We start from the raw sequence: 57671 nt of genomic DNA on the forward strand, positions 1-57671 counted from the left end.
TTCGGCGGCATCGACATCTGCGTCAACAATGCCAGCGCCATCCAGCTCACCGGCACGCTGGAGACCGACATGAAACGCTACGATCTGATGCACCAGATCAACACGCGCGGCACGTTCCTGGTGTCCAAAATGTGCATTGCGCATCTGAAGTTGGCGAAGAATCCTCATATTCTGAATCTGGCGCCGCCGCTCGACATGAAGGCCAAATGGTTCAAGAACCATGTCGCCTACACCATGGCCAAGTTCGGCATGTCGATGTGCACGCTCGGCATGAGCGCCGAGTTCGCCGAAGCCGGCATCGCCGTCAATTCGCTGTGGCCGATCTCGACCATCGACACGGCTGCCGTGCGCAATCTCTTGGGCGGCGCGACGGTGGCGGCGATGAGCCGTTCGCCCGACATCATGGCCGATGCGGCGCACGCGATCTTCCTGCGGCCGTCACGCCAGGCGACCGGCAATTTCTACATCGACGAGGAGGTGCTTCGCGCCGAAGGCGTCACGGATTTTTCGGTCTATGCGCCTAGCGGAACTGATCAGCTCGCAGGTGATTTTTTCGTTCCCGACGAGGTGTTCGCGAACTCGCAGACGAAGGTCAAGAGGATCTACTGACGAGCCGCAAACGTCTCACTCGGCCTCCGCCTTCTTGCCCTTCGCCAGCGCCATCACCCGGTCGATATAGGCCAGCATAAGCGCCGAGAAGACGAAGGCCAGATGCATGACGGTCAGCCACATGAGCTGATCGCTTGTGTAGGAAGCGTGGTTGAGGAAGACCTGAAGCAGGTGGATGGAGGAGATCGCGACGATGGTCGAGGCGACCTTGACCTTCAGCGAGCCGACGTCGATCGTGCCGAGCCAATGGACCTCGCCGTCCTGCGCGTCGAAGCGGCTGACGAAATTCTCGTAGCCCGAAATGATCACCATCACCACCAGCGAGGCGACTAGGGCGGCATCGATCAGGCCAAGCATCTTCAGGATCGTATCGGTGTCGCCGAGCGTGAAAACGCTCATCACGAACTCGTAGAGCTTCTTGCCGAAGGACAGCGCGTAGGTCGCGAGCGCCAGGCCGAGCCCCAGATAGAAGGCGACCAGCAGCCAGCGCGAGGCAAGGATGACGGATTCGATGGCGAGTTCGAGGCGCTTCATGACGTGTTCCGGGCTGGTTTCGCTTTGATCACTTGTCTTTGCGCAATTCCGGACGGAAAACAGCTGCGCACTTTTCCTGGAATTGCTCTGCGGGGTCGGTCCGTATTTCGGGCAGACGGCCCCTGTTTTCAAGGCAAGAAAAGCCCCGCCGGAGAGGGGGCGCCGGCGGGGCTCATGTGTCCCGCTGGAGTCGGGACAGGGCAGGGAACGCCCTGATTGGAATCTGGGCGCCGCAATGCGGCGATTCAATGAGCGCGGCAGGGCAAGCGGGACAATTCTTCTTCACTTTTCAAGAATGAGGCCCATCCGGATCCGGACGGGCCTCCTCTTCTCGCTCTGATTCCGAAAATCGGCTCAGGATTTTGAAATCATTGCTCGTTGTTGCTCGCCACCGGCGCCACCAGCGAGGTGATGCGGCGGATGGCGACACGGCGGTTCTCCCGGTTCGGGCCGGACGTATTCACCTTGAGGTACTCCTCGCCATAGCCCTGCGTGGTAAGGTTCTCGGCAGGGATGCCGAAGGCATTGGTCAACGCCTCGGCGACCGACTCGGCGCGCCGGTCCGACAGCGCGAGGTTGGCGTCGGGCGTGCCGACGGCGTCGGTGTGGCCCTCGATGAGGAAGGTTTCCGCCGGATTCTTCTTCAGCAGCTTCTCCATCGCGGTGGCCACGCCTTCGAGCTTCTGCACCTCCTCATCGGAGATCGTGGCCGAGCCGAAGTCGAAGTTCAGCGTGTCGAGATCGATGCGGCGGGCGATGTCGCGCACGCGGGCCGAGCGCTTGACCTCGTCTATCGAATAGAGGCGCTGCACCCTCTCCACCGGCGGCTGCTCGAGGAAGGTGTAGTACTCGTCCGGATCCTCGACTTCCTCCGAATCCAGGATGTAGTCCCGGCGCGAGATATCGAGCCGCATAGGCGGCAGGTCGTCGCCCGGATCACGCCAGTCGTCGACATTCTGGTAGTACCGCTCGTCGACATAGCTCAGCACATATTCGCGTCCGTCCGGCATGATGCGCGAACGCTGGACGACATCGCCATTGCGGTTGCGGATGGTGACGATCCTGACGCCGTTGTCGCGTTCCACGATTTCGCGGGTGCGGCCACGCGGCAGATCCTCGTAATAGACATCCCTGGCGCCGCGGGTGATGCGAGGCGCCTCGTTGCTCTCGACGATCGTCTGGTTGTTGAACTGGACGATCACGCGGTCGCCGAACTGCTTGACCACGTCCGCGCCCTGCGGCCGGCGGCGATCGCGCACCACCTGCTCGGGCGTAAGCTCGATCCGCTTGCCCTTTTCTTCCGTCACCGGAACAATCTTCTCGGGCGCGATTGCCTGCTGTGCCGCCTTGTCGTCGGTGGGCGGCGGTCCTTGGTCGACCGGCGCCGGCTTCGGGGCCTGAGCCTGTTCGCCAGTCTGCTGTTCGGTCTGGGTGCCAGTTTGGCCGGTGCCACCTTGCTCAACGCCGGCCTGGCCGTTCTCGGTCTGGCCGGTCGGCTGGCGGCCCTTGCGCTTGCGCACCACATCCTTCTGGCTGTCGAAGAGGGGGGCCTCGTTCGCATTGGCAGGGGCTTCGCCCTGTGCGGCGGCGCCGGCATTCGCGCCGCCTTGGGCCGGCTGCTCGCCGGTAGCAGGCTGGCCGCCAGTCGTTGCCTGGCCTTCGCCGAAGGGCTGCTTGGTCGAAGGTTGCTCTCCCGTCACCGCTTGACCGGTGCCGGGCTGCTCACCGAAGGCCTTCTTGCGCTTCTTCGTCTTGTCCAGAGGCTGTTCGCCCTCGGCCGGTGCAGCCTGCTGATTGTTCTGCTGCGGTTCGGCCTGCTGCGCCGGCTCGCCTGCAGGGGCTTCGGTCTTCGGCGTCTGCTCGGTCGGGGCGGTTTCAGTCTGTTGCTGCTGATCGCGCTTCTTCTTGCGCAGCTTGTCCTGCGGCAAGTTGTCGTTGGCGGGCGCCGCCTGCTCGGCTGGCTGCTCGGCCGGCGCGGTCTCGGTCTGTTGCTGCTGGTTGCGCTTCTTCTTGCGCGGCTGGAGCTGCTGCTCGTCGGCCGCAGGCTGGCCGCCCTGATCGGCCGGCGCCGCCTCGATCTGCTGCTGCTGGTCGCGTTTCTTCTTGCGCGGCTGGAGCTGCTGCTCGTCGGCCGCGGGCTGGCCGCCCTGATCGGCCGGCGCCGCCTCGATCTGCTGCTGCTGGTCGCGTTTCTTCTTACGCGGCTGGAGCTGCTGCTCGTCGGCCGCAGGCTGGCCGCCCTGATCGGCCGGCGCCGCCTCGATCTGCTGCTGCTGGTCGCGCTTCTTCTTGCGCGGCTGGAGCTGCTCGGCCGGCGCTGCCTGCTCGGCCTGGCCGGTATCCATCTGCTGCTGGTCCTGCCGCTTCCGGCGCGGCTTCTGCTCGGGCTCGGCGGGCTGCTCGGCCGGGGCCGATTCCGTCTGCTGTTGCTGCTCGCGTTTCTTTCTCTTCGGCTGCTGGGCTTCCCCCTGCTGGCCGCCTTGCGCACACTCCTCCGCCGACTGGCCTTCGGCGCAGTTCGACTGCGCCAGGATAAGCGGCGCTCCCCGCGAGGCGCCGAAATCGGCTTGCAGCGGATACGCGCCCAACGGCGCGGATGCCATAAGCAGGCCGATTGCCGTACCCGCCAGAATCCGTGGTTGGCGTTTCATATCAATTTTCTCCTAGTAGGGTCCCATCCCTGCCCAAACTTTCATCAACCACAATTGGTTCCGTCAGGCATTGGCGGCAGCCAAGGATGCCCGGCCGGCCTTTTGAAGGCAATTTCGTGTTTTTCTAATGTTGATACTGGGTCAGTGCGACAGCAACGCTTGACCGGAAGGCCGCGGAGGGCCAAATCCAGCCGCATGACGGCACCGTTCTGGAAAACCAAGACGCTCGAGGCGATGACCCCGGCCGAGTGGGAATCACTCTGCGACGGCTGCGGCAAATGCTGCCTGTCCAAGCTCGAGGACGAGGATACGGGCGAAATCTTTTGGACGAGCGTGGGTTGCCGGCTCTTCGATGCCGAGAAATGCCTTTGCTCCGACTATGCCAACCGACTGGCGCGCGTGCCCGATTGCGTCGGGCTGACGCCGCAGAACGTGCGCACCATGACCTGGCTGCCCAAGACCTGCGCCTACCGGCTGGTGGCCGAGGGACACGATCTCTATTGGTGGCACAGGCTGGTTTCGGGAAGCGCGGAGACCGTGCATGAGGCCGGTATTTCGATCCGCGGCCGGGTGAAGGCCAAGGAAACCGATCTGGCCGAGCCGGACGACTATTTCGACTATATACTGGACGACGAACCGTGAGGGTTCGCATTTTGACGACGAACCCTGACGGGTTCGCGTTTTGACGACGAACCCTAGGGGTTCGCGTCTTGATGACGGACTTTAAGGGGAACCGGGCGCAGCCGTGGCGCGTTTCCGGCTCCGGATTTTGAAGTGAACGGGGATGGATCAGCGAGGACTTTGCCTTTCCTTCCACATGAACCGGGCATGAACGGCCGGTTCGCGGAAAGTTCAGACACGAAGTGGCATTTTGCAATCATTGGTTCGCCAATCATCAATTCAAGGGCCAGAGGCCCACAACAAGGAGAGAGACGATGTTCAACCAGATCAAGACGGCAGCCCTTTCGGCCCTTGTCGGCCTCGGCACGCTCGGCGCCATCCCGGCGGCGCACGCGGACAGCCTCTATCTCGGCTTCGGCAACGGCCCTGATCCCCGTTTCGGCGTCTACACCGGCGAAGATGATGACGGCTATTATCGTCGCGATCGCGAATGGCGCCGCCGCGGCTGCTCGCCGGACCGTGCGCTCGACAAGGCTGAGCGCATGGGCCTGCATCGCGTCCGCATCGTCGACATCAACCGGCGCACGGTGAAGGTCGCCGGCCGCCAGTATGGCGACCGCGTGGTGGTGGTCTTCGCCAACGAGCGCGGCTGCCCGATCATCTATCGCTAAGGCCCGGGCATGACCTTCTGGGAAGGTCAGCCCCCGAGGATGATCCTCTGAGGATCTCCTATCAGTAGCGGAGCCCCTTCAATGAGAAGCGCGCGGCTCGAAAAAACCCCGGAGGATCGATCCTCCGGGGTTTTTGCTGTCGGATTCCGAAACACCGGTCGGGCCGAGATCACTTCAGCTCGAACGTGACCGTGACCTGGACGGAGTAGGAGTTCTCGCCGGCCTGCACGGGAACGGCGGCGCGGGCGGCATCGAAGGCCTTGGCGTTCATCGGCATCGGCACCGGCGCGACATTCTGGTCGGTGATCTCGATCACCCTGCCGAGGCTGACGCCGGCGGCCTCGGCGAGCGTCTTGGCCTTGGCGATCGCATCCGCAACCGCCTTCTTGCGCGCCTCGACGATGGCGGCTTTCGGATTGTCATTGGTGAAGGCGATGCCGCCGCCCTGGTTGACGCCGAGCGACACCGCCTTGTCGAGGACGTCGCCGGTCTTGTCGACGTCGCGCACGCGCACCGACAGCGTGTTCGTCACCTGGTAGGCGACGAGCTCGGCTTCCTGGCTGCCGTCCGCCTTGTTGGTGTAGTTGTAGCGCGGGTTGATCTGGATGCCTGCCGTCTGCAGGTCGCGATCGGCGATACCGGCCGATTTCATCGCCGCGATCACCGCCGCCATGGCGTCGTTGTTGGCATCGAGCGCGGCGCGCGCCGTCTTGGCCTCGCGCATGACGCTGAGCGTCAGCATTGCCATATCCGGCGCCACGGTCGCTTCACCTTCGCCAGAAACGACGATGCGGGGTGGAAGCGGCGAATCGGCCGCGCTTGCAAATGCCGGAAACGCGAGCGCTGCGGCGAGCGCCATGGGCAAAAGATGTCTGGTCATCGAAATCTCCTCGGTCTGCGAACCAGTCGCGTTTTGGCAACTAGAGCGCGAATATGGGCTGATTTGGGCGGGCGTGGCCGGCGCCTTCGGAAAGCCTTGTGTCGCGAGGCGAAAAACACTAAGCCAGCCCGCGTGGGGCCTGTAGCTCAATGGTTAGAGCCGGCGGCTCATAACCGCTTGGTTGGGGGTTCGAGTCCCTCCGGGCCCACCATTATCGTTATTTATCAATGGTTTATGGACCGGTTCGCCAAAAGGTTCGCCAGGCTGTGGTTTGCGCGTCATCCCTAGAGGACGGGAGCCGCTCCGAACGCCGTGGAGGGTCGTTGCCCCTGCCGAAGAAATCGCGCGGTTGGGTTCCGGCGCGCGCCAATTCGCTCGGTTGTCATGCGGCTAAGGCAGTCTGGGACCCGTGCGTAGCGGCACGGCGGTGCGCCTCCCTTTTTTTGCGGCTTGTCTTACCTCAATATCCACGGTGGCGGTCTACGAGACCGACTAGTGGCTGTCCGGCCTGATGCCGGCGGATATTGTTTATCACCACCTCTGACTGAGAAACTTATCCATCTCGGCTTTACCGGCGAAACATTCGACGCCTCCAATCGACTGGCGAGACCGGCCCCAGGCGTTCAACTGAAAGCCGAAGGGCTGAAGCGCCAAAGTGAAGTCTTCGCGAGCACCCCGGTTCCGAGCACGCCGATGCGCAACGCACCTGGCGGCCGGAAACGCAAGGGCTGCCAGTCGCCGCCCGCCTGCTGCACACAATAGGCGAGGAGATCACGATGCAATGCCAGTACTGCCAGCGTGACGTATTCTGCCATCGCGTCAGAAATGCCCGGCTCGATCATCCGCACGACGGGCAACTCGGCCGGCAAGGCGTCGAAATCGAACTGGTCGCCCCCAGCTCCCAGCGAAAACAGCACCTCAAGGTTCGGGTACTTCGCGCTTATGTCTGTGGGCGGATGCCAGACGCCAAGATACTTCACCGAACGCGGGTCGACCGCGTCCGCGCAATAGTGGAAGGCGATTTCGGGAGCACGTTCGGCAAAGAGCGCTGCCCACTCGGCGCCGCGTTCGGCATCGGCATCATAGAGGAAGGTCATTTCGGCGCCCCGGGATTGCTGCGAAAGACGAAGCTCAGCGTGCCTGCCCCTCAGCTTCCATTTCCGCCATGTCCTGGAACCTGTCGGCGATACGTGGATGCGCCCGCCCGCCATCACAGGCGCCAATGGCGATCAGCACCTCATCCGCACCGGGTGCGTCCGGAACCTGGAAGTTGGCCGTCAGGAAGTGGGAGCGTTTGCCGGTTTCGCTCTTGTGGGTCATCGGCAGGGAAAGAAGGGCGCCTGGCCCGTTGCGGGTATTCGTGAAGCTCAGATAGGTCGTGCCGTCTACCGCCGTGCGGAACATATTGCCGAACCGCAAGGTATGGATCAGCGCCGATGCATGTTCGATCTCGCCATTGATGCCGACCGAAGCCGCCTTGCCGTAAGCCTCGACCTTATCCGCCGACAAGAGCGCCACCAATCGCTTAGTCATTTCGGCGCCAAGACCCGGCGCCAACCGGAGGATCTCTGGGCGCAAATTTTCAACGAATCCTTGACCGGCCCACGGGTTCTTCAACACGGCTGCGACCACCACCATGGAGATCGGTTGGTCGGCTTTCTTGCCACCCTCGACGAATACTTCCTCGATGAATGTGCAGAACTTTCTCACTCCGTGATCCATGGATTCCTCATCTGTTCGCTGGATTGTGGCGCAACCTAATGAGCAACGACGGTGAATGTCTTCCTTCGTTAGGGAGGAAAAACAGAACGGCCGGCACTTCGAAACGATGTAGAATTCAGCTCCCGCGCATGCCTAACTCAGCGGGTCGTGGCGCAGGGAGCGATTGTGGACAGGAAGGCGCAAATCTCGGTTCTCAAAGATGTCGCGAGTGAGATCAATTCCGGCGGCGATCTTGTCATGATCCTGAAGCACTTGGTTTTCGCCGCCTGCCGCCATGCAAACTGGACGCTCGGTTCGATCATGTCGATCGATGCCGCTCATGGTTATGCCCATGTGATGGTTCGCTATGATCCGACGTTGATCGAGCGAACGCTCCCTGACCGTTGGGAACTGGCGACGAGCCCCTCGCTGATCGCCTTGAAGCGGAACGAGCCAGTCTATATCCGCGACGTGCGCGAATCCGAGGAGTTTCCAGGTTATCGCCGCGAAGCTTTCGAGCGAGATTACCGCACCGTCCTCGTCATGCCTATGAACTGCAGCGACTTCGAGGGCCGGCCAATGGTGCTGAGCGTTGTGTCGCGGGATATCATGGAGGTCCCGGAAGAGGATTTGGCGTTTCTGGGTATGATCGTCCATCTCGGCGCCATCGCGATCGAGAGGGAGCAGCGGCTGGAAGCCGAACGGCAGGCCGGAGACAGGTTGCAAAAGGCGCTCAAGGCGCACACCTCCCTACTTGAACACGTGCTTGCAGACGGCTCAGTGTCTTCATTGTCGGCGATGGTCGGCAGCCTGCTGCCCAATCCGGTCGTCGTCGTCGATTTTACTGCGAACCAGATTATCGCCGGCCGCTCGCCAAGCGAGGTGCAGTTCGATGATGCCGCTTGGCAATCAGCAGCGGCCGGTCCGCTGAGCCGACAACTGGGAAAGGCAGCACGCGATACAATTGAGCGGGGCGGCAACAGCGGGGCGACGCTTTTTCTCGATGACGGCAGCTCCCGGCTCAATCTCGCCGCCCGCATCGAGCCCTTGACGGTCGACCGCCAACTTGTCGGGGCATTGATCATCTTTTCCACGTCGCGTGCCTTCAGCGATCTGGACCAGTTGCTGCTTGACAGCGCCAAGTTCGCGCTCAGCGTCCAAATGATGCGCAGTTTCATCCGATTCCGTTTCGAAACCCGCACACAGACCGAGCTTTTCTTCGAGGTGGTGGAGCGGCGTTGGCGCGACGCGGCAGATGTCCAGCAGCGAGCCCAGCGGCTCGGCATTAATTTCATGACGACTCAGCAAATCGTCGTCGTCGACTTTCCCGAGAGCGCGAAGAATCTTGGCGGAACGTCCGTCGATCTGCATCACAGTCTCGCTCGTATCATGCAGCAAGCTTCCGTTCCCGCGTGCGTCGTGGCCATCGATGGCGGGCTGGTGTGCCTCATTCCCAATGACGAGGTCTGGAAACAGGAGCGGACATCGAAACTGATGCGGCGCATCGCAGCGGATCTTGGCCAATATTTTGACGAACAACCGATCGTCATCGCCAGCAACGCCTGTGCCACCCTGACGGATTATCCGTTGGCTTGGGATCGCTGCAGCCGCATGATTGCCATCGCCCGTTCGTTCGGTCGGACCGGTGCGCTGTCCGGGCAGGATTTTGGGCCGTTGCCGATGCTCGTAGCGGCCGCGGGCGTCGACGACGTACGCGCTTTCGTTCAGGAAAGCGTCGGCGCCATCGCCGCCCATGACCGCCAGCATGGCACGCCCTATCTGAAAACGCTGTCGACTTATCTGAGGGAGGGCTGCCGCAGTGGCGCCTGCGCCGATGCGATGGGCCTGCACGTAACCACGCTGCGCTATCGCCTGTCGCGAATCCAGGAAATGTTCGGCATCGATGTCGAGACGCCAGAGCGACGCTTTGCCATCGAATTGGCCATTCACCTGCATGGTGTCACGGAAGGTCGTTCTTCGGCGGAAGATCAATCGACCTGACCTTTCGGATCGGCCCCCCCCCCCCCGTCTCTTACCGCAAACAGCAGCAATATTTCCCGCGCTCTTCCAGCTGAGTGAAGGAAGAAGGTCGCTCTTCTTGCGGTTAGCCTTCAACTGACAACCAACAGGAGGCGCTGATCCCATGTTGACCACGGGAACCGCAAAGATTCCGACGGCCATCGACCCAATCGCGTTGCGTCGGGCTTTCGGAACCTTTGTCACCGGCGTCACCATCATCACCACGCGGGACACGGACGGCAATCCGCGCGGCATGACGGCCAATTCCTTCACCTCGGTTTCGCTCGATCCGCCGCTGCTGCTCGTCTGCGTCGCAAAATCGGCGTCAAGCTTTGCTGCCTTTACGACGGCGGATTCCTTTGCGGTTAACCTGCTACATGAGGGACAGGTCGACATCTCGGCGATCTTCGCCTCGAAATCCCCCGATAAATTCCAGTCCGTCAATCACGACCGCGTTCATACCGGCGCGCCAATCCTGACGGACAGCCTTACCTGGTTCGACTGCACGATCTACAACAGGGTCGATGCAGGCGATCATGTCATCCTGATCGGCCAGGTGCAGGCTTTCGGTACGAGCCCTTCAGCGCCGCTGGGCTTTTGCCGCGGCCGATACGCGAGCGTCAAGGATCCGCTGCCGTCCGGCTGGCTGGCCTCGCACAACATGATCATCGGTTATCTGATCGAAGCCAGCGGTGAGATCCTGCTGCGAGCGGATGGAAGCGGTGGCTGGGCTCTGCCAACGGCCAAACGCCGTAAGGCCGGCAGCGAACTGCCGCTCAACGACGGAAAATCCCTCAAGCTGCTGTCAGACAACACCTTTCTTTACTCGATCTTCGATGTTGCTGACTGCGACCCCGGTTATCTAATCTATCGCGCCCGACTTGCCGATGGCGGACAAGGGCGCGACCTGCCGGAAGACCTGCGGTTCTTTGCCATTGACAAGCTGCCCTATGACCTCATCCCGACCCGGGAATTGCGGGCGATGCTCCGCCGCTATGTCCGCGAGCGCAAGCAGGAACGCTTTGGCATCTACATGGATTCCGGCGACGGCGGGCGACTGGCAATGATCGAGGGCGAGGCCCGCTCGTGGCATCAGGCCATTCAAGACTAACCCGAAATCAGGAAGCGACGATGAAGACGACGGTGAAATCGCTCGAGGGAATGCGCCTCAACCTCTTTATCGACGGCCGGTTTGTCGAACCGACATCCGGTCGCTACCTGGACAGTTTCGACCCGACCACCGCGGAGGCCTGGTATCAGTTTGCGGAAGCCGACGCCAACGATGTGCGAGTGGCGGTTGAGGCGGCGCAAAAGGCATTCGTCAATCCTGCCTGGCGACGTATGACGCAGACCGATCGCGGTAATCTGGTGCGCAAGCTGGCCGATCTAGTTCTCGCCAATGCCGACGACCTCGCGCTGATCGAAACACGCGACAATGGCAAGCTGATCAAGGAAATGCGGGCGCAGATGCGCTCAATCCCGGACTCTTACACTTACTTTGCCGGCATGGCTGACAAACTGCAGGGCGATACGATCCCGGTCAACAAGCTGGACCAGCTCAACTTCAACATGCGCGAACCGATCGGCGTCGTCGGCATGATCACACCCTGGAACTCGCCGCTGATGATGTTGACAGGAACGCTCGCTCCCTGTTTGGCGATTGGCAACACCATCGTCATCAAGCCTTCCGAGCACGCGACGGCCTCGACGCTGGCCTTGGCCGAGCTAATCATGGAAGCGGGGTTTCCGGCCGGCGTTGTCAACGTCGTCTCGGGAACGGGTGCGGTAACCGGCGACGCGCTGACGCGGCAAAAGGGCATCGCAAAATACGTCTTCACCGGCAGCACGGATACCGGCCGTAAAATTGCTGCTAACGCGGCGACCAACCTTGCGCAGTGCCAGATGGAACTCGGCGGCAAATCTCCCCACGTGATCTTTTCCGACGTTGATATCGAAAAGGCCGTTAATGGGGTCGTTTCGGGCGTCTTCGCAGCTGCGGGCCAGACCTGCGTCGCCGGCTCGCGCTGCTTCGTGGAGGCCAGCGTCTACGACCGCTTCATCGAAGCGTTGGTGGAACGCACCAACCGCATCACCGTCGGCCACCCATTGGAGGACAAGACGGATATCGGCCCGCTGGCCCTGTCGGCGCAGCTGGCGAAAGTTGAGTCCTACGTTGCTTCGGGCGTCAAGGAAGGGGCACGGATCGCGTCAGGCGGCAACCGTCCTCAGGCGCAAGAACTCGCCCGCGGCTGGTATTTCGAGCCGACCGTCATGATCGACGCCAAGAACGATATGTCCTTCATGCGCGATGAGCTTTTCGGACCGGTCGTTGGTGTCATGCCCTTTTCCTCGGAAGAAGACATGATCGAACTCGCCAACGACACACGCTACGGCCTCGCGTCCGGGATCTGGACCCAGAATATCGACCGGGCGATGCGCTTCGCCAACCGGATCGATGCGGGTACCGTTTGGATCAACACCTACCGGTCAGCAGCCTACATGTCCGCAAATGGCGGCTTCAAGGAAAGTGGTTACGGCAGGCGTGGCGGTTTCGACGTCATGCGCGAGTTCTCCAGGGCAAAAAATGTCGTCATCGACTATTCCGGCGCCATGCAGGATCCCTTTGTCATTCGACTGCGCTGACCGTCAGAAACACTGGGACAAACCATCCAAGGGAGATTGAAATGAAATTTGCCGTCTCATTGGGCATGGAGCGTTTCTCGCCAGAAACCTCGATGACGGCCGTAATGGACAATCTGCTGCAACTTGCCAAGATCGCAGACGCCGGCGGGTTTGAGACGATCTGGACGCCGGAGCACCACACAATCGAGTGCACGATATCACCCAATCCGTTTCAGATCCTCACGTGGGTATCCCAGCATACGAGCCGTATCCGCCTGGGAACGGCAACGCTTGCCGCCGCCTATTGGAATCCAATCCGTCTCGCTGGCGAAGCCGCACTGTGCGATCACCTTACGAACGGGCGCCTGGAATTCGGCATCGCCCGCGGCGCCTATCAGTACGAGTTCGACCGAATGGCGCCGGGCGTCCAGCAGCAGGAGGGCGTCGGCTACATGAAGGAACTGGTGCCAGCGGTCCAGAAGCTTTGGGCCGGTGACTATGCGCATGAGGGCCAGTACTGGAATTTTCCGCGAGCGACCTCGGTGCCGAAGCCGCTGCAGAAGGGGGGTCCTCGCATCTGGGTCGCCGCCCGCGATCCTGGCACCTTCGACTGGGCGATCGGCATCGGCGCCAACATCCTCTCCACGCCGCTCTCGCTTCCGGCGGCGGAAATCGGCGTGCTCGCCAGCAAGTTCAACAAGGCGGTCGCCGATCATCCCGAGGTGAAACGCCCAAAATTCATGATGCAGCGGCGCACTTGTGTCTACGACAGGGCCGACGACTGGCATCTCGCCGTCGAGCACAGCATGAACTATGGTCGCTATTTCGAAAACCTCATGCAGAACATTGGCACCGTGAAGAACGGTTTCCCGGAGGCCGTGCCCTTCGAAAGCGTTAAGGGCCGCGACAACTACAACCCGGAAAATATCCGCAAGAACCTGATGTTCGGAACGCCCGACGAAGTGATCGAGAAGCTGCTCGACTACGAAGCAGCTGGCGTCGATCAATATTGTCTCGGCCTCAGCTTCAATCTGCCCTTCGAACTGCAGAAGAAGACGCTTCGCCTGTTCACAGACGAGGTCATGCCCTTCTTTGCGCAACGCGAGCGCGAAACCCAGCAACTGGCCGCGGCAGGGTATTAGGATGACTGATACGCCGCGTCATACGGTCGGAGATGTGGTCCTGAACTATAGGGTTGACGGCAATGGGGCAGAGCCGCTGGTGCTCATCCACGGTGTCGGTTCCTACCTTGAAGCCTGGAGCGGAGTCGTCGAGCGGCTGAAGCATCGGTTCACCATCCTGACGTTCGACCTTCGGGGTCACGGAAACTCGTCGCGCGTCAAAGGCCGCTACGAGATCGACGATTTCGTTGCCGAAACACTTGCGTTGGCGGACAGTGTCGGCTTCGACCGTTTCCATCTGGCCGGTTTTTCGCTTGGCGGGTTGATCGCACAGCGGTTGGCACTGACGCATCTTCCGCGCATTCAGCGCCTGGTTCTCCTTTCGACGGTCGCGGGACGCACGCCCGAGGAGCGGGAGCGCGTTCTCGCCCGCCTCGCCGCTCTTCGCAGCGGCGAACCGGGATCGCACTATGACGCATCCCTGTCGCGTTGGCTGACTGAGGATTTCCAGAAGAAGAATCCCGATCTGATCGCAACGCTTAGGCAGCGAAATTCTCAGAACGATCCGGACTGTTACGCTTCTGCCTACCGGGTTCTCGCCGAGACCGACTTCGGCGGTTTTCTCGACCAGATTCGCTGCCCGACGTTGATTGCAACCGGCGAGGAGGATGCAGGCTCCAATCCGCGCATGGCAAGATATATGCACGAGCGCATCCCTGGCTCCGAGCTCCGCGTCCTTCCGGGGCTGCGGCATTCAATCCTGACGGAAGCACCCGATCTCGTCGCATCGATGATGGCGGACTTTTTGACCGTGCCGGAGACCGTGAAATGATCGTTGAAGAGCGTATCTATCGCATAAGATCGGGCAAAACCTCCGAATATTTGAAGCTTGTGCGCGAGGAGGGGCTGGCAATCCAGGAACCGATTCTCGGCGGACTGATCGGCTATTTCGTCACCGAGGTCGGGCCGCTGAACCAGGTGGTCCATCTGTGGCGATATGCCGATTTCGCCGATCGCGTCGCGCGCCGGCGCACGTTGTCGGAAGATTCGCGCTGGCGGGCCTTCATTCCGAAACTGACGGCGCTGATCGAAAGCGCGGAAAACCGTATCCTTCTTCCGACCGATTTTTCACCACTCCAATAGAAGAAGGGAAACGCAAGGCAAACCCTGAAGCCAACCGGCGCACGGTGGAGTTGCACTGCAGTAAATGCACCTCGGTTTGGAGGAAGTGTAGCAGCAAAAATCCTCCGTGTTCGCGGAAGACGATCTAGCTGACATGCCCCTTAATTGATCCTCGTCAAGAAATTGCGGGTCGGGAACATCCGTATCGTTGAAACATGGGAGCCATTGGTGACAGAGCGATTGAGAGTAGAGAATCTGTATAAGATTTTCGCCCCTTCACCCACCAGAGCCATGACGCTGCTCGCCACCGGCGCGGATAAGGCGCGCGTCCTTGCGGAGACCGACGCCGTCGTCGGTCTGAATAACGTCTCGCTTTCCGTTCCCTCAGGCGCGATCTACATGGTCATGGGCCTTTCGGGGTCCGGCAAATCGACGCTGGCGCGTTGCATCAACAGGCTGAACGAACCAACGGCAGGCAAGATCCTGCTCGACGATATCGACATCGTGCCACTATGCGAGGACGCGCTTCGCGAATTGCGGCGCACGCGCATCTCCATGGTCTTCCAGCATTTTGCCTTGTTGCCAAACAAATCGGTGATCGAAAATGCCGAATTCGGCCTGAAGTTGCGTGGCGTTTCCGCCGCGCCGCGACGCAAGCGCGCTGAAGAGGTGCTGGCGATCGTCGGTCTCGCCAAATGGGCCTATCATCGCCCGCATGAACTCTCCGGCGGCATGCGCCAGCGTGTCGGCTTGGCGCGGGCGCTGGCGACCGATGCCGACGTCCTCATAATGGACGAAGCCTTCAGCGCCCTTGACCCGCTGATCAGGACCGAGATGCAGGATGAGTTGCTGCGGCTGCAGCACACGCTGAAGAAGACCATCCTCTTCATCACTCATGACTTCCAGGAGGCGCTGAAACTCGGAACGCGCATCGCCATTATGTCCGAAGGCGAATTGGTGCGCGAGGGAACACCGCAATCGATCGTGCTCGAACCAGGCAGCGATTATGTCGCCGCCTTCACGCGCGAAGTCGACCGGTCGCGATTGTTTGACGCACGGTCGGTGATGCGCACCGGTTCGACGGTGTCAGGCGTTGGTTCGGCGCGGATCGTCGGCGACGCCGAGCATCCCGAGGCCATGAGTTTTGCCATCGACGCGTCGAACCGCATCGTCGGCTGTCTCGACGCTGCGGCCCTGCAACAGGTAAAGGCTGGCAAGCCGGTCGATGCCCTTTTGACGCGTGATTTCGTCGCGGTGGGCGGCACCACCAAGCTCGTGGATGTCGCTGGCTTGTATCAGAGCGGCAAGGCAATGGCGGTCATTGACGAGGACGGCTGCTTCCTCGGCATGCTTGAACCCGAACATATCCTTGGACGGATCGCCTCGGCGGCGAGATCGACAGCGCCTGCTTCGATGGGAGGCCACAATGCTTGATGCCGATGATCTAGCCATCTTTCCGGTGGACCAGTGGATTGCAGACGCCGTCCAATGGGTCGCGCTCCACCTCCGTCCACTGTTTCTTGCAATCAAGTGGCCGGTCGAAAACCTGTTGTCGTTCAACGATTACATACTGCACGAAATTCCGTTTCCGATCTTCGTCGTTCTGGTGTTCTTGACCGCCTATCGGCTTGCCAGCATCGGCATCGCGGTGTTCAGCGCCATCTCACTTGTCGTGATCGCAGCCATCGGTGTCTGGACCGAGGCCATGACAACGCTTTCGCTGATTACCACGGCCATCGTGTTTTGCACCGCCATCGGCGTGCCGACCGGCATCTGGTGTGCTCGTAACGACAAGGTCTGGAGCGTGGTGCGGCCGGTGCTCGACATTATGCAGACCACACCGACGTTCGTTTACCTCGTGCCGGTCGTCATGCTGTTCGGCGTGGGCACAGTGCCGGGCGAAGTGGCGGTCGTAACAGCAGCTGCACCGCCGCTAATCCGCTTCACCAATCTGGGTATTCGCATGGTAGAGCAGGAAATGGTCGAAGCAGGTCTCGCCTTCGGCGCCGATAAGCGGCAGCTTCTGTGGGAAATACAGCTGCCGTTGGCTATCCCCACCATTCTCGGAGGACTGAACCAGACCGTGCTGACTGCGATGGTGATGTCCGTAGTCGTCGCCATGATCGGCGCGGAAGGCCTTGGCCTCGTGGTTCTCCAAGGTCTCGGACGTCTCGATGTCGGTCGCGCCGCCGTCGGTGGCATCGCCATCGTCCTGCTCGCCATGATGCTTGATCGGATCACCCAGCAGCTTGCCCAGCCGACCGACCGCAAGCGCAGGTCGGTGCTGCGCTACCTTTTCAATCTTTTCAAGGGTGAGCGATCGCAGGAGGCCATCGCAACATCCGCAGCGAACCGCACGCATTGAGCGGAATCGCTCCGGCGGCAACCACCACCGGAATGACAACAGACACCGGCGGCTCGTTCCGCCGGCCAGGAATTCACTTGCCTATCCCTTGCAGCGCCCGCGTTACAGCCGAACCTCGAACTCAGTGAAGTCCAAAGAAAAATCCAGAAGGAGAACATCGATGAAGCACAGCCTGAAAACCTTTTCCCTTTTTGTCACCGGCATGGTGCTGGCGGCCTCTCTAGGTCAAACTGCTTTCGCCGAAGACCTACCTGGGAGCGGCAAGACGGTGCGGTACGCCCAGTCCGACAGCCTAGGCGCCAATTATGTCGTTGCCCAGATCGGCATGGCGGCGATGAAGGAACTCGGTTACGACGTCAAGCTTAGCACGCTCAACACCACCTTGTTCTTCCAGGCGGCAGCCCAGGGCGATCTCGATATCGCGACCGATATAAACTTCCCGCAGCGCGAGCCGGGCTATAAGAAGGTCGAGGCGCAGGCCGAGGTGGTCGGCGGCGGCCTAATTCAAGGCGGCGGCATTAATGGCTATCTGATCGACAAGAAGACCGCCGACGCAAACAACATTACCACGCTCGACCAGATGAAGAATCCGAAGATCGCAGCTCTTTTCGGCACGACCGGTAAAGCCGACCTCATCAATTGCGATCCGGGCTGGAGTTGCGGCGATGTCGTTGACTTCCAGCTTGAGAAATTCGGACTCAAGGGCAATGTCAATTCGGTCCGCGGCAAATACGAGGCGCTGATGGTCGAGGCCGTCGCCCGTGTTAAGCGCGGCGAGCCGGTATTCTTCTATGCCTGGAGCCCCTCGTGGATGAACAAGGCTCTGGTGCCCGGCAAGGATGTCGTTTGGTTGCCGACGCCCTTCGATGCCTTGCCAGAAAAGGTCCCGAACAAGGGCTCTGCCTTGGTGCCAGGCGTCAGCGGGTGCGCTGGCGGCGCCGATCCGTGCCGCATGGCCATGGCAGCATGGAACTGGAACGCGGTCGCCAACCGGGAGTTCATTGCGGCCAATCCGGCAGTCAAGAAGCTCGTAGAGCAGATGTCGTTCCCGTTGGCCGACTGGTCGACCTGGGAACAAACGATCAGCGAAAAGGGCGGCAGCGACAACAACATCAAAAAGCTGGCGCATGAATGGATCGAAACCCATCAGGAACAGTTCAATGCCTGGGTTGACCGAGCCAAAATTGCAAGCTGATCACAATTCGCTGAAGTAGCCGCGCCAGGCCGACCCGACGCCGGGGGTTGACGACGCAAAGAAGCTCCGGTGGCGCAAGCCGCCGGGGCAATTCGATTTTGCCATTACTGCGGTGCTTTCGCTACTGAGTCCCTTTGAGCCAAGGTAGGTAGCTGGGGAGACTCAACAGGTTTGCACCGCATTCGGACGAGTACCGTCTCGCCTTCATGGTGATCAAAGCCTACCGCAAGCCCTAGAATGCGGAGCAGCCCGAACAGGTCGGCGAAGGTTTCGAACTGCTGGACAACCGGTCGCTTGCCTCCGTTTCCGGCTGGTGGCTCGCGAAACGACGCGCCGCGCTCGGCGTCACCGACGATGTCCTGGAGCGCCTGAAGGCACGGCTCCCACGATCGAAGCACTACGCGCTGGGCGCGGAACCCGGCCACGCCGTGCTCGTCGAACCGTGGCGCGTGCTGCTCCCGGCGCGACCAACAAAATCGCTATTCGCCAATGGGTTACGAAGCTGTTCGCCAAAGTTGATTCAAGAAGCTGATTCAGACACTCGACGACCGAATTTATCTTCTCCAAACGGCAGCTTTGCGCCTATCTCGAACGTCAAGATCAACCCTGCCGCTTCCTGAAAACCGGCCGCTGCTTTCTATCGCGAGAGCCTTTGCCGGTGATGTGATTTGGACAGTGAGTGAAGGCAGAGTCCTGTTCGTCTTGCCGCCCTGAGGGACGGCATTTTCCGGCGATGCAAGGTGGTTCATTGAAGGATGCGCCGTTCTGCGCCGCTGATGATCGACGGTCAGCTTGCTCTTCAAAGGTGGCGCGGCCCGTTGTGGACTCCTTGCGCGCTCGCAGATGCGGCATGAAATTCCAATCGGGTCCAACGCCAGCCGGTTGTTCAGGTCGATACCGTCGGCATCAAAGAAGCTTTGCGCATAGGCGACCTCTCAGCTCCGGGCGATGGCGTATCGTCGTTGTGGAGCGTTGAATTCACCGCTGCCTTTGGCTATTTCGCTGATAATGCTAGGATAGCGCGTCCCGTCTTAGGAATAGCAGCCGCGCTCCACCGCCAGCCGCTTCACCAGCGCCGACACCGCGTCGATCGCCGGGGTCGGCCGGTCCGTCAGCCGGCCGAGTTCCTGGACAGCGCTGACCAAAGCGTCGATTTCCATCGGGCGGCCGCGCTCAAGGTCCTGCAGCATCGAGGTCTTGTGCACGCCGACATCGCCGGCGCCCTTGATGCGGCGGTCGACGGCAATCGGGAAGCGCACGCCGAGGCTTTCCCCGATCGCCTGCGCTTCCAGCATCATGGTGCGGGCGAGCGCGCGGGTGCCGTCGTCGGCGACGATCGCCGCCAGCGTCGAGCCCGTCAGCGCCGAGATCGGGTTGAAGGACAGGTTGCCCCACAGTTTCACCCAGATTTCGCTGCGGATGTCGTCGCGCACCGGCGCCTGCAGGCCGGCCTTGACCATTTCCTCGGCCAGCCGGATGACGCGTTCGCTCTTCTCACCGGAAGGTTCGCCGAGCGAAAAGCGCCTGCCCTCGACATGGCGGATGAGGCCCGGCGCGTCGACCTCGACGGCGGGGTAGACGACCGAACCGATGACGCGCTGCGGCCCGATCCGCTGCCAGATCGCGCCGCCCGGGTCGACACTGTCGAGCCTGGCACCTTCGAGCGGCCCGCTTAGCCCATGAAAGTACCACCAGGGCACGCCGTTCTGCATGGTGACGACCGCGGTGTCCAGTCCCAGCAGCGGTGCGATCTGGTCGAGCGCCGGGGTCAGCGAATGGGCCTTCAGCGCCAGCAGCACATAATCCTGCACGCCGAGCTCTTCGGCCTTCGCCGCGGCCCTGACCGGCGCCACCGTCTGCGCGTCGTCCTCGATCAGGCGCAGGCCGTCTGCCTGGATCGCTTCCAGATGCGCGCCGCGCGCCACGATCGACAGATCGGTGCGGCCGGCGATAGCCAGCTTGGCGGCGAGATAGCCGCCGATGGCGCCGGCCCCGAAAACGGTGATCCTCATCGTCACAGCCCGAGCTTGGCTGCCAGCCCGATGCGCTGCAGCTTGCCCGTCGCGCCCTTGGGGATCTCGTCCAGGATCAGTACCTTGCGCGGCACCTTGAAGTCGGCGAGCCGCGTCGCTGCGTGAGCGCGGATCTCGCTTTCGCTGGCGCTCATGCCTTCGCGCAGCACGACGGCCGCCGCCACCTCCTCGCTAAGCTTGTCATGCGGCATGGCGAAGGTGACGACCTGCGCCACCGCCGGATGGTCCATCAGCACGTCGTCGACCTCGAGCGGCGAGATCTTTTCGCCGCCGCGGTTGATGATCTCCTTGAGCCGGCCGGTGACGCGGAGGTAGCCGTCCTCGTCGAGCACGCCCTGGTCGCCGGTGTGGAACCAGCCATGCGCGAAGGCCGTCGCATTGGCGTCCGGGTTTTTCTCGTAGCCTGATGTGACGTTGGCGCCGCGAATGACGATTTCGCCGGTCTCGCCGGCCTGCATCAGCCGGCCATCCAGTGCCATGACGGCGATTTCGGGTCCGCCGGCGGCACCGACACTGCCTGGCTTGCGCAGCCCCGGCGGCAGCCGGTTCGACGCCATCTGGTGCGCCGCCTCGGTCATGCCGTAGGCCTCGATGACCGGACAGCCGAAGGTCGCTTCCAGTTCCGCCATCACCTGTGCCGGTAGCGATGCAGAGGACGAGCGGATGAAGCGCAGCGAGGCCGCCGCCAGCACGTCCGGATTGCGCGGCGCGCGCGGCAGGATCGCCTGGTGCATGGTCGGCACGGCCGTGTACCAGCTCGGCCTGGCGTCGCTCAGCCACTGGAAGAAGCGCAGCGCGTTGAAGCCCGGCGTGCAGTAGATGCTGGCGCCGGCGGCGAGCGACGACAGCACTGCCGCGATCAGCCCGTGGATGTGAAACAGCGGCATGATGTTGAGGCAGCGGTCGTCGGCGCTCAGGCCGAGCGTCGCGCCGATATGGCGGGCGGAGGCCGCGACATTGGCATGGCTGAGCGGCACCAGCTTGGGGCGCGAGGTGGTGCCCGACGTGTGCAGCAACAGCGCGATGTCGTCGTCGCGCGCCATGTCGGGCGCCGCCTGCGGCCCCACTGACGGGCCCTCGATGACGAAGCTGCCAGCAGGGGCGCCGGCCGGCACGACCAGCCGCAGCACGGCGATGCCCAGACGCTTGGCCACCGTCACCGCCGGGCCACTCTCGTCGGCGGAGACGAGGATCGCCTTGGCACCGATGTCGGTCAGGTAGAAATCGAGTTCGTCCGCCCGGTAGGCCGGATTGAGCGGCGCCGTCGAGGCGCTTGCCGCCACCGCAACGAAGCTCGTCGCCATCTCCGGCCCGTTCGGCAGCACGATCGCCACCCGGTCGCCCCGGCCGATGCCGCGCGCATGCAGCGCCGCCCCCGTGGCGCCTACCAGCTGACGCAATCCGCCATGGGTGAGGGTGGGCCGGTCAGGCGCCAGGATCGCCGGCGCGTCATCGGCTCCGGAGGCGAGCGGGCGTGAAAGCCCTTGCGAATTTGCGTTGCTGGTCATGGTCACCGACTATCGTTCCAATCCGTCAAAATCCAGCCGCGACACACAGATGTGATGCCGCCGGCTCTCAATATCCCAACGCCATCCCGTCCTTGCGCGGGTCGGAGGCGCCGGTCATCGTGCCCTTTTCCCAGTCGATCAGCACTGCCTGGCCGCCGCCAAGCGGGTGATGCGGTTCGACGATGCGATGGCCGCGCTTGCGCAAGCCCTTGATCGCCTCGTCGGGAACGTTGCGCTCAGCCTCCACAACGTCATCGTTGTAAAAAACACGCGGCGCATCCATCGCCTGCTGTGGATCCATGCCGAAGTCGATCATGTTGGTCAAAAAATGCACATGGCCGAAAGGCTGGTAGCCGCCGCCCATGACGCCGAACGGCATCACCACGCGGCCATTCCGGGTCGCCATTCCGGGCATGATCGTGTGCATCGGCCGCTTGCCGGGCGCGATCGCATTGGGATGCCAGGGCTCGAGCCGGAAGCTCGAGCCACGGTTCTGCAGCACCACGCCGGTCTTCGGACTGACCACGCCGCTGCCGAACGAATAATAGGTCGAGTTGATGAAGGAGACCGCGTTGCGGTCGCGATCGACCACGGTGATGTAGACCGTGTCGCTGCCCGGCAGGTCCAGCTTCGGCAGATGCGTCATCGCCCGCTCGGGGTCGATCTCGGCGCGCAGCCTGTCGGCATAGGCGGCGGACAAGAGCTGTTTGACCGGCACCGGGACCTGGTCCTGGTCGCCCACAAAACGGTCGCGGTCCTGGTAGGCCAGCCGCCCCGCCTCGATTTCCAGATGCAGCCGCTCGGCGCCATTGGGATCGAGCCCGCCAAGCTTGAAGCCGGACAGCACATTCAGCATTAGAAGCGCGGTCAGCCCCTGGTTGTTCGGCGGCATCTGGTGGATGTCGTAGCCGCCGTAGGAGGTGCTGACCGGTGCCACATAGTCGCCTTTGGTCGCCGCGAAATCCTCTTGGCTATGCAGCCCGCCCAATTCCTTGAGCCGGCGCACCATATCGTCGGCGACAGCACCCTCGTAGAAGCCGGCGCGGCCCTGCTTGGTGATGATGCGCAAGGTAGCGGCGAGTTCCGGCTGGCGGTGGACGTCGCCGGCCCTCGGCGCCTTGCCGCCGGGCAGGAAGATGCGCGCGGCATGTTCGTCCGCGGCAAGGTCGATCTCCGGGTCCGCCCAGTCGAAGGCGACGCGGTCGTGCACGACATAGCCGTTCTCGGCATAATGAATGGCCGGCGCCAGCACCTCGGCGAGGTCCTTGCTGCCATGGTCCTCGAGCAACCGGCACCAGGCATCGATGGCGCCCGGCACCGTCACTGCGTGCGGCCCCTGTTTGGGAAGCTCGCTGAAACCCTTGTCCAAGTACCAGTCGACGGTCGCGGCCGCCGGTGCGCGGCCGGAGCCGTTGAAGGCCAGCACGTCAGCTTGTCCCGCCGGGCAGTAGAGCACGAAACAATCGCCGCCGATGCCTGTCGATTGCGGCTCGACCACGGCCTGCACGGCAGCGGCGCAGACCGCCGCGTCCATGGCATTGCCGCCGGCGCGCAGCATCTCGATCGCCGCGAGCGTCGACAGCGGATGCGATGTCGCGGCGACCGCTTCGGTGGCACGAACCGGCGAGCGGCCGGGAAACTGGAAATCACGCATTCTGTTTTTCAATCCCTTGGTCTGATGGATGCGACGTGTCCGCCGTCGCGTGACACAACACGGCAGCGGATCGTTTCGGCTTGTCCGCGCAACCCATGTCGCCAGTTCTCCTGATTATGCCCTGGTCATGTTTCATGCGCGGACCCGATAGGGCGTCAGCCAGGTCTCCAGGGCATTCAGTGCCGAGATGATTGTGAAATTGATGGTGAGGTAAATCGCGCCGGCAGCCACGAAAACTTCAACCGCGCGATAGGTCTGAGAAATCAGGCCTTGAGCGATGCCGGTCACTTCCATCAGGGTGACGATCGATGCGAGCGACGTGCCCTTCACCATGAGGATGATCTCGTTGCTGTAGCTTGGAATGGCTTGGCGCAGCGCCAAAGGCAGAATGACGAGGCGCAGTGTCTGGATCCGTGTCATCCCGAAGGCGGAAGCGGCCTCGACAAGGCCGCGCGGCACGCCTTGGATTGCGCCCCGCAGGATCTCGCTGCCATACGCAGCGGTATTGAGACTGAGTGCGATGATGGCGCACCAACAGGGCTCGCGAAACAGCCACCAGAGCCCAACGGCCTGAAGCGTGGAACGGAACTGGCCGAGGCCGTAGTAGATGAGGAAGATCTGGACGAGCAATGGCGTGCCGCGAAAGACGGCGACGAAGGCGCGTATCGGCCAGACCAGCATCCGATGGTTTCCCTGCTGCGCCAGTGCTAGCAACAGGGCCAAGACAAAGCCTATTGCTATCGACAACCCCGCAAGCTGCAAGGTCAGCGGCAAGCCGGAGAGAAGGGTTGGAATGATATCGACAAAGAAATGCAGGTCGATCATGCGTGGACCATGCCTCGCCACGCCCGCGCCTCGCCGTAGCGGAAGACCGAACCGGTCACGGCAGCGATGAGGAAATACAGTGCCGCGGCGGCCAGGTAAAAGACGAAGGGCTCCCTCATCGATCCTGCGCCGATCTGAGATTGCCGCATCAATTCCACGAGACCGATCACGGAGATCAGGGCCGAATCCTTGAGCACCAGTTGCCAGACATTTCCGAGGCCCGGCAGGGCGTGCCGCATCAATTGCGGTATGATGACGAGGCGTAGCGAATGGAATCGGGCCAGGCCCAAAGCCTTGCAAGCTTCGAACTGGCCGGGATCGACGGCGAAATAGGCTCCGCGATAGACCTCGGCTTGATAGGCGCCAGAAATAATGCCGATCGCCAGGACGCCGGTTGCAAATGTCGGGAGCCCGACGAAGCCGGCGCTGCCGAAGAGTTTTCCGATCTCGGTCAAGGCGATGCTGCCGCCATAGTAGAGCAGGTAGATCGTCAACAGATCGGGCACGCCCCTGAACACCGTGCCATAGGCCTTGGCCAACCACGACGGTACAGCTCTCGGTGAAAGCCGACCGCTCGCGGCCACTGCGCCGAAGAGGGCGCCGAGCAGGAAGCCTAGGATGGACAGCGCAAACGTAACGCCTGCTGCCAAGAGCAGCGCGCCGCCCCAGCCGCCCTTGCCGAGGGACAGGATATGGAGTGCATCGGTCATTTGAAACCTAGATGATCAGGGGCGTCCGGCCGATCGGTCGACACCGACCGGCCGGACAGATCCCCAAATGGTTACTTGACCGGCGTCACGTCCGTTTTCACCCATTTTTCCGAGATGCTCTTGATGGTGCCGTCGGCGATCGCGGCGCTGATCGCGTCGTTCAGCATCTGCTTGAGCTTGGTGTCTTCCTTCCTCAGGCCCGCACCGGTTCCGGCGCCGAACAGACCGCCGACAAAGCCCGGCCCCGCTACCGTGAAGCCCGCGAATTCGGGTTTTGCGAGCGTCGCGGCGAGCGCCGTCTTCTGAGCGAATATCGCGTCGATGCGGCCCGCGGCCAGATCGAGATCGTGCTGCTCGGTCGTCTTGTACTCGCGGATCTCCACCGTGTCCCCGAAGTATTTCTTGACGAATTCGAGCATCGCCGTTGCCGCCTGGACGCCGACCACCTTGCCTTTCAGCAAGGGCTTCAACTTATCGATCGCGGCCTTGGTAGCAGCCTCATCGTCCATTTTGAATTTCTCGGTCGAAGCGCCGAGCTTGCCCAGGTCGCTGTCCTTGGCGGCTGCGAAACCACCCGGGTCGATCGCATAAGGCTGGGTGAAGTCGATGGTCTCGAGGCGTTTCGGCGTGATGAACATGCCGGCCATGATCACATCGAACTTGCCGACCTTCAGCGCAGGAATAAGACCGTCCCAATCCTGGGCGATGATGGTGCATTTGACCTTCATCCGCTCGCAAAGATTGTTGGCGAGATCGATCTCCAGTCCGTCGAGCTTGCCGTCGGCGTTGGTGAAGTTCCATGGAGCGTAGGCGCCCTCCGTGGCGATGGTTATGGACTTGGGCGCGTCCTCGGCCAACGCTGTGTGCATGAAGCCGAACATGCCGAGTGCGGCCGCAACTGCGGCCAAACGATTGAATTTCATTTGGTTCCCCTTTTTTTGTAGGCTGATTGAACTGCTCCCGCGCCCGGCCTTATTGCCGGGTCCGAGGCCATTCCTGCCCGGCCGGCTTTCGTCACCGGCCGGGACTCACGAACTCGGCCAGCAGCGGCGCCGTGCCGAGTACATGTTCCTGCATCACCTGTTCCGCGTGATGTGCGTCGCCCGAGCGCAAGGCAGCGATCACGGCGGCATGCTCCTCGCGCGCGGAAAGCGGTTTGTTACAATCGTCGAACCAGATGCGCATGTAAGGCTCGATGACCACATGCAGTGCCGTTATCTGGTGGATCAGCTTGGGTCTCCGGCTCAACGCACAGATGCGGCCATGGAATTCCTGATGACGGACAACCCAGTCGCTGCCGCCGCTCTGCCCGGCACGCTCCATGCGTTCGAGCAGGCGGTCGAATTCGTCGAACTCTTCTTCGTCGATCCGGGGCATCGCCAGCCTGACGGCCAACCCCTCCAGAACCGAGCGAATTTCGAAAATCTCATAAAGCTCATCGACGGTCAGGCCTGCGACCACGCATCCCCGATTTGGGCGAAGAACCACCAGTCCGTCGGCAGCCAGGCGCCGAAAGGCTTCCCGCACCGGCATGCGGCTCATGCCGATTTCAGCCGCGATGTCTTCGGGAATGAGGCGGTCACCCGGTTTGTAACGACCGAGGCGAAGCGCTTGCTGAAGATGCCTATATGCCTCCTCCTCTGCGGTGGCGGGCAAGCGTGGCTCGACGGAGAAGGCTGCTGGCACTTTGCACCCAAAAGTATTTTTGTATCCACGTATCATCAAATCCGGATTTGGCTGGAGCGTCAAGACCCGATCATGACGAAGTAGGGAGGGAAGGTGGGCGATCTCGGCTGCTTCAAAGGCACGGGGCCTGGTTCCCAGAGGTCAAATCACGGTCGCAGCCTCAATTGCCATTCGGTGCATTTGGTGCAATCTGCCCCCATGAAGATATCGGGCTCCGATCTCCATCTCTTTCGTGTCTTTGAAAGCGTGGTCCGCAATGGCGGCATGTCCGCGGCGCAGATGGAACTCTCGCTGAGCCAACCGACAGTCTCCAACCATCTGACCGCGCTTGAACAGCGGCTTGGCGTGAAGGTGTGTGAACGGGGGCGGCGTGGGTTTTCGCTGACGGAGGAGGGGCGGCGGGTTTACGAAATCAGCACGGAGATCACCGGGATGCTTGAAGCCGGTTCGGCCCGGCTTTCGCGCGTCCGAAGCGCTTTGGCGGGCAAGGTCGGCGTAGGCATTGTCGACTGCTTAACGACCGACCCAAGTTTCCGGCTCGCCGACGCTATTGCCCAGCTTTCCAAAGCTGCGCCGGAAATCGAGCTTGATCTCAAGATCATGTGCCCCAACGACATAACGAAGGCCGTGGCGGAAAACGAGATAGACATTGGGATAGGTGGCTCCGACATCAAGGTCGCGAGCGTGCAATACCAGATCATCTACCAAGAGGAGCACGCGGTATTTTGCGGCTCTACGCATCCTTTGTTTTGCCGAAATGACGAGATGATTGCGAGTGCGGAATGCTACGGCCATCCATGGGTAGAGAGAGGATATTGGTATGGTATTCGGCGTCACCGCTGCGACACGGCCGCCGCGAACCGCGTAGCCTTTGATATTGAGGCGCAGCTTCTGATGGTCCTGTCGGGCGCCTACCTCGGGGTCCTGCCGATACATTTTGCCCGCGTGTTCGAACAGCAGGGGCGTCTTCGCCGGCTTCCAGTAGCCGACGAGGCTTATTCCGCCGATATCGAGGTCGCCACGCGAGCAGGCGAGCAGGCCGCCAATGTCGCCTATGTCCGCGACGCGATCATCAGGGCGCACCAGATGCATTTGTAAAAACCAATGTATCCGTTCTCTGAATGATATTCTTGCCACGTCGATAGAGGTCTAGCCTCCCGTACGGCTGGCGATGCGCAGCGCAAACCGCCACCTGCGAACTTGCCTGCAAACGTGCAACTTGGACGTAATCGCCAGGTCCGGTGTCGATATTTGGCCGTTAGGTATGGAATGAGCACGGACGCTTTGCTGCTTCGCAACCTTCCAAATTTTTCGCCGGAGGCGACAAGGCGCCTCGTGGCAACCCGGTACGGGATCGACGGGACGTACAGGCAACTGGCTTCCGAGCGCGATCTGTCGTGGCGGATCGAGGGCACCGATGGCCGCGACGTCGTCGTCAAGATATCGAATATAGGCGAACCTGAAGGCGTCGTGGATATGCAGGTCAAAGCCCTGAAGCATATCTGCGACCGCGATCCGACCCTGCCGGTGCCTCGCGTTGTTCCCTCCCTTACCGGCGCCCCGTATGAATGGATCGAGGACGAGCACGGCTCCAGGCACATGATGCGTGTCCTTTCTTTCCTTCCGGGAAAGATCATGGAGCAGGTTGAGGAAGCCTTTTCCGCCGCCACTCGGTTCAACATAGGCGTGATGGTGGGACGGCTTGCCTTTGCACTGCGCGATTTTTTTCATCCCTACGCAGGCAGCAATGCGCACCTCTGGGACATTTCACGTGCCCTGGCCTTGCGCCCGCAGATAGCAAAGATCTCCGACGTCGGGCTTCGGCAATTGTGCGAGGAAATCTTTGAGCGCGCCGAGCGCTTCACCCTTCCCCATTTGTCGAAAACGCGTCGCCAAGTCGTGCATCAGGATTCGCATGGCGGCAACATCCTGGTCGATCCCAACGACTGCACATCGCCGGTGGGCATTATCGATTTTGGCGATATGGGCTACAATTCCATCGTTGCGGACATCGTGACGGCTTGCGAGACATTCTCGAAATCCGATGATGATCCGATCGCCTACCTCTGCGATGTGGCGTCGGGTTTCGATTCGACATATCCGCTTGAAGAAAACGAGATCGATCTCATTTTCGACGCGCTGCTCCTGCGCCTCGCACTGGCCACGGTGATCGTCGAAGCCAGGGGAGTCACGATTGAATCCGGCATTCCCCATATCGAAAACGCCGGCCAATATCCTCGAATGATGAAGTTGCTGAGCCGGCAAGGGCGCCCGGAGGCGGTGCGCCGGCTTCGTCAGGCGTGCCGGTTTCCTGTCTATCATCCAACGAACGGCGGCGAGCCTCTCGCGCCCGACTATGACTTGGTGAAGCAGGGGCGCGACGCCCATCTCGGGCCGATATGGCATTTCTACAAGCAGCCCCTGCATATCACGCGCGCTCAGGGGGCGTGGATGTATACCGCCGACGGAACTGCCTATCTCGACGTCTATAACAACGTCCCCCAGGTCGGTCATTCTCACCCGCACGTGGCGAAAGCCATTTACCGCCAGGCCAGCGCGTTGAATACCAACACGCGATACATGTGCGACACGGCGGTCGAGTATGCTGCGCGATTGACCGCCGATCTGCCTGACCACCTGGACACCTGCATCTTCGTCAATTCAGGCAGCGAAGCCAACGACCTGGCGATGCAGATAGCCATGTCGCTGAGCGGGCATGATGGCGGTCTGATCATCGACCAGGCCTACCATGGATGCACCGAACTCACGACGGCGCTCTCCAATGAAAGCTGGCGTCACTTGCCCGCTGGCGAGCATCCCAGGCAGATCGAGACCTTGATGGCCCCGGATATGTACAGGGGTTCTTTCGCCAACGACCCGCAGGCAGCCGCGAACTATGCTGCGGATGCCGACCGGGCGATAGCAGCCTTGCGCGCCAGAGGGCACAGGCCTGCGGCATTCATGGTCGACACGGCCTTGTGTTCGAGCGGCGTGCTGCGCGCGCCTGACGACTATTTCAACCTCGTCGCGAAAACAGTCCGGTCGGCGGGCGGGTTCGTCATCGCCGACGAGGTGCAGGCAGGCTGCGGCCGCATGGGCACCTTCTGGGGGTTCCGGGCGAACGGGCTCTGCGACGACAATGTCGACTTCGTGACGATAGGCAAGCCGGTCGGAAACGGCCATCCGCTCGGCGTCGTCATCCTCGGTTCGGCACTTATGAAGCGTTTCCTCGACGGCACCTATCCGCTGTTGTTCAGCACATTCGGCGGCAACACCGTCGCATGCGCGGCGGGCATGGCTGTTCTGGACGTCATCGAGCGGGAAGACCTGATCGAGCGCGGCGCGGAAACGGGAGATTATTTGCGCCGGGAGCTTGGCCGTCTGGCGCAACGGCATCCCATCATCGGCGACGTACGCGGTCTAGGCATGATGACCGGCGTCGAACTGGTGGCGGATCGCTTCACCAAGGAACCGGCGGCGCGGCAAACCGACCAGCTCGTCGAAGCCATGCTCGCGCGCAACATCCTGACAGGGAAAGGCACGCCGAACACCCTCAAGTTACGCCCGCCGCTGATCTGGTCGCGAAGGGAGGCCGATATGTTCGTCACGGCTTTTGACGACAGTTTGAGCGGGCTGCAATGACCTCTGCCAGGGCTTGCCTGGGCCAAAGCATATCAGGCGGGCGCCAAGAAAATCGAGAACGATCGGAAGACCGGCACCGCTTCCGCTGAGAAGGGAACATCGGCCTGCCGGCAAAATGGCAAGCCGGATCAACAGGAGAACGAATATGAGGAAGCAGCTATTTGCACTGGCTGTAACGATGGTGGCTGCGTGCTTTTCGGCCGGCGTCTCGCTGGCGCAGGACAAGGTGGTCAACGTCTACAACTGGTCAGATTACATCGACAGTTCCATCCTTGACGACTTCACCAAGGAAACCGGTATCAAGGTCGTCTACGACACCTTCGATTCGAACGAAATTCTCGAGACCAAGCTGCTTGCCGGCGGCTCCGGCTATGACGTGGTGGTCACGACCGGACCTTTTCTGGCCAGGCAGATTCAGGCCGGCGTGTTTCAGAAGCTCGACAAGTCCAAGCTGCCCAATTTGAAGAACATGTGGCCCGAGGTGATGGCGCGCCTGGCCAAATACGACCCTGGCAACGAATATGCCGTCAACTACATGTGGGGCACCACCGGCATCGGCTACAATGTCGACAAGGTGAAGGCAGCGATCGGCGACATGCCGATCGACAGCTGGGATGTGCTCTTCAAGCCCGAGAATGCGGCCAAACTGAAGGACTGCGGCATCAATATCGTCGATGCGCCGGAGGAGACCATGGCCATCGCCATGAACTATCTAGGCAAGGACGGCGACAGCAAGAAGAAAGAGGACCTCGAAGCCGGCGGCGACATCTACACGAAAATCCGGCCCTATGTCCGTACCTTCAACTCCTCTGCCTACATCAACGACCTGGCGAATGGCGATAAATGCATCAGCATCGGCTGGTCGGGCGATGTGCTGCAGGCCAAGAACCGGGCCAAGGAAGCCAACAACGGGGTCAAGGTCGAATACCTGATCCCTAAAGAAGGCACCTATATGTGGTTCGACAACCTTGCGATCCCCGCCGACGCCAAGCATGCCGATGAGGCGCACGCCTTCATAAACTACCTGATGCGGCCGGACGTTATCGCCAAGTCAACCAACTATGTCCAAACTGCCAACGGCAACCTCGCCTCGCAGAAGTTCATCGATCATGCCGTGTTTAAGAACCCTTCGGTTTATCCGCCGCAGGAAACGCTCAAGAAGCTTTTCACAATTTCTTCGTATGGGTCCAAGGAGCAGCGCGTCCTCACCCGTCTCTGGACCCAGATCAAGACTGGCAGCTAAACGGCACATGGATGAGGCGGTCACTGGCCCATTTTTTGGCGGCGCCTCTGGTGAAGGTCTGCCGCCATCTTATGGCCGTGCGCGGAAGAATGGCGGGGGATGCGGCTAGTTTGTTGGACCGGTAATGCGCGTCCACGCTCGCCTCCGAAGCGATACATCGCCAATTTTGCTTCCAATTCAACTGAGAGGAACAATGCCATTCCAAGATCTCATCCAGCCTGAACTAGGCGGCTATGTCAGCAAAGTGGGCATGCCAGGCGACTTTGCCCAGTTCTGGGCCTCGACCATCGCCGAGGCCCGCCAGGCCGGCGGCGAGGTCGACATCGTAGCGGCGCAGACGACACTAAAGGCTGTCCAGGCTTTCGACGTCACGTTTCCGGGATACGGCGGCCATCCGATCAAAGGATGGCTGATCCTGCCGACGCCTCATGAGGGGCGGCTTCCTCTTGTCGTGCAGTATATCGGCTATGGCGGAGGGCGCGGCTTGGCACATGAGCAACTGCACTGGGCGGCGTCAGGATTTGCTTATTTTCGAATGGATACACGCGGGCAGGGAAGCGACTACAGCGTAGGAGAGACCGCCGATCCGGTCGGCTCGACCTCTTCGTTTCCCGGCTTTATGACGCGTGGCGTACTGGACAAGAATGACTACTATTACCGGCGCGTGTTCACCGATGCTGTGCGGGCGATAGACGCTCTCCTGGAGCTGGACTTCATCGATCCCGAGCGGATCGCGGTTTGCGGCGACAGTCAGGGCGGCGGCATTTCGCTTGCCGTCGGCGGAATCGATCCCCGCGTCAAGGTCGTAATGCCCGACGTGCCGTTTCTTTGCGACTTTCCGCGCGCTTTGGGGACTGCCGTGCGCGATCCCTATTTGGAGATCGTCCGTTTCCTGGCGCAGCATCGCGAAAAGAAGGCGAAAGTCTTTGAAACGCTCGGCTATTTCGACTGCGTCAACTTTGCCAGGCAGTCCAAGGCAGCGGCGCTGTTTTCCGTGGCCCTGATGGACGAAGTCTGCCCGCCTTCTACCGTTTATGGCGCGTTCAATGCCTACGCGGGGGAAAAGACCATCGTAGAATACGAATTCAACAACCATGAAGGCGGACAAGGCTACCAGGAGCGCGAACAGATGGCGTGGCTCAGCGCGCGGTTCGGTGTCGACTGATGTCAGCGGCCCAGCACTGGCCGGTTTTACCTTCCCAAGGGACCTCTGCTTGCCCGGGCAACCGGGCTCCAGCGGCTACCAGCCGCCCGGCTGCACGCTTCCATGCCCGCAAACAGCACATGGCGTGCGCTTTGAGGGACCCGCGGCAACCTTAGCGGTCAACGACCTCGGAGGGGCTGGGCGGCCGCTGCGGCAGAGTCCCGCGCGACCTTGATGCCATCGGCCTCTCCTTGCTCGGTGTCAGCTTACCCAGTCCTTCCCGCAACCGGACCGGCAGCAATCGGCCTCACTACGGCCGTTCTGGAGGATGGCTGCCAACGTTCGTACACTTCGTAAACTACATCTGTTTAGCGCCACGAGACGATACGGAACGATATGGGAAGCTTTCAGATTTTTGCCCACGAAAATCAATGAGTTCAAGACGCCCTCCGGGCCTGACGCGCTGTTATGTTGCCGTAGGATAGAACCCCTACATCTGGTCACGCGAGATGCGAGCGTTGCGCTCGCGTTCGAATACCTTGTGACCGTCAGCCACGGCTTCAACCCGCTCCGAAATAACCCATTCGGTCGCCGTGCAGGAGAGACGGGTGGTGCAATGGCTTTCCGTGCGCCAGTCTGTCCGTTGGGCAGCGCACGTCCAGTGAATCTCGGCCGCCAACGACAGGGGGTCGTCGGGGGCTATAGACCATACCTCTCGCCGGATGTCGCGCGTGCACAAGCCAGTCTCCGGATGTCGACTGAGACCCGTATCCTCATGCACGCGGTAATGAGTGACACCTTGCTGAAGGTCACGTTCGACCGAACGGGCAGACAATCCTTCCGTCAAGACTTCATAGCGGGGCAGCGGATCGGGATCGGGTGGTTGAGGCACTTCGATCCTGCGATGCCCACCAAGCAGGGGTAGTTGCAGTTGCAGCGCCGAGAGGTCGATCACCAGCACCGCGTCGCAAGGCGGCGGCAAGATGGTCGGCCAATAGGCACTGGACAATGACAGGCGCAGACGGTGGCCCGGCGCAAAGCGGTAGCCGCACGCATCAAGCACCAGTTCGACTGCGACGGTCTCGCCCGGCTTCATCGGCTGTGGCTCGGCATTGCCTTTGCGATGGGCAAGGTTAAGCACACCGTAGCTGACCCGGGTCGCCGAGCCGTCGGCGTGAAGGTCGACGAGCCTCACGACAATGTTGGCCAAGTCGGTGTCACTGGAAAGCGACAGTTTGACGAGCGGCTGGCCGAGCACAACGCATTCTTCGGCAAGGACGACGCTGTCGAAAGTGAGCGATCCCGCATCGTCGACACGTTGGTCACCGGCCATTTCCGAGTCCGGCTTCACTGGGAAGAATTCTCCGGCAGCGGTTCCTGTATCCTGAGGCGAGTGCAAGAGCGCCTTTCTTTCGGCGGGCGATGAATTGTCCCTGGTGAGCCTGCCCGAAGCGTCCACGCTAAAGGTGAGCATGTCGCGAACGCCCCACTTGTCCATAGCGACCCAGTAACCCGGGTCAGCCTCGCGGCGCCGGCCGGGCCGCGGCCCGTCCAGGATATAGGCACGCAGCCTCGGCGTATTCTCCGCTTTGTTGTCTTCTGCGCACAGCCACCGGCGCCACCATGAAATTGCTTCGGCGTGAAAATCGGCGCGGGGCTTGGGAGAGGCGAAATGCGGATACTTGTGGATCCATGGGCCGATCAGGCCCCAAGCCAACTCCGGCATCCCGGAAACCGCCTTCAAGGGCGTATTGCGATAGCCGTCGGCCCATCCGGCAATCACCAGCGCAGGAACGGAAAACCCGTCAAAATCCTCGCAGATCGAACCGCGGCGCCAAAAGTCATCGCGGCGCTGATGCGACAGCCATTCCTCCATAAAGAACGGCTCTCCTTCCAGCCGCTCCAGCCACATTTCGCGCCAGCGTTCTCCCACGAGATCGGGATCGGGCGAGCGCGACTGGAAGGCACTCATCGTCGCCGCCCATGACAGTTGCGCCGACAGATGCGCGCCATTCTTGTAGTGGATGTCGTCATTGTAGCGATCGACAGTGGACGACAAAGAAATCACGGCCTTGAGAGCAGGTGGTTTCAGGGCCGCCACCTGAAGTGCGTTGAACCCGCCCCAGGAAATTCCCATCATGCCGACATTGCCGTTCGACCAGTCCTGGGCTGCGATCCATTCGATAACCTCGACCGCATCGGCAAGTTCGCGCTCCGTATATTCGCCGTCGATCACGCCATCGGACTCGCCGCAGCCGCGAATATCGACACGCACGCCAGCGATGCCGGCGGCCGCGAAGACAGGATAAGTGGATTCGTCACGGGGGGCAGTGCCATTGCGTTTGCGATAAGGCAGAAATTCGAGCACCGCCGGCACCCCGCCAGGAACCGTTTCGGGCATCCAGACACGGGCGGCGAGCCGGGTGCCGTCTTTCAGGACGATCCACTCGTTCTCGATGACAGGAAATTCATGTTCGTCATTCGTATGAACCACTGTCACTGCGGGCGGCGGCGAGCGCGCGACCCACCGCCGGACAGGCACCTCATTTTCAGGTTCATGCCTCCAGCCAGACCCGGCTTGCGATACGTCCGTTGGAAAAGTCGTTACCGATGTCGTGAACGAAGCCTTTGAGATGGCTTGTGCAGGCGTTGATGTAGTCGTTGAACACCGGCAGTATCAGGCCGCCCTCATCTCGCACCATGAGCGCCATATCGTGATAGAGCGCGCGTCGCTTGGTCTCGTTCAACTCACCGCGTGCCTGGATCACCATCTTGTCGAATTCGGGCCACTTGAAGCGGGTGTCATTCCACTCCGCGGTGGAAATGTAGGACGTGGAATAGCGTGCGTCCTGCGTCGGACGCCCACCCCAAAAGGAGACGCAGAACGGCTTGACGTTCCAAACTTCGGACCAGTACCCGTCGCTCGGCTCGCGCTGCACATTGATCTTGATCCCCGCTTTTTCTGCGCTCAATTGGAAAAGCTGAGCCGCATCGACCGCACCAGGGAATGCCGCCTCGGAGGTGCGCAGCAGGATCGGAGCCTGATGACCCGACTTCTTGAAATGGAACGCGGCCTTGTCAGGATCGTATTTGCGTTGCTCTATGTCGGTAGGTGCGAGCGCATAGTTGGCGTTGACAGGGAAATCATTGCCGATGGTGCCGAACCCGCCCAAAACCTGCTTGAGGATAGCCTCGCGGTCCACCGCATATTTGAGCGCCAGACGCAGATCGTTGTTGTCGAACGGCGCGGTGTCGCAATGCATCAGGAAGGAGTAGAAGCCTTTGCCGGAGGTGCGCAGGATCTCGATACCCGGAACACGCTTCAGCAACGGCACGATCTTCGCTTCGACGGTACTGATGAAATCGACCTGGCCGGACCGTAGTGCGCTTGTCCGAGCGGTCAGGTCGTTCATCACGGTAATAAGGACGCTATCGACGTAGCCGCGGTCCTGACGCCAGTCGTCGGTGTGCCTTTCAAATGCGGCTCGAATGCCCGGCTCAAACGCAACCAGCTTGTACGGGCCGGTGCCGATGGCGGCCGCCGGCTTCTCCACGCCGCCGCCCGGCTGGATCTGAAGATGATAGTCCGTAAATATCAGAGGCAGATCGGCATTGGCCTCCTTCAGAGTCACTACCAAGTCGCCCGAGCGTTCCTCGATACGGTCTATTCCCGACAGCAGGCCGAATGCGCCGGATTGCGATTTCTTGCCGGCGTGGCGGCGCAACGTCTCGACGGCATCGGCAACGGCAAACGCCTTACCATCGTGAAAACGGACGTCCTTGCGTATCTTGAAGGTCCACTCCTTGGCGTCGGCGGAGGGGAACCAGGACTCGGCCAGCGAGGGAACAGCCGCGCCCGTCGTTGGGTCGGATTCGACCAGAGTGTCGCCCCAGCAATGAGCGATCACAAAATTGACGCTGGCGGACGCCAGGGCCGGGTCAAGTGTATCGGCTGAGGCGCCTCCATCCAGCCCGAGCCGCAACTGTCCGCCGCGCACTGGCGTTTGTGCGGCGGCCGGCGACCCAAGGGAGCCGGTCGCTGCGGCCAGGCCCAAAGCGGCCCCCGCTTGAAGAAGATTACGGCGTGTGAGGCTCGACAGCCTGCTGGAATCGCTCATTGGGTTCCCCTTTGGAGTGGAGCTTTCCGGGCGATCCTTAGGCTGATCCCGTGGCAACGCAATTTCGTCGCTTGAAGCGCGTTTAAGCGAGTTTATACTGTTTCTATGACCAAGCCGTCCGCCAATTTCAGCAGTAATCTGAAGCTTGCCTGCAGCACCTACAGATCGGTATCCGATCTGTGCCGCACCATCGGCATCAACCGGCAGCAGTTCAACCGCTATCTCAATGCAGGATCCGTTCCTTCAGCTCATAATCTTCTGGCGATCGCGGCAGCCTTTGGCCTCGAACCGGCCGATTTCGACCTTCACCCGGGCGTGTTCCGCGGCAAATTAGGCGAGCGGCGCCGACAAACCGCACTGCCAGGGCCGCTCGCGGACGCCTTCCCGGGTGACCTGCATGCCCTCGCACCATATCTCGGTTTCTACCAGGCGTGGCACACATCCCTCTCCTGGCCTGACCGGATCGTCTGCGCCTGCGCTCACTTGCGCGAGAATGGCGGACAAGTTCTGGTCTCCACGCTTGAGCGGATCAAAGATGCTGAAAACGGCATTGTGCAGCGCTCACGTTACATTGGGCTCGCGGCGTATCGTCACCAGCGCATCTTTCTGACCGAATTGACATGCGGCGAGGGGCCTACTTTTGGTCAGACCATTCTCATGCCGTTCGAGACTTACCAACGGCGCTACCTGCGGGGCGTGACCATGGGCATATCGTGGCGAAACAACAATCTGCCTTACGCCACTCGCACCGTCTGGCAGTATCTGGGGAAAGTCGCCGACAAGAGGGGGCTTATCTCGCGTTGCGGCATCTATCCGCCCAATTCCGCAGCGCTGCCCGCGGCTGTGCTGTCTTTCCTGACGGACGCTTCCCCGATTGTCGCCGCGCCTCTGCAGACCGTAAGACCGGAGCGCCGAGCAAATTCCTGAGAGCGTCGATGTCTATACTATAGAAAACATACACCGTTTTGTTACTGGTCGAGGAGTCCGTCAACGCTACCGCTTGAGACGACATCCTACATCGACGGTTTCCTGAAGCTTGCCCGGGAAATGGGCCGCTAATCCCTTGCCGGGGATGGCTCAAATTCAGTTCCGAAATGCAGCCACGGCGTTGACCTTCCGGTGCATGAACATCTCCGCTGCAGGCATCAACCTGCCATCGGCAACATATCGGCGTGTTGAAGAGGAGCGTCCTTGATCCGGATCTGCGCGCCGTTCGGCCCAGTCACCGATAATTGTCAGGGCAATGCGGATCTTCACTTTTCACTTTTTGAGTATTTGACTTACTCCCACTTCTTCAGGTCCGACCTGTTCGCCAGGGTCGAACTCACCTTCAAACAAGACTGTCGCGACCGACCCAAGCGGATTGGCGATCCGGTCCTCCAGCAGCTCGATCAGTTTGTGCCCGACGGCTGCCATGTCTACGGAATGAACGCCGATATTCGCCGGCAGGAAGCGCGACAGACGCGTGTTGTCGCGAGTGACGATGTGGACGTCTCGGCCCGGCTCAAGGCCCCGTCGGCCGAGCGCGTGCAGCGCCCCAAGCAGGCCCAGTTCATTGGCGCACGCCAGGCCCGTTGGCGGATCTGACGACGCCAGCAGCCGATCGAACCAGGCTGCGCTCGATTCCATCGTGAACGTGCCGTGGCCGATCAGCGATTGGTCGATCGGAAGGCCGGCCTCGGCCATCGCTCTCTGATAGCCTTTGAGCCGCGCGGCGCTCGCCTGGTCCTTCGCCACGAGAAGCTGCAGCGCTATGCGTCGGCAGCCCTTGCCCATGAGCCGTCGGGTCGCGTCATAGGCGATCTGCTCATTGTCGATATCGACATAGGGATAGGCGGCGTCCACATCGGTTCTGCCGAAGGTGACGAACGGTATGCCCTGGTCGAGCAGCAGCTTGATGCGCGGATCGCCCGAGACCATGCGCGTGATGATCAGCCCGTCCGCGCTGCGCGCCTGCAACAGGCGCCGCATGCTTTCGACCGGATCATCGTCGGGCGTGGTGGAATATATGGACAGGCTGTAGCCCGTTTGCCGCGCCGCCAGCGTCATGCCCTCGATCAGGGGAAGCTTGGCCAGATCGGACAGGTAATCGCTCGTCTCCATCGGCAGCACCGCCGTCAGCGTCATGGTCCGTCCGGTTTTGAGCGCGCGACCATGATGATCAGGCACGTAGCCGACGCGGTTGGCCACCTCCTTGACCCGCGCCACGGTCGAGGGGTGCACCTCCGGACCGTCCTTCAGAGCGCGCGATACGGTGGTCACCGAAAGAGAAAGTTCCGCCGCGATCTGTTTTAGATTGGCCATGTCGCCCGACTTGATTTGCGAATGCGTCGGCTGATTTTGCTGCGCTTCGTAACGTTACCGGATTCGACCTGACGGTCAAATCCGACGCCCCCCACTATCAAATGTCCGCCGTAAAGCCGCTTGACTCAATGCCGTTTCGCTGCAATCGTAACGTTACGATTTTCAAAATGGCCACGTAATCGACGCTTTGATGAATCCTGGAGGAGGAAAATCCATGTCTTGGCTACCACGCATTTCCTTGGCGGTGATCGCAGTCTCGGCTGCCTTGCCCGTCTATGCTCAAACGGTCACCATCACCACCGCAGGCGGAGACTATGGCAATGCCATCAAGGAGGCCATGTGGGCTCCCGCTGCAAAAGAGCTTGGCTATGAGGTCCGCGAAGAGACGCAGAGCGACGGCCTTGCCGCGTTGAAGATGCAGGTCACCTCGGGCGCGGTCACGACCGACATCATCCATCTCGGCTCACCGGAAGGCGCGCAGGCGGCCGCGCAGTCGCTGCTGGAACCACTCGACTACAAGATTATCGATCCCAAATCCGTGCCGGCCGGCGCAAAGTCCGACTACTGTTATCCGTTCGATTCCTACGGCACCGTCATGTCGTGGAACACCAAGGCCCTTGGCGACAACCCGCCGAAAAGCTGGGCGGAGTTCTGGGATGTCGCCAAGTTCCCGAACCGTCGCGCCTTGCGCGCCAACGCGCAGGACCTGATCGAGATCGCGCTGCTCTCCGACGGCGTGGCGCCGGCGGACGTCTATTCCGTGCTCAGCACCCCGGAAGGGCTGCAGCGCGCCATCAAGCGGATCGAGGCGATCAAGCCAAACGTCTCCGTGTGGTGGACCTCGGGCGCGCAGTCGGCGCAACTGCTGAAAGACGGCGAAGCGGATCTGGTCGTCACCTGGAACGGAAGAGCCCAGACCGTGAAGGCGGATGGCGGCGCCGTCGACTATACGTTCAAGGGTTCCGTTATCGGCACGGACTGCCTCGGTGTGCCGAAGGGCGCCCAGAACAAGGACGCGGCCATGAAGCTCATCGCGGCGATGACGCAACCCGCTCGGGTGGCGAAGCTCACCGATTTCATCGCCTACGGGCCGGTCAACCCTGCCGCCTATGAAGGAGGCCTTATTCCGAAGGACCGTCTGAAGACCCTGGCGACGGCGCCCGAAAACGCCGGCACTTCGGTGTTCTCGAATGCCGACTGGTGGCTGAAGAACGGCGAAGCCGCGCAAAAGGCCTTCGATGAAATGATCAGCCGCTGACGCTCCAGCGCATCAGATGCAACGACGGAGCGCATGATGAAATCGCTTCCGATCACCATCGACAGCGTGCGTAAGGCCTATGGGTCTTACGTCGCGCTGGACGATGTCTCACTCGACATCAGGGCCGGCGAATTCCTGACGCTGCTCGGCCCCTCCGGGTCGGGCAAGACCACTTTGCTGATGGCTCTGGCCGGTTTTGTCCGGCCCGATTCCGGAAAGCTCCTGTTGGGGGATCGCGACATTACTCGCCTTGCTCCCAACAGACGGGAGATCGGCATCGTTTTCCAGAACTACGCTCTGTTTCCCCACATGAACGTCCTCGCCAATGTCGAATATCCGCTGGCGCTGCGCAGGATACCGAAGGTGGAAGCCCGTCAGCGGGCCCTGGACACCTTGGCCCGCGTGAAACTGGAAGGTCTGTCGGAGCGCAGTATTGCCGCACTGTCCGGCGGCCAGCGCCAGCGGGTGGCGTTGGCGCGGGCAATTGTCTTCGAACCGCGCGTGATGCTGATGGATGAGCCACTGTCGGCGCTCGACAAGAATCTGCGCGAGACCATGCAGTACGAGATCCGGCGCCTGCACGATGATCTCGGGATCACCACCATCTATGTGACCCATGACCAGCGCGAGGCGCTGACTATGTCCGACCGGATCGCGGTGATGAATTCCGGCCGCATCCAGCAGATCGACGCGCCTCAGCGAATTTATGATCGTCCATCGACACGCTTCGTCGCCGAGTTCATGGGCGAGGCCAACATTATCGCTCCGGGCCTGGCGCGCAGGATCGATGGCGCCGACGCGCCGCGCGAGACGCTGATGATCCGCGCCGAAAGCCTGCATCTCAATGCGAGCCTCGCCGGACGCGACGGAGTTGCCCTCGACGGGACACTCCGCGCCAAGGCATTTCGCGGCGAGAACTGGCTGTTGACGCTGACGCTTGACGGCGGGCAGGAAGTCCTTGTCTGCATTCCGGCGGCCCTGGCCGGTGGCTGCGTCGAGCTTGCCGCCAGTCAGCGGGTGACCGTCTATGCGCCCGCGCAAAAAGTTCATGTTCTGCCGGGAGCAATGGCGTGAGCGTCGCCGCCGATCCCGCGCTCGCCGCGGATGGCCGACGCGAGCGGCGCTTCTTCCTTTCGCTGTCGCTTCCGGCGCTTTTCATCGTTGGGCTGGCGGCGATACTGCCGCTCCTCTGGATCGTCCGGCAATCCTTCCTGACGACGGCGGGCCAATACTCCGTCGGCAATTACGAGAAGGTGCTGTCGAGCGGGCTGACGTGGTCGGCCCTGGCCACGACCCTTGAACTGTCGCTGGGCACGCTGGTGGTCTGCATTATTCTCGGCATTCCGCTGGCGCTCGCTCTGGCCAGCGCCCGGCCAAGGGTGGCCAACGTGCTGATGGCCTTCGTTATGCTGCCCTTGTGGACCTCTATTCTGGTGCGCACCTATGGGTGGCTCGTGCTGTTGCGGCGCGATGGACTGATCAACGCTGCCTTGACGGGTTCGGGCCTGACCGCGGAGCCATTGCCGCTGGTCTACAATTTCACCGGCACGCTCATCGGCATGGTTCACTACATGCTGCCGCTGTTTCTGCTGCCGGTATACGCCGCGATGCGCGATATCGACACCAACCTCATTCGCGCCGCCGCCAGCATGGGCGCCACGCTCGGGCAGGTGATCCGCACGGTCATTCTGCCGCTTTCCGCCGGCGGCATCCTTTCGGGTTCGATCATCGTCTTCATCTACACGATTGGGTTCTTCATCACGCCCGCGGTGCTTGGCGGCGGCAAGGTCAATCCGCTCTCCATCCGGATTGAGCGCACGCTGTCGACTTTTCAGGATTGGGGCTCGGCGAGCGTCCTGGGCATTCTGCTGCTCGTGCTCATGGCGCTGATCGCGGTGATGTTCCTGACGGCAAGACGGCTGATGGCACACAACAAAATGGGTGCGGCCCATGCTTGAGGCCTATCCGGACAACAGGCTCGCCCGCGTCGCTCTGTGGGGCTTTTCCGCGCTCGTCATGGCGTTCTTGATATTGCCGACACTTGTCGTCGTGCCGCTCTCCTTTTCGGCGTCGGACCTGCTCGAGTTCCCGCCGCGCGCCTACTCGCTGCGCTGGTATGATAACTTCTTCGGGTCGGCCACCTGGATGGACGCGCTGAGGACCAGCCTGATCCTCGGCACTTTGACGGCGGCGATTGCCGTGCCGCTGGCGCTGCTGTCTTGCATCTCGATGAACAGGCTCGGCGGTCGGGCCGCGGCGATCATTCAGGGCGTTCTGCTCACCCCCTCCATCGTGCCGGGAATCCTGCTCGCGATCGGCCTCTTCTTCGTGCTGGCGGCGCAGGCTCTGGTCGGAACGCTGTTCGGCGTGCTGGTGGGCCATGTGGTGCTGGCTATCCCGGTCGCCTGTATTGTGCTGGTGCCCGCTCTTGCCCGGTTCGACTGGAACCAGGTCCAGGCGGCGCGCAGCCTGGGCGCCGACTGGGCCAGAGCCATTGGCGGTATCATCGTTCCGCAACTCAGGATCAGCCTGTTGTCGGCGACATTGATGGCCTTCCTGACCTCGCTCGACGAATCCGTCATCTCGATCTTCGTCGCCAGCGGCCGCAACAGCACGCTGCCGAAGCTGATGTTCCTGTCGCTGCGCGATCAGATCGATCCGACCATCGCCGCGATCTCGACATTATGGACCGCCGTCGTCGTGGCCGTCATCCTGATCGTGACCCTTCGCCAGAAATCCTGACCGAGACCTGAAATCATGCCAAGCAATCCTATCGCAGCCGACCATCAGACAGACATACCCAAGGTGGGGCTGGCGATCATCACCGGCTCGGCAAACTGGGGGCTGGCCTTTCCCGAAGATGTGGAAGTCGATGGCGTGCGCACCTTGCGGCGGGACATCAGCTTCGAGACGCCTTTCGGCCGCACTGACAACTGGAAGCTCATCGAGTTCGATGCCTCGATTACCGCCGAAGGCAGAACGAAACAGGCGCTGTGCATGTATTCGCATGGCAACCCCCGCGACCATATCGACCATTCCTGCCATCGCCGTGCGTTTTGGCTATTGATGAACGCGGGTGTGCGCCAGGTCCTGGCCTGCTCGACCATCGGTGCCGTCAACAAGGCGATCCAGCCCGGCGACATGGTGGTGAACGCCGATATCATCGAGCTGACGCAGACCCCGTTCTCACTGCTTCCCGGCCGCCAGAGCTTCGACTGTTCCGGCAAGCAGATCGTATGCCCAAGATGCGCGGCCGTTCTGGTCGAAACCGCGCGCCGTCACTGGCCGCCGCAATGCCGCGTTCATGGCATCGAACAGCAGCTGGTGGCTGCCCACTGTTACGGGCCGCGTCTTACGAGCCCGGCCGAAGCCTTGGCCTTTCGAAGCATGGGGGCCGACGTGCTCAACCATTCGATTGCCCCCGAAGCCACCTTGTCGCGCGAGATCGGCGCCTGTTTCGTGCCCTTGGCGTTCGTTACGGCGGCCTTCAATGACTATATGGACCGTAATCGCCAGGAATTGCTGCAGCAGGACGTGTTGCCGAGCCTGTCCATGACAGCCTCGCGGGTTGCGCTGGAAACCGCCGCCCGGCTTCCGGCCGATCCGCAATGTTCCTGCCATGGCTTGAAATCGCCGCAGCCGGAGGAACGCTCCAGCCGGTTCTGAGCCAACGCCAGAGCGACCCTCCTTCAGCCTCGCCGATCGGCGCCTCGAGTGCCCGGCTCGCAGTAAGAGACCGCATCTATCGCGAAAGCTTTCTGCCACGGCTCTTCCCCGGCAGAGCGTCTCGCAGAGCGCTTGTGCTAAGGCGAAAGCCGTTTTCTGTGGCGACAGTTCTCGCAGGGGAAACTAGTCCTCCTCCTGATCATTGGGTTCGCCAGACCATACGAGAGAATACGAAGGAAACGGGGTGGCGAACCACCCGCTAACGTATTGATTTCCCTGAGAAAACGATGACCCTCCGGGCCCACCAAAATACCCATTTAAGGTATTGATCTTGCTGTATATTTCCGAGGCTGCCCACAATGTGGACTCGAACCCCCTCTTTCTGACAATAAACTACCCACGCGATTTTCCTCGCGATCTCGGAATCGCCTGAGCCGATATCGCATTGTTCCGGGGCGAGCCGCGAGAGCGCTACCGTGTTTCCCTCCATTCGGAAACGCCGCGATATTATCTAAGGGGTTGGTCCCGATGGACCTGTTCCTTGGCCGCTCGCCGCCAAAGCGGCGGATCTGGCGCGTGGCGCTGTGATCATGAGCTATCAGCAAGGCGCGCCCGACGTGCTGAGCGTGGAGGAAGCGGTGCAGGTGCTCGAAATCGCACCAGGCATCCATGTACAAAGGCTGCCGCCCACATGATGGACGTTGAAGGCGTTAAAGTCGCCGAACTGATTTGTGCCGATTCGTTCGCGGCTCGCGATCCATTTGCCACAGGTTGCTTTTTGCGCGAGGGTTTAAGGATGGCCGAGGGTGCCGTGGGGAACACTCTATTGGACGATGACAGGCCTAATTCGGAACAGAATATTACTACGGCTTCCAGCTGGTACACGGTCATCGTTCTGTGCCTTGCCTTGCTGATTTCCTTCACCGACCGACTCGTTATCAATCTTGTGGTTGATCCTATCCGCGCAGATCTGATTCTGACGGACTTTGAGGTCAGCCTGCTGCAGGGCGCCGGATTTGCCGTGATCTTCGCGCTGGCAGGTTTACCGTGCGGCCGGCTCGCCGATTGGGCTAACCGCCGCAATGTAATCATGACCGGCATCGCGCTCTGGTCTGTAGCGACGATTGCCTGCGGGGTGGCTGGCGACTTCTGGAGCTTTTTTGCCGCGAGGGTCGCGGTGGGCCTCGGCGAGGCAGCGCTGGTCCCGGCAGCTTCGGCGCTGATCTTCGACAGCTTTTCTTCCCGACGGCGCGGCATCGCGCTCGGTATATTTTCGCTCGGCGCGACGTTCGGCACAGGCGTCGCGATGTTCGTTGGGGGTGTAGTGCTGGCTTTCGCCTCGCTGGAGCCCATTGCGTTGATCGGGCCGCTGGCGCCGTGGCGGCAGATGTTCGTGCTGGTGGGGATGCCGGGTCTGTTGCTGCTGCCGCTGCTTCTGCTCATCCGCGAGCCGCAGCGGCGGCACATCTCGGGTCTGCTGCCACTCGCGGGGGTACTCCGCCAACTGGGTGCCAACAACGGCGCAGTGCTCAGGTTGTGCCTGAGCAAAGGGGCCCTCGGGATTGGCAACTACGCTTTCCTCTCCTGGTTGCCGACACTCCTGCAGCGCACGCATGGTATGACCCCCCTTGAGGCGGGCGGCCTTATCGCGTTGTCGATCACGACCAGCGGGGTCATTGCATCGCTTGCCGGCGGCGCGCTCTCGGACTGGATCGTCCGGCGCTGGGGCGTGGCTGCCCGCATCGTCCCGCTTCTTGGATGCTGTACGTTGTCGATCGCAGGAGCCTCAACGACGTTTTTCGCCGCTACTGAGCAGCAGATGACGCTCTCCTTCGCCATCTGGGCCTTTGGTTCGATAAGCGGCTATGTGATTGGGAACGTCGTCATGCAGGAAAACGTGCCGAACGAGATGCGCGCCACAACGATTGCGCTTTCTCTCACCATAACGGCGCTGCTCGGCATCGGGCTCGGGCCGACGCTCGTGCCATTGGTGGCCGAACATGTCTTCGGTGGCGAGGCGAACATGCAACCGGCCATGGCGACGGTGAGCCTGGGCGCGGCGCTGCTTTCCTTTTTCGTGATCTGGCCTTCGGTACGCAAAGGGTTGAGAGCGATGGATGGGTAAGCCAGCGCCGGTTTCTGGAACTGCAGATCATTCTGCCGCCTCCGATTTCTGAGGGCGTAAGCCCGCAGGAGGTTGCCGGTCCAGAACCCCTCCAGCAGGTTGCGGCGGTGTTCAGTCCTTTCGGAGCCTCATTGAGTCTGGCTGCCTTCCATGGCATCGTTTATTGGATTTCGGCTAACCCGTTTATTCAACATAGCCAGGGAGGGACGCTTCCGGGCGGCCTATGCTAAACGATCTTGCCAAGCTTTAACCGCGCGTCAGGTTCGCCTTCATCGGGCGCCATTGTGTCGTTCGGCAGCTTCCGCCTGGATATTGCCCGCCGGCTGCTGTCGCGGAATGGCGAGCCTGTGCGGATCGGATCCCGTGCGCTGGATCTCTTGATCGCCCTGGTTGAGCGTGCCGGCGACATCGTCAGCCGGCACGAGTTGCTTGATCTCGTATGGCAAGGCGTAGTCGTCGATGAAGCGGGCGTTAGGGTCCATATGGCCGCACTACGTCGGGCCCTTGAGGACGGCCAGGACGGAGCGCGGTATATCGTCAACGTCGCGGGCCGCGGCTACAGTTTTGTTGCCCCGATTGTGCGAGACGACATGGATGCGGCGCCCACGACGGTACCGGCTCAAGCGTCCAGGTCGCTTGGCCATGCGCCGCCTCCGCCCCGTTCGCTCATTGGCCGCGAGGCCGTTATCGACAGCTTGAGCGAACTCCTTCTGGAGCGCCGTTTTGTCAGCATTGTCGGATCGGCAGGCATTGGCAAAACGACGGTAGCGGCTGCGATCGCGTTGCGAATGCAGTCAGAATTCGCAGATGACAACATTGCCTTTGTCGACCTTGGAGCGGTCTCGGAAACCGGCGTGGTGCCAGGAGCCGTCATCTCGGCATTGGGGTGTAAACTCGAAGGCACCGACCTTGTCGAAGAGCTTCTATCCTACGTCCGCGACAAGCGCATGCTGGTTGTCTTCGACAATTGCGAGCACCTCATCGATGCGACGGCTTTCCTGGCGGAGCAGCTCGTTCTTGGTGCCCCAGGTCTGCATCTGCTGGCGACCTCTCGGGAATCGTTGCGTGCCGAGGCAGAGACCGTTCACCTGCTGAGCCCCCTTCCGGTTCCCGACAACGAGCTTCCGACCGCAGCGGAGGCGTTGTCGACGGCAGCGGTGCAGCTCTTCATGGATCGGGCGATCGCGAGTGGATTTGACGGCGGACTGACCGACATCGACGCGCCGGTGGTGGCCGAGATATGTCGGCGGACCGATGGCATTGCGCTGGCGATTGAGATGGCTGGCAGCCGCGTCGGCACCTATGGCATCCGTGGCGTGGCAGACTTGCTTGCGAGTAATGTGGAACTGCATTTGCCTGGACGGCGAAACGCCGCTCCGCGGCATCAAACACTCGAAACGATGCTCGACTGGAGCTTCAATCTGCTCACCGAGAACGAGCAGATCGTTCTGGCCCGCCTTTCCGCTTTTGTAGGCTTTTTTACGATGGACGCCGCGCGTTCCATTTCGGGTGACCACGACAGGGCGGCGGTGGCGCCGACGGTGGGGAGCCTGGTTGATAGAAGCCTGGTTTGGGTGCATCCGGTAGACAATGCTGTCTTTTACCGTCTTCCTCACACGACGCGCGCCTATGCGGCGACCAAGCTCAGGGAACTCGGAGACCCTGAGCAGATTTCCCGGCGCCACGCCCGCTATTTCGCGGATCTGTTCAAGGCGGTTGCGCTCAAGCCAGGCTTGTACGCCAACATGGAGCGTCATGCGCTGCATATCGGCAATGTGCGCAAGGCGCTGGAGTGGAGTTTTTCCGACAAGGAATCTTATGCGATCGGCATCGAACTTGCCGCCGATTCATCGCCGTTGTTTATTGGTCTCTGGCTGCTCGCCGAATGCCGCCATTGGTCCCATCTGGCGCTGGGCATAATTGAAAGTTACAGCCGCGGATCCCAGCAGGAGGTGCGCCTGCAAGAAGCCCTGGCGATCTCATCAATGCATACACAAGGCAATCCGCAAGAAGTTCGTGACGCCATCGAACGCGGACTGGATCTTTCCCAGGCGGATGAAAGTGGGGTGCCGCAGATTCGTCTACTAGCCGGTCTCAGCGTCTTCCTGAGCAGGCTCGGTGATTTCGACGGTGGTTTGGACGCAGCCAGACGATGCATGGTTCTTGCAACGCGCAATGGATCGCTTGCCGAAAAAGTAATTTCTGAATGGATGGTCGGCACCGCCTACCATCTCGCCGGCGACCAGGCAGCGGCCGTTGAGCACTGTCGACGCGGTTTCAAGCTCGAAGCCACTGTTGGGCGTGTCGACGTCAATATCTTCGGATATGATCATCATCTGCGCGCCGAAATCGCGCTGGCACGCTGCCTATGGCTCCGCGGCTTCCCCAAGACCGCCAACGGGATGGCGCTCAGGCTCATGAACGAAGCAGAGGGGTCTAGTCTCCCGGGCAATTACAGCATTGCCGCCGCTGCCTCTATTCCTATCCTGCTTTGGGGTGGCGATACGCAGAACTCACGAGAGCACATCGAGCGGGTGATTGCTCATACTGAGAAACATTCTTTGAGGAGCACTGCGGCTGCGGCATGGGCGCTGAAAGGAGAATGGCTCCTGATGACGGGAGAGGCTGCGGCTGCCGTAGACGTGCTGCGACAAGCCCTCCGCATACTTCAACTAGACCCATTTCGCCTGGTCATTCCCCCAGCGTCCCGCGCCTTGGCGGCGGCACTCGTCCATTGTGGCGAATATGACGAAGCTCGTGCATCCATCGCCGAGGCGATTTCTTCGGCCGAGGAAATGGGCCAAAGGCTGTGGGTACCTTCTCTTTACCGGACGCAAGCCGAGATTGCCCTCAAAGCGCCTTGCCCGGATATCGATGCAGCGGAAACGGCCTTGCGAAGATCCATCAAGCTTGCGACAGCTCAGGCTGCCATCGGTTGGCAATTGAATGCCGCCGTTCCATTGGCCCGGCTGTTGATAGACAGCGAACGCAGCGCGGAGGCGTTCGCCATTCTGCAACCGCTCTTCGAGGAATTTTCGGAGAGAACCGGTACAAGGGATCTCGTGGATGCCGAACGCATTCTGGCGTCTCTGAAATAGTTGAAAATTGCCAGAACTGACATCGACGTTGCTGGGACACGAGCGAGTGGCCGCTATCGGCAGCTGACCGTCACGCCGTCGAGTGGCGGAGACCGTGCAAGGATGAGAATAGCCACCTGCTACAGACAGAGCAGGATCTGACATTTGACCGCAGGCGCGATGGCCATGAGACAGGGCACCTAAAGCGGAAAAAGCAACGCTATGACTGTTGTCAGCGTGACGATGCTGAAAAGAGTGCTCGCTATGACCATGGAGCCGGTTGCCGCTGAGTCCAAGCGATAGTCCACGGCAAAGAGAATGCCGAAGAAACCCGACGGCATAGCGGAGATCAGAATGGCTATCTTCGCCGTCTCGGTCGAGATCGGCAACGTGAGCACGACCACGGCAGTCAAGATGGGTCGGCCGATATCGGCAAGCCCTGTTGCGGCAACTACGCTCCAATTCAAGCGAAACGGTTGCGACGAGAGAATAAGACCTGTCAGGAACAGCGCCACACCGGGGGCGGCGACTCCGACGAGCATAAGGCTCGCCTTGGCGAGGGAAGGCAGCCCCAATCCGGCGAGGCAATACAGAATGCCGACTGCGGGAGCCAGAACGACCGGTTTCGTCACCGAGCGGCGGAATGCCTTCCGAACCTGTGCTGCGGGGCCAATCGCGATTTCTTCCTTCGGTTTCCTGGAATTCAGTTCGACGAAAATCAAAGACATGGGGCTGACGATGATCGAGCCGGCGGCAAGCGCGACAGCGATGGGGACTGTGCCACCTGGTCCGATGACGGCAGCCGCTATGGGAAGGCCAACGCCGGCCAAATTCGGGAAAGATACAGTCAAGGCCTGAAGGGCCGCGTCCGCCTTCGAAACGTCCGAGGAAGCACGGACAAAAAAATACCATGCAAGATGAATGAGCAGCATCACGAAACCGAGTGTCAGGAAAAGTGGCACTTGCTCGAGCATCTCGCTTCGCGGTGCGGATGCGGTCGCCACGAACAGCGAGGCAGGCAGGGCAAAGTTCATCACGAGAGCATTGAGACCGCCCACATGATGGTTTTCGACGATGCGGAGCCTGCCGGCGCCGTAGCCAACAACAATCACGAAAAAGATCGGGACGAGTGCCGGAAGGATTGTATCGGCCGTCATGTCGGAGGCTTTCTGCAGATGCAATTCGCCTCGGGGGTATCGCCCAGGATGCTCCACACACGTTTTGCACTCGTTATGATGTGTCGGGTCGACAGATCCAGCTCGGCCTCAGCCGAGCCTGCAACCGCATTTCCCAACCGGATTGCTTCGGCTTGGAAAAGGATGGCTGTGAGGGCATCCGCTATCTGCGATCGCGCGCAGTGTGGGGCGGCCTGCGCGCCACAGTGCCAGTCGTGGGTTCCGCCGTTTGGCCCGGATCCGCGACTGACACTGTCGACATCAAGTAAAGCGCTGTTCGGCGACCGCATTTGGGTGAGTCCTCAGCGTCACGGCGATATCGGTTCGTCATCGGAAGCTCAGGCTTGCACAAGCTCGCGCTTGCCGCGCGTAAATTGTTGGAAAGTGTTGTTGAGGGCCGATGGCAGAGCGCTCGGCCAATGCGTCTCTCGGTGCCGGGTTGAGACGGATCAGATCGTCGGCGAGCCTCGACGATTCCGATAGGTGAACCGACGATCCAAAGGGCGCAGTTTCTGCTGTGGAGCGCTGAGCAAGCCTTCCGATTGTTGGCTTGCGATTATTTACCCATCTTAACGCGCGCTCCGTCCGTATGCATGCCAGCATCTGGCCGTTCACGATTTTCTGAAACGTCAACCCAACCGCCGAGGTGCTGCCATGCCATTTCGCCGTATTTGTTCCGCCGCCTTGCTTGCGTCTTCTTTTGCCCTGATCGCCCCCGCCGCGGCGATGGCCGAGCCCATCAAGAACATCGTCCTGGTGCATGGTGCCTGGGTCGATGGGTCCGGCTGGAAACCGATCTATGACCTTCTGGTGAAGAAGGGTTTCCGGGTGTCGATGGTCCAAGAGCCGGAAACGTCGTTCCAGGATGACGTCGCCGCCGCAAAGCGCGTGCTCGACATGCAGGAAGGCTCGGCCATCCTGGTAGGCCACTCCTACGGCGGCTCGATCGTCACCGAGGCGGGTGTGCATCCGAAGGTGGCCGGCCTGGTCTATGTTGCCGCCCACGCACCAGACGTCGGCGAGGACGAGGGCGAACTCGGCAAGAAGATGCCGAGCGTGCTGGCCAAGACCGAAGGGGCGATCAAAGCGACGCCGGACGGCTATACCTATCTGGATCCGGAACTGTTCCCGAAGCTATTCGCGCCTGACCTGCCTCGCGAACAAGCCGAGTTCGCTGGTCGCTCGCAGGTGCTGGCCAAGGCCGAGGTGTTCAACACGCCGCTGACTGCGGCTGCCTGGAAGACCAAGCCGAGTTGGGGCATCGTCGCCGGCAACGACCAGATCATCAATCCCGACCTCGAACGCTTCTACTATGAACGCGCCAAGGCGCCCTTCATCGTCGTCGAAGGGGCCAGCCATTCGGTCTACGAATCCCATCCAGAGCGCGTTGCCGATGTGATCGTGGAGGCCGCTCGGAAAGTCGGAGAGAAGACGAACTGAACGCAGACCAAAGCCGTCGCACAGCGCCAGCCATGCGACGGCTTCTTTCAGTGCACGAGGTCCGTCCATGACTGTCCTTTCGAACATCTCGTCGACCAGAACCTGGGACGCATCACGTCAGTCACGCGAGCAACGCATTGCCGCCGGCAGCGCCTATGCCCGTGGCAAGCAGGTCGCACCCGGGGATATGACGAAGCTGCTGGAGGCGGTGATACGGCCGGGCGACCGGATTTGCCTCGAAGGCGATAACCAGAAGCAGGCCGACTTCCTCGCCGCCCGGCTCGCGGAGGTCGACCCTTCGGTGGTGAAGGACCTGCACATCGTGCAGTCGGGCGTGGTTTTGGCCGAGCATCTCGACCTCTTCGAGGCCGGCATCGCGAAGAGGCTCGACTTCTCCTATTCCGGCCCGCAGGGCGCGGCGATCGCGCGCGCACTCAAGGCTGGCAAGATCGAACTCGGCGCCGTTCACACCTATCTCGAGCTGTTCTCGCGCTATTTCATCGATCTTACCCCGCATGTCGCGCTCACCGTGGCGCGCTGCGCGGATCGCGACGGCAACCTCTATATGGGCCCGAACACCGAGGACTCGCCCGTTGTCATTGAGGCGACCGCCTTCAAGCAGGGGATCGTCATCGCGCAGGTGAACCAACTGGTCGACAAGGTGCCGCGCGTCGACGTGCCGGGGGACCGGGTCGACTTCGTGGTGGTGACGCCCGAGGCCTTCTATGTCGAGCCGCTGTTCACCCGCGACCCGGCACAGATCACCGAAACGCAAATCCTCGGCGCCATGCTGGCGATCAAGGGCATCTACGCGCCTTACGGCGTGAAGCGGCTGAACCATGGCATCGGCTTCAACACTGCCGCTATCGAGCTGATCTTGCCGACCTATGCCGAGCGGCTTGGGCTTAAAGGCAAGATCGCCACGCACTTCGCCCTCAACCCGCACCCCACCCTCATCCCCGCCATAGAGTCGGGCTGGGTCGAACAGGTGCACAGCTTCGGCTCGGAAGTCGGCATGGACGACTATATGAAGGCGCGGCCGGACATTTTCTTCATTGGCCGCGACGGTTCGATGGCGTCCAACCGCATGTACTGCCAGTCGGCCGGGCTTTACGCGACCGACTTGTTCATCGGCTCGACTCTGCAGATCGATCTTCAGGGCAACTCCTCGACCTTCACCCGCGACCGCATCGCCGGCTTCGGCGGAGCGCCCAACATGGGCTCGGACCCGCATGGACGGCGCCATGCCAGCGAGGCCTGGTGGAAGGCGGGCTGTGAAGCCGCCGGGGAGGCGACGAGCCTGCCGCGCGGGCGAAAGCTGGTGGTGCAGATCGTCGAGACCTTCGGCGAAAAGCTTGACCCCACCTTCGTTGAGAGCCTCGACAGTGTCGAACTGGCCAAGTCGCTCGACCTCGCGCTTCCACCGGTGATGATCTACGGCGATGACGTCAGCCACATCGTTACGGAGGAGGGCATCGCCAACCTTCTGCTCTGCCGCACAGCGTATGAGCGCGAGCAGGCGATCCGCGGCGTCGCCGGCTATAGCGATGTCGGCCGTGCCCGCGACCGCAAGGCCGTGGAGGATCTGCGGGCCCGCAAGGTGATCCAGCGGCCGGAAGACCTTGGCATCGATCCGCTCGAGGCCAACAAGAGCCTGCTCGCCGCGCGCTCAATCAAGGAGCTCATGCACTGGTCGGGCAATCTCTACGATCCGCCGGCCAAGTTCCGCAATTGGTGACGAGGCGACACATGGAAATCCTCAAAGTCCATCACAAAACCCGCAATCCAGCCGCCGGCACCATCGGCAGCGCTCTTGTCGGCGTCGTCGCCTCCGGCAATCTCGAAGTCCTGCTGGAACGCACGCTTGCCGGTACTGAATGCACCGTCGAAATCGCCACCCCGGTGCGCGGCTATGACGATGTCTGGAAGGGCGTCGTCGCCGACTTTGTCGAGCGCGCCTCGCCGGGCGGCCTGCGCATCTCCATCAATGACGGCGGCGCCCGACCCGACACGGTGATGCTGCGGCTGTTGCAGGGCGTGCGGACCATGGAGGCTGGCCATGACTGACCCGAGGCATCCCTCTGCCGATACCGCAAGCTGGTTCCTCTCGACCGCGCGCGAGCGTCTCGCGGGGCTGCTCGATCCGGGCAGCTTCACGGAGTTCCTGCCGCCGACGGAGCGCGTGCAGAGCCCCCATCTTGTCTTGTTCGACCTGCCCGCAGCCTTCGATGACGGCATGGTTGTCGGGCGCGGTCGGCTCGGGAAACGTGCCGTTCTTGTCGCGGCACAGGAGGGCCAGTTCATGGGCGGCACCTTCGCTGAGGTGAGCGGGGCCAAACTCGTCGGCCTGCTACGCGCCGCACGCGACGATGCGAAGCTGCCGCGCATCGTCCTCTTGCTGCTCGACAGCGGCGGAGTGCGATTACAGGAAGGCAATGCCGGCGAGCTCGCGGTGGCCGAGGTTATGCGCGCCATCGTCGAGGCGCGCGGCTACGGCGTGACTGTCATCGCCCTCGTCGGCGGGAGAGCAGGCTCCTTCGGCGGTGCGGGCCTCACCGCCGCCACCTGCTCGCGGATCGCCATTTCGGAACAAGGGCGCACCGGCGTGTCAGGCCCGGAGGTGATCGAGACCAACAAAGGCGTCGAGGAATTCGACTCGCAGGACAAGGCGCTCGTTTGGAGCGTGACCGGAGGACGCAATCGCCGCCTGCTCGGGGGCGCCGACGCCTATGCCGGGGACACTGTGGCGGGCTTCCGCGACGCCGTGCTCGCGTTGATCGACCGAGCGCCGCCTTTCGACCTCGCGACCCTGCGCTCCGAGCAACGACGGCTCGCCGACCGGATAGAGCGCCTTGGTGCGTGCCATTCGGCGGTCGAGATGTGGGTAGCGCTCGGCATTACCGAACCGCAATCCATCCGGAACTTGGATGACACGGCCTTCGCGGAAATCGTCAAAAGCCTGAGAGGGGCTGCTTATGACGCTCGATGAGATCCTCTCAAGTCTCTTCCCCAAGGGCCACGACATCGATCCCCGGTCCGATCATCTGATCCTCGGCATGGGAAAGCGGGGCAATGGTGGCACCGTCGAGGTGGTCGGCATCGCCGACGGCGAGGCATTGGGGATCGAGGGCGTGCTGCCACTGGCCCGACGCGTGCTCGACATTGTCGCGAGGGGCGGCAAGGCACCGATCCTTGTCATCGTCGATACCCAGGGCCAACTCATGTCCCGCCGCGACGAGATGCTCGGCCTCAACGAGTATCTCGCCCACCTGGCGAAATGCCTGCTGCTGGCGAGCCGCAGCGGCCATGCCACCGTCGGGCTGAATTACGGCAAGGCCGTAGCCGGCGCGTTCCTCGCTACTGCGCTTGCCACCGACGTCCTTGTCGCGCTGCCTGACGCAGAGCCAGCGGTGATGGACCTGCCCTCCATGGCGCGCGTGACCAAATTGCCGGAGGACAAGCTGAAAGAGCTGTCGCAAACCACCCCGGTTTTCGCACCCGGCCTTGCCTTTATGAGCGCCGTCGGCGCGGTGGCGCAGGTGTGGGATCCCGCGAAGCCGCTCGCTGATCAGCTCGAGGCCACGCTGGCGGCTATCCCCGCGCGCGATAAGCGAGACGTGCTCGGCGCCGAGCGTGGCGGGCGCCCTATCGCCGCGCAGATCGCGCGGCGCGTGGCACACCAAGCGTCCGGTGACGACTATGTCTAGCCATCCCTATCGCCGCCACGATCTGCTGCGCGTAGAGCCAGGGGCGTGGAGGGAGATGCTCCTCGCTATCGGTAGCCTCGACAGTCTGGCCGATGAGCCCCGGCCCTTGGTCGAAAGCTGGGCCGAACGCGGTTTTCCGGTGATCGTGCGGCGGGGCACTGCGGGTGACGACGAGAGCGCGATCGCCATAGGCCTTCCGTTGCCGCCCACACTCGGCAAGCTGAGGCTGGGCTTTTTAATCCCTCCCAAGCACGTGGCGGCAAGTGTCGCGGCACACTCCGTGGCCGAGGCAGCGCGGTCGGCCCCCGCGCACCTGCGCCCACAGCTGCAAGCTGCTGCCGCTCTCGCGATGCGGCTGCGGTTGCGGCCGGTCGTCTTCGGCGCGCTGCTTTGGCAGCATCTGACAGGGCTCGCCTATCTGCGAGCCGGCTCGGACATCGATCTCATCTGGCCAGTATCTCGCCGAGAAGACCTTGACGAGCTGCTCGGCGGTCTCGCCGCGCTCGACGACGCCGGCCCGGCCCGACTCGACGGCGAGATCATCTCCCGCACAGGCGAAGGCGCGAACTGGCGCGAACTGCGCAGCGCACTCACCCGCCATGGCGGCACAGTCCTGGTCAAATCGATGCACGGAGCGGAGCTCAGATGCGCACGACATCTCTTCGTGTGAGCGCGACTTTACCGAAGCGCGCGCCGGCGCACGGGCGGGCACCGCTCGCACCTGTCGACGCCGAACGGTTCGGCGGCATGGCGGCCGATGCGCTGCTCGCCGAACTCGACACCTGGCCGAAGCCCGGCCTCGTCAGCCCGCTCGACAACGGCAGCCATGGCGACATGGACTATGGCACCTTCGTGAGCAGCATAAACGGCATTCGCCCCTTCTATGCCGAGCTTGCCGCAGCCGGCGCGGCGGGCGCCGATATGGCAGAGTTGCGGCGAATAGGTGGGCTCGCAGAAGACGCCATGCTCGCTGCCACCGGAGGGGTGAACACCCATCGCGGCGCAATCTTCGCGCTCGGCCTGCTCTGCGCGGCAGCCGGCGCGGCACGCGCCGAGCGTCGCCGTCTTTCGTCAAAACGGCTGACACGGATAGTCGTAGAGCGCTGGGGTCGAGAAATCACGCGCGGCCCGATCCCGCTGAACAGCCACGGCAGCGATGCGCTGCGGCGCTTTGACGCCGGCGGTGCGCGCGCGGAGGCGGCCGCCGGCTTTCCGCATGCACGGACGATCGGCCTTCCGGCGCTGCTGGCCGGCCGGGTGCTCACTGGCGATGAAGGCACGGCGCGGGTGCATGCCTTCTTCGCATTGCTGGCGGTGATGGAGGACACCAACCTGCTCCACCGCGGTGGCACGGAAGGGCTGCGGGACGCACACCGCGCGGCATGCGATTTCCTTCTCGCCGGAGGCGTCGGCCGGACGGACTGGCTTGCCCATGCCATGGCCGTGCACCGCGCATTTGTGGCGCGGCGCCTCAGCCCAGGTGGATCGGCCGATCTGCTGGCCGTAACGATCTTCCTCGATCATGTCGAGAATACGCCGTGAGCGGCATCGCGATATTGTGCTCGGGACAGGGTAAACAGAGCGCGGCCATGTTCGATCTCGTCGCCTCCGAGCCGACGGCGGCGCCCGTCTTCGCGCTCGCCGCCGCGGCGCTCGGCGGCCGCGACCCGCGCGACCTCGCCCACCAGGGCGGCGACATCATTCACCGCAACGACGTTGCGCAGGTGCTTTGCTGCGCGGCGGCGCTCGCCGTATGGGCGGCGGTCGGCTCGTCAGCTTCGCGCCCGATCACCGTCGCCGGCTACAGCGCGGGCGAAGTGCCGGCCTGGGCGGTCGCCGGCGTAGTGGACGCATCTAGCGCCTTCAATCTTGTGACGCGCCGCGCTGCCCTCATGGACGAGGCCACGCGCGAGCCTTCCGGGCTCGCCGCCATTATCGGCTTGCCGCGCGATGTGGTCGACGGAATTTGTCGCGCCCATGGGCTCGACGTCGCCATCGTGAACGGTCCGCTGCACCTCATCGTCGGCGGACGCGCGGCGGGCCTCCGGCCGGCGCTCGCGGACGCTACCGCGCGTGGCGCCACCCGCGCGACGGTGCTGCCGATCCACGTCGCATCCCACACGCCGGCCCTCAAAGCCGTGAGCGAGCGGCTCGGCAGGCTGGTGAGCGAAACCGTCACGAACGCCCGTTTGCCAAGCGATGTCCGACTCGTCAGCGGCATCGACGGGGTGCCTGTTCGCAGCGT

Annotated in this window: 50 protein-coding genes and 1 tRNA gene (2 of these 51 cut by a window edge); 33 read left to right on the top strand and 18 right to left on the bottom strand. The window is 61.8% G+C overall.

All coding sequences use genetic code 11. From position 1 onward, the window contains the following. Positions 1-609, top strand: partial view of an NAD(P)-dependent oxidoreductase gene (locus tag EJ067_RS26715; RefSeq protein ID WP_126088164.1) — the 3' portion only. Its footprint begins 258 nt before the window's first position; only the last 609 of its 867 coding nucleotides appear in the window; the start codon falls outside the window, past its left edge; it ends in the stop codon at positions 607-609. Positions 610-624: 15 nt separating this feature from the next. Here the strand turns inward: EJ067_RS26715 and EJ067_RS26720 are convergent, their stop codons facing one another. Further along, complete coding sequence (locus EJ067_RS26720; RefSeq protein ID WP_126088165.1) at positions 625-1143, bottom strand: TIGR00645 family protein; 519 nt, start codon at positions 1141-1143, stop codon at positions 625-627. A 368-nt stretch (positions 1144-1511) separates the two neighbouring features. Then, positions 1512-3071, bottom strand: a complete 1560-nt coding sequence (locus EJ067_RS26725) for an OmpA family protein (RefSeq protein WP_245468051.1) — start codon at positions 3069-3071, stop codon at positions 1512-1514. 918 nt (positions 3072-3989) lie between these two features. On the opposite strand from EJ067_RS26725, the gene EJ067_RS26730 reads away from it, so the two are divergent. Both EJ067_RS26730 and EJ067_RS26735 read left to right on the top strand, forming a co-directional pair. Next, positions 3990-4436 (top strand): YcgN family cysteine cluster protein, encoded by a 447-nt coding sequence (locus tag EJ067_RS26730; RefSeq protein ID WP_126088167.1) that lies wholly within the window; start codon positions 3990-3992, stop codon positions 4434-4436. Positions 4437-4729: 293 nt separating this feature from the next. Beyond that, the gene (locus EJ067_RS26735) at positions 4730-5086 is read left to right on the top strand and encodes a hypothetical protein (RefSeq protein WP_126088168.1); all 357 of its coding nucleotides are present in this window, start codon (positions 4730-4732) and stop codon (positions 5084-5086) included. A gap of 169 nt (positions 5087-5255) precedes the next feature. Here EJ067_RS26735 and EJ067_RS26740 read toward each other — a convergent pair whose 3' ends face one another. Next, positions 5256-5966, bottom strand: coding sequence for an SIMPL domain-containing protein (locus EJ067_RS26740; protein ID WP_126088169.1), 711 nt, complete (start codon positions 5964-5966; stop codon positions 5256-5258). A gap of 135 nt (positions 5967-6101) precedes the next feature. On the opposite strand from EJ067_RS26740, the gene EJ067_RS26745 reads away from it, so the two are divergent. Further along, positions 6102-6177: transfer RNA gene (locus EJ067_RS26745), tRNA-Ile, on the top strand. 412 nt (positions 6178-6589) lie between these two features. On the opposite strand, the gene EJ067_RS26750 is transcribed toward EJ067_RS26745, so the two are convergent. Continuing rightward, positions 6590-7063, bottom strand: coding sequence for a hypothetical protein (locus EJ067_RS26750; RefSeq protein WP_245468052.1), 474 nt, complete (start codon positions 7061-7063; stop codon positions 6590-6592). Positions 7064-7097: 34 nt separating this feature from the next. Then, entirely contained in the window at positions 7098-7688 is a 591-nt protein-coding gene (locus EJ067_RS26755) for an amino acid synthesis family protein (RefSeq protein WP_126088170.1), read from the bottom strand. A 165-nt stretch (positions 7689-7853) separates the two neighbouring features. Here EJ067_RS26755 and EJ067_RS26760 point away from each other — a divergent pair, with 165 nt between their 5' ends. The 9 genes from EJ067_RS26760 to proX all read left to right on the top strand — a co-directional run bounded on the left by EJ067_RS26760 (position 7854) and on the right by proX (position 18111). Beyond that, positions 7854-9668, top strand: a complete 1815-nt coding sequence (locus tag EJ067_RS26760; RefSeq protein ID WP_126088171.1) for a helix-turn-helix domain-containing protein — start codon at positions 7854-7856, stop codon at positions 9666-9668. 142 nt (positions 9669-9810) lie between these two features. Further along, a complete protein-coding gene (locus EJ067_RS26765; protein WP_126088172.1) occupies positions 9811-10797 on the top strand; it encodes a flavin reductase in 987 nt (328 codons plus the stop codon). A gap of 20 nt (positions 10798-10817) precedes the next feature. Then, positions 10818-12329 (top strand): aldehyde dehydrogenase, encoded by a 1512-nt coding sequence (locus EJ067_RS26770; RefSeq protein WP_126088173.1) that lies wholly within the window; start codon positions 10818-10820, stop codon positions 12327-12329. Between the two features lie 41 nt (positions 12330-12370). Next, entirely contained in the window at positions 12371-13450 is a 1080-nt protein-coding gene (locus EJ067_RS26775) for an LLM class flavin-dependent oxidoreductase (RefSeq protein ID WP_126088174.1), read from the top strand. Position 13451: 1 nt separating this feature from the next. Beyond that, positions 13452-14261, top strand: a complete 810-nt coding sequence (locus EJ067_RS26780) for an alpha/beta fold hydrolase (RefSeq protein WP_126088175.1) — start codon at positions 13452-13454, stop codon at positions 14259-14261. Next, positions 14258-14572, top strand: coding sequence for an NIPSNAP family protein (locus EJ067_RS26785; RefSeq protein ID WP_126088176.1), 315 nt, complete (start codon positions 14258-14260; stop codon positions 14570-14572). The genes EJ067_RS26780 and EJ067_RS26785 overlap by 4 nt, the downstream gene beginning before the upstream one ends. Before the next feature lie 144 nt (positions 14573-14716). Continuing rightward, positions 14717-15985, top strand: coding sequence for a glycine betaine/L-proline ABC transporter ATP-binding protein (locus tag EJ067_RS26790; protein ID WP_245468053.1), 1269 nt, complete (start codon positions 14717-14719; stop codon positions 15983-15985). Next, positions 15978-16916 (top strand): proline/glycine betaine ABC transporter permease, encoded by a 939-nt coding sequence (locus tag EJ067_RS26795; RefSeq protein WP_095781398.1) that lies wholly within the window; start codon positions 15978-15980, stop codon positions 16914-16916. Before EJ067_RS26790 ends, EJ067_RS26795 begins: the two co-directional genes overlap by 8 nt. A 160-nt stretch (positions 16917-17076) precedes the next feature. Further along, positions 17077-18111: a glycine betaine/L-proline ABC transporter substrate-binding protein ProX gene (gene proX, locus EJ067_RS26800; RefSeq protein WP_126088177.1), complete on the top strand. Its 1035-nt coding sequence runs from the start codon at positions 17077-17079 to the stop codon at positions 18109-18111. 554 nt (positions 18112-18665) lie between these two features. On the opposite strand, the gene EJ067_RS26805 is transcribed toward proX, so the two are convergent. From EJ067_RS26805 to EJ067_RS26840, 8 genes are all read right to left on the bottom strand, one after another. Next, on the bottom strand, positions 18666-19007 hold the full coding sequence (locus EJ067_RS26805; RefSeq protein ID WP_126089756.1) for a short-chain fatty acyl-CoA regulator family protein: 342 nt from the start codon (positions 19005-19007) through the stop codon (positions 18666-18668). Between the two features lie 135 nt (positions 19008-19142). After that, positions 19143-20123 (bottom strand): 2-dehydropantoate 2-reductase, encoded by a 981-nt coding sequence (locus tag EJ067_RS26810; RefSeq protein WP_126088178.1) that lies wholly within the window; start codon positions 20121-20123, stop codon positions 19143-19145. A gap of 2 nt (positions 20124-20125) precedes the next feature. Further along, positions 20126-21652: an acyl--CoA ligase gene (locus tag EJ067_RS26815; protein WP_126088179.1), complete on the bottom strand. Its 1527-nt coding sequence runs from the start codon at positions 21650-21652 to the stop codon at positions 20126-20128. Between the two features lie 67 nt (positions 21653-21719). Then, entirely contained in the window at positions 21720-23306 is a 1587-nt protein-coding gene (gene ggt / locus EJ067_RS26820) for a gamma-glutamyltransferase (RefSeq protein ID WP_126088180.1), read from the bottom strand. A 132-nt stretch (positions 23307-23438) separates the two neighbouring features. Continuing rightward, a complete protein-coding gene (locus EJ067_RS26825) occupies positions 23439-24131 on the bottom strand; it encodes an ABC transporter permease (RefSeq protein ID WP_126088181.1) in 693 nt (230 codons plus the stop codon). Then, the gene (locus tag EJ067_RS26830) at positions 24128-24841 is read right to left on the bottom strand and encodes an ABC transporter permease subunit (protein WP_126088182.1); all 714 of its coding nucleotides are present in this window, start codon (positions 24839-24841) and stop codon (positions 24128-24130) included. Before EJ067_RS26830 ends, EJ067_RS26825 begins: the two co-directional genes overlap by 4 nt. Before the next feature lie 71 nt (positions 24842-24912). After that, the gene (locus EJ067_RS26835; RefSeq protein WP_126088183.1) at positions 24913-25764 is read right to left on the bottom strand and encodes a transporter substrate-binding domain-containing protein; all 852 of its coding nucleotides are present in this window, start codon (positions 25762-25764) and stop codon (positions 24913-24915) included. Between the two features lie 91 nt (positions 25765-25855). After that, positions 25856-26497 (bottom strand): GntR family transcriptional regulator, encoded by a 642-nt coding sequence (locus EJ067_RS26840; protein ID WP_245468055.1) that lies wholly within the window; start codon positions 26495-26497, stop codon positions 25856-25858. A 123-nt stretch (positions 26498-26620) separates the two neighbouring features. Between EJ067_RS26840 and EJ067_RS26845 the strand changes: the two genes are divergently transcribed. From EJ067_RS26845 to EJ067_RS26860, 4 genes are all read left to right on the top strand, one after another. Then, the gene (locus tag EJ067_RS26845) at positions 26621-27625 is read left to right on the top strand and encodes a LysR family transcriptional regulator (RefSeq protein ID WP_126088184.1); all 1005 of its coding nucleotides are present in this window, start codon (positions 26621-26623) and stop codon (positions 27623-27625) included. Between the two features lie 171 nt (positions 27626-27796). Continuing rightward, entirely contained in the window at positions 27797-30169 is a 2373-nt protein-coding gene (locus tag EJ067_RS26850) for an aminotransferase class III-fold pyridoxal phosphate-dependent enzyme (RefSeq protein WP_126088185.1), read from the top strand. A gap of 145 nt (positions 30170-30314) precedes the next feature. Continuing rightward, a complete protein-coding gene (locus tag EJ067_RS26855) occupies positions 30315-31412 on the top strand; it encodes a polyamine ABC transporter substrate-binding protein (protein ID WP_126088186.1) in 1098 nt (365 codons plus the stop codon). Between the two features lie 193 nt (positions 31413-31605). After that, on the top strand, positions 31606-32577 hold the full coding sequence (locus EJ067_RS26860) for an acetylxylan esterase (RefSeq protein WP_126088187.1): 972 nt from the start codon (positions 31606-31608) through the stop codon (positions 32575-32577). A gap of 469 nt (positions 32578-33046) precedes the next feature. On the opposite strand, the gene EJ067_RS26865 is transcribed toward EJ067_RS26860, so the two are convergent. Both EJ067_RS26865 and EJ067_RS26870 read right to left on the bottom strand, forming a co-directional pair. Then, a complete protein-coding gene (locus EJ067_RS26865) occupies positions 33047-35050 on the bottom strand; it encodes a CocE/NonD family hydrolase (protein ID WP_126088188.1) in 2004 nt (667 codons plus the stop codon). Between the two features lie 61 nt (positions 35051-35111). After that, positions 35112-36674, bottom strand: a complete 1563-nt coding sequence (locus EJ067_RS26870; protein WP_126088189.1) for an ABC transporter substrate-binding protein — start codon at positions 36672-36674, stop codon at positions 35112-35114. Positions 36675-36779: 105 nt separating this feature from the next. On the opposite strand from EJ067_RS26870, the gene EJ067_RS26875 reads away from it, so the two are divergent. Then, entirely contained in the window at positions 36780-37601 is an 822-nt protein-coding gene (locus EJ067_RS26875) for a helix-turn-helix transcriptional regulator (protein WP_126088190.1), read from the top strand. 333 nt (positions 37602-37934) lie between these two features. Here EJ067_RS26875 and EJ067_RS26880 read toward each other — a convergent pair whose 3' ends face one another. Then, positions 37935-38978, bottom strand: coding sequence for a LacI family DNA-binding transcriptional regulator (locus tag EJ067_RS26880; RefSeq protein ID WP_126088191.1), 1044 nt, complete (start codon positions 38976-38978; stop codon positions 37935-37937). A gap of 214 nt (positions 38979-39192) precedes the next feature. Between EJ067_RS26880 and EJ067_RS26885 the strand changes: the two genes are divergently transcribed. From EJ067_RS26885 to EJ067_RS26910, 6 genes are all read left to right on the top strand, one after another. Next, positions 39193-40236 carry an ABC transporter substrate-binding protein gene (locus tag EJ067_RS26885; protein ID WP_126088192.1) on the top strand — a complete coding sequence of 348 codons (1044 nt, stop codon included), beginning with the start codon at positions 39193-39195 and terminating at the stop codon, positions 40234-40236. A gap of 36 nt (positions 40237-40272) precedes the next feature. Continuing rightward, on the top strand, positions 40273-41310 hold the full coding sequence (locus tag EJ067_RS26890) for an ABC transporter ATP-binding protein (RefSeq protein ID WP_126089758.1): 1038 nt from the start codon (positions 40273-40275) through the stop codon (positions 41308-41310). After that, positions 41307-42194 (top strand): ABC transporter permease, encoded by an 888-nt coding sequence (locus tag EJ067_RS26895; protein ID WP_126088193.1) that lies wholly within the window; start codon positions 41307-41309, stop codon positions 42192-42194. The genes EJ067_RS26890 and EJ067_RS26895 overlap by 4 nt, the downstream gene beginning before the upstream one ends. Then, positions 42187-42978, top strand: a complete 792-nt coding sequence (locus EJ067_RS26900) for an ABC transporter permease (RefSeq protein WP_126088194.1) — start codon at positions 42187-42189, stop codon at positions 42976-42978. Before EJ067_RS26895 ends, EJ067_RS26900 begins: the two co-directional genes overlap by 8 nt. 63 nt (positions 42979-43041) lie before the next feature. Beyond that, positions 43042-43902, top strand: coding sequence for a 5'-methylthioadenosine phosphorylase (locus EJ067_RS26905; RefSeq protein WP_245468056.1), 861 nt, complete (start codon positions 43042-43044; stop codon positions 43900-43902). Positions 43903-44593: 691 nt separating this feature from the next. Continuing rightward, positions 44594-46027 carry an MFS transporter gene (locus EJ067_RS26910; protein WP_245468057.1) on the top strand — a complete coding sequence of 478 codons (1434 nt, stop codon included), beginning with the start codon at positions 44594-44596 and terminating at the stop codon, positions 46025-46027. A gap of 269 nt (positions 46028-46296) precedes the next feature. Here EJ067_RS26910 and EJ067_RS35540 read toward each other — a convergent pair whose 3' ends face one another. Further along, entirely contained in the window at positions 46297-46509 is a 213-nt protein-coding gene (locus EJ067_RS35540) for a hypothetical protein (RefSeq protein ID WP_245468058.1), read from the bottom strand. Between the two features lie 108 nt (positions 46510-46617). Here EJ067_RS35540 and EJ067_RS26915 point away from each other — a divergent pair, with 108 nt between their 5' ends. Next, positions 46618-49125, top strand: coding sequence for an NB-ARC domain-containing protein (locus EJ067_RS26915; RefSeq protein ID WP_245468059.1), 2508 nt, complete (start codon positions 46618-46620; stop codon positions 49123-49125). A 179-nt stretch (positions 49126-49304) separates the two neighbouring features. Here the strand turns inward: EJ067_RS26915 and EJ067_RS26920 are convergent, their stop codons facing one another. Next, complete coding sequence (locus tag EJ067_RS26920; protein WP_126088197.1) at positions 49305-50261, bottom strand: AEC family transporter; 957 nt, start codon at positions 50259-50261, stop codon at positions 49305-49307. Between the two features lie 672 nt (positions 50262-50933). Between EJ067_RS26920 and EJ067_RS26925 the strand changes: the two genes are divergently transcribed. The 8 genes from EJ067_RS26925 to EJ067_RS26960 all read left to right on the top strand — a co-directional run. Next, positions 50934-51719, top strand: a complete 786-nt coding sequence (locus tag EJ067_RS26925; protein ID WP_126088198.1) for an alpha/beta hydrolase — start codon at positions 50934-50936, stop codon at positions 51717-51719. A gap of 67 nt (positions 51720-51786) precedes the next feature. Then, positions 51787-53457, top strand: a complete 1671-nt coding sequence (gene mdcA, locus EJ067_RS26930) for a malonate decarboxylase subunit alpha (protein ID WP_126088199.1) — start codon at positions 51787-51789, stop codon at positions 53455-53457. 11 nt (positions 53458-53468) lie between these two features. Then, positions 53469-53786, top strand: a complete 318-nt coding sequence (gene mdcC / locus EJ067_RS26935) for a malonate decarboxylase acyl carrier protein (RefSeq protein ID WP_126088200.1) — start codon at positions 53469-53471, stop codon at positions 53784-53786. After that, entirely contained in the window at positions 53779-54708 is a 930-nt protein-coding gene (locus EJ067_RS26940) for a biotin-independent malonate decarboxylase subunit beta (protein WP_126088201.1), read from the top strand. The genes mdcC and EJ067_RS26940 overlap by 8 nt, the downstream gene beginning before the upstream one ends. Beyond that, the gene (gene mdcE / locus EJ067_RS26945) at positions 54695-55426 is read left to right on the top strand and encodes a biotin-independent malonate decarboxylase subunit gamma (protein WP_126088202.1); all 732 of its coding nucleotides are present in this window, start codon (positions 54695-54697) and stop codon (positions 55424-55426) included. Before EJ067_RS26940 ends, mdcE begins: the two co-directional genes overlap by 14 nt. 55 nt (positions 55427-55481) lie before the next feature. Then, complete coding sequence (gene mdcG / locus EJ067_RS26950) at positions 55482-56096, top strand: malonate decarboxylase holo-[acyl-carrier-protein] synthase (RefSeq protein ID WP_245468060.1); 615 nt, start codon at positions 55482-55484, stop codon at positions 56094-56096. Next, positions 56072-56968: a triphosphoribosyl-dephospho-CoA synthase MdcB gene (gene mdcB / locus EJ067_RS26955; RefSeq protein WP_126088204.1), complete on the top strand. Its 897-nt coding sequence runs from the start codon at positions 56072-56074 to the stop codon at positions 56966-56968. Before mdcG ends, mdcB begins: the two co-directional genes overlap by 25 nt. Next, positions 56965-57671: the 5' portion of an acyltransferase domain-containing protein gene (locus EJ067_RS26960; protein ID WP_126088205.1), read on the top strand. Its footprint extends 262 nt past the window's final position; the window shows 707 of its 969 coding nt (coding positions 1-707); it begins with the start codon at positions 56965-56967; its stop codon lies off the right edge, out of view. The genes mdcB and EJ067_RS26960 overlap by 4 nt, the downstream gene beginning before the upstream one ends.

It is taken from the genome of Mesorhizobium sp. M1D.F.Ca.ET.043.01.1.1 (assembly GCF_003952385.1).
Lineage (GTDB): Bacteria > Pseudomonadota > Alphaproteobacteria > Rhizobiales > Rhizobiaceae > Mesorhizobium.

What these genes read in the sequence shown, in the direction of transcription:
- EJ067_RS26720 (WP_126088165.1), bottom strand. Translation starts at nt 1,143, where the DNA reads ATGAAGCGCCTCGAACTCGCCATCGAATCCGTCATCCTTGCCTCGCGC.
- EJ067_RS26730 (WP_126088167.1), top strand. Translation starts at nt 3,990, where the DNA reads ATGACGGCACCGTTCTGGAAAACCAAGACGCTCGAGGCGATGACCCCG.
- EJ067_RS26735 (WP_126088168.1), top strand. Translation starts at nt 4,730, where the DNA reads ATGTTCAACCAGATCAAGACGGCAGCCCTTTCGGCCCTTGTCGGCCTC.
- EJ067_RS26740 (WP_126088169.1), bottom strand. Translation starts at nt 5,966, where the DNA reads ATGACCAGACATCTTTTGCCCATGGCGCTCGCCGCAGCGCTCGCGTTT.
- EJ067_RS26750 (WP_245468052.1), bottom strand. Translation starts at nt 7,063, where the DNA reads ATGACCTTCCTCTATGATGCCGATGCCGAACGCGGCGCCGAGTGGGCA.
- EJ067_RS26755 (WP_126088170.1), bottom strand. Translation starts at nt 7,688, where the DNA reads ATGGATCACGGAGTGAGAAAGTTCTGCACATTCATCGAGGAAGTATTC.
- EJ067_RS26765 (WP_126088172.1), top strand. Translation starts at nt 9,811, where the DNA reads ATGTTGACCACGGGAACCGCAAAGATTCCGACGGCCATCGACCCAATC.
- EJ067_RS26770 (WP_126088173.1), top strand. Translation starts at nt 10,818, where the DNA reads ATGAAGACGACGGTGAAATCGCTCGAGGGAATGCGCCTCAACCTCTTT.
- EJ067_RS26775 (WP_126088174.1), top strand. Translation starts at nt 12,371, where the DNA reads ATGAAATTTGCCGTCTCATTGGGCATGGAGCGTTTCTCGCCAGAAACC.
- EJ067_RS26780 (WP_126088175.1), top strand. Translation starts at nt 13,452, where the DNA reads ATGACTGATACGCCGCGTCATACGGTCGGAGATGTGGTCCTGAACTAT.
- EJ067_RS26785 (WP_126088176.1), top strand. Translation starts at nt 14,258, where the DNA reads ATGATCGTTGAAGAGCGTATCTATCGCATAAGATCGGGCAAAACCTCC.
- EJ067_RS26795 (WP_095781398.1), top strand. Translation starts at nt 15,978, where the DNA reads ATGCTTGATGCCGATGATCTAGCCATCTTTCCGGTGGACCAGTGGATT.
- proX (WP_126088177.1), top strand. Translation starts at nt 17,077, where the DNA reads ATGAAGCACAGCCTGAAAACCTTTTCCCTTTTTGTCACCGGCATGGTG.
- EJ067_RS26810 (WP_126088178.1), bottom strand. Translation starts at nt 20,123, where the DNA reads ATGAGGATCACCGTTTTCGGGGCCGGCGCCATCGGCGGCTATCTCGCC.
- EJ067_RS26815 (WP_126088179.1), bottom strand. Translation starts at nt 21,652, where the DNA reads ATGACCAGCAACGCAAATTCGCAAGGGCTTTCACGCCCGCTCGCCTCC.
- ggt (WP_126088180.1), bottom strand. Translation starts at nt 23,306, where the DNA reads ATGCGTGATTTCCAGTTTCCCGGCCGCTCGCCGGTTCGTGCCACCGAA.
- EJ067_RS26825 (WP_126088181.1), bottom strand. Translation starts at nt 24,131, where the DNA reads ATGATCGACCTGCATTTCTTTGTCGATATCATTCCAACCCTTCTCTCC.
- EJ067_RS26830 (WP_126088182.1), bottom strand. Translation starts at nt 24,841, where the DNA reads ATGACCGATGCACTCCATATCCTGTCCCTCGGCAAGGGCGGCTGGGGC.
- EJ067_RS26835 (WP_126088183.1), bottom strand. Translation starts at nt 25,764, where the DNA reads ATGAAATTCAATCGTTTGGCCGCAGTTGCGGCCGCACTCGGCATGTTC.
- EJ067_RS26850 (WP_126088185.1), top strand. Translation starts at nt 27,797, where the DNA reads ATGAGCACGGACGCTTTGCTGCTTCGCAACCTTCCAAATTTTTCGCCG.
- EJ067_RS26855 (WP_126088186.1), top strand. Translation starts at nt 30,315, where the DNA reads ATGAGGAAGCAGCTATTTGCACTGGCTGTAACGATGGTGGCTGCGTGC.
- EJ067_RS26860 (WP_126088187.1), top strand. Translation starts at nt 31,606, where the DNA reads ATGCCATTCCAAGATCTCATCCAGCCTGAACTAGGCGGCTATGTCAGC.
- EJ067_RS26870 (WP_126088189.1), bottom strand. Translation starts at nt 36,674, where the DNA reads ATGAGCGATTCCAGCAGGCTGTCGAGCCTCACACGCCGTAATCTTCTT.
- EJ067_RS26875 (WP_126088190.1), top strand. Translation starts at nt 36,780, where the DNA reads ATGACCAAGCCGTCCGCCAATTTCAGCAGTAATCTGAAGCTTGCCTGC.
- EJ067_RS26880 (WP_126088191.1), bottom strand. Translation starts at nt 38,978, where the DNA reads ATGGCCAATCTAAAACAGATCGCGGCGGAACTTTCTCTTTCGGTGACC.
- EJ067_RS26885 (WP_126088192.1), top strand. Translation starts at nt 39,193, where the DNA reads ATGTCTTGGCTACCACGCATTTCCTTGGCGGTGATCGCAGTCTCGGCT.
- EJ067_RS26890 (WP_126089758.1), top strand. Translation starts at nt 40,273, where the DNA reads ATGAAATCGCTTCCGATCACCATCGACAGCGTGCGTAAGGCCTATGGG.
- EJ067_RS26900 (WP_126088194.1), top strand. Translation starts at nt 42,187, where the DNA reads ATGCTTGAGGCCTATCCGGACAACAGGCTCGCCCGCGTCGCTCTGTGG.
- EJ067_RS26910 (WP_245468057.1), top strand. Translation starts at nt 44,594, where the DNA reads ATGATGGACGTTGAAGGCGTTAAAGTCGCCGAACTGATTTGTGCCGAT.
- EJ067_RS35540 (WP_245468058.1), bottom strand. Translation starts at nt 46,509, where the DNA reads ATGGACCCTAACGCCCGCTTCATCGACGACTACGCCTTGCCATACGAG.
- EJ067_RS26915 (WP_245468059.1), top strand. Translation starts at nt 46,618, where the DNA reads ATGGATGCGGCGCCCACGACGGTACCGGCTCAAGCGTCCAGGTCGCTT.
- EJ067_RS26920 (WP_126088197.1), bottom strand. Translation starts at nt 50,261, where the DNA reads ATGACGGCCGATACAATCCTTCCGGCACTCGTCCCGATCTTTTTCGTG.
- EJ067_RS26925 (WP_126088198.1), top strand. Translation starts at nt 50,934, where the DNA reads ATGCCATTTCGCCGTATTTGTTCCGCCGCCTTGCTTGCGTCTTCTTTT.
- mdcA (WP_126088199.1), top strand. Translation starts at nt 51,787, where the DNA reads ATGACTGTCCTTTCGAACATCTCGTCGACCAGAACCTGGGACGCATCA.
- mdcC (WP_126088200.1), top strand. Translation starts at nt 53,469, where the DNA reads ATGGAAATCCTCAAAGTCCATCACAAAACCCGCAATCCAGCCGCCGGC.
- EJ067_RS26940 (WP_126088201.1), top strand. Translation starts at nt 53,779, where the DNA reads ATGACTGACCCGAGGCATCCCTCTGCCGATACCGCAAGCTGGTTCCTC.
- mdcE (WP_126088202.1), top strand. Translation starts at nt 54,695, where the DNA reads ATGACGCTCGATGAGATCCTCTCAAGTCTCTTCCCCAAGGGCCACGAC.
- mdcG (WP_245468060.1), top strand. Translation starts at nt 55,482, where the DNA reads ATGCTCCTCGCTATCGGTAGCCTCGACAGTCTGGCCGATGAGCCCCGG.
- mdcB (WP_126088204.1), top strand. Translation starts at nt 56,072, where the DNA reads ATGCGCACGACATCTCTTCGTGTGAGCGCGACTTTACCGAAGCGCGCG.